Raw genomic sequence first — 52,661 nt, 5'->3', positions numbered from 1 at the left:
ACCGCATTCAGCACGCGGAGGACGACCGCCCGCCGCTTACCGCCGGCACCGCGTCACCAACGTCCGTTCCTCATACACCTAGTCGCTGAAAACATTACGTGCCGAACTCGGAAAACTCAGCTGAACCTTGCAGCCAGGCCTTATCTTTCAAATCCCCACACTGACGCGCTGACACATCCGCAATGACGATGCGGATGTTTGGAATGCCCCTCCGACGGGGAGGTTGTGGTCGGTCCGCCGGACAATGCACCCCCACTCTGGCCCGGCGGACCCCTCAGATACGAGGAGGGTCCGATTGCCGTGGACGGGAGGCCGTGTGGGCTGCGTCGGTTCCTGCTCGGACGCGGTCGAACTGGGCACCGATCAGCCAGCGAAGTTCATCGTCACCGATACCGTTGTCCCCGAAAGGAATTGCATCCACCGGGATGCCGGCGATGGCCACTTTGCCGACCGTACCGACCACCGAATCATCCTGACGGCGCGCGATCACCCGACCCGCAGCGAGCACCTGCTCGATCACCGACGCTCGATCAAATCCTTCACCGCCGCGGTACACATGAACGCCCATGTCCTCGTCCCACACCGATACGAACCAGTCCACCGCATCCTCCTCTGCCCTGCCGAGATACACGCCCCGCGTTCACCGCTTGGGAAATGTTTCCACTAACTCCGTTGCGAGTGCTGAGAGCCGGATTTTCCGGCGCTGGGACTGTCACACCAGCACACCATGCACACTACGAAGAACCATCCCTGCGAGGTCCGTGCACCGACGTAGGTCGCGAACCTATCGAAGACGGAGATAGCTCGCCGAAGCTTCGGACGGGACAATTGCAAGGAGCTTCACCGTTGGAATCTTGTTCGAATCCGGGACATCGTGCCGATCGTTACCGCAAACGTCGACAGTGCTCGCTATTTGTGCGTGGTGAGGCGGGAACGCTGCCTGCGGCGGCGGAGGACAAGTACGAACACCACTAAGAGACCGAACGCCGCCGCGACGGCTGCAGGCCGCTGCTTTACCCGTTCCACGTCACGCGACACCTCACCCTTGACGCGGGCCGGTACGTTCGCCTTTTCGGCGAGTGCGCCTACGGTTGCGGCTAGAGCGTCACGTTGGGCTCGAACATTGTCGTCGGGTCCGTCTGCGGTAGTGCTCATTTCACGCCCTTCTTGGCAGTAGCGATGTCAGCTTTGACGCTTTCGACGGTCTCTTCCGGAAGTGGTGGCGCCGCGGACTTCGCTCGTTTGGCTCCCACGAGTGCGGTTATTGCTCCGATGGCGATCACGATTGCCGCGATGATCAGAGCTGCAAGCCAAGGTTCGAGGGTTGTGGCCAATCCGAGTACTGCTGCCGCCAGAAGTACCGCGAAGCCGTACAGCAGCAGCAGTGCGCCGGCGCCGGAGATACCGACCCCTACACCGAACCGGGTGCTCTTCGTCTTGACTTCGGCTACTGCGTGCGACATTTCGGCCCGTACGAGGTCGGACACCTGCTCGGTGAGGCGCTCGACGAGTTGTACGGTCGACAGTGCGTGCGGGTCTACGCCCTCTGTGTCGACAGTTTTCGGCGGCGCGGTGCTCGGAACGGTTGCCCGGCTATCGGATCGCTCGGTCATGGTCGACGTCCCTTCGTTGTCTTCGCCGCCGTGCGTTTCGCGAAGTTCGCGACCGGCGGCGATATCGTGTGCGTGCAGACGAGCGTTCTTTTCCGAAACGCTGGTGTCCCGAGGAGGCAGCCGCAGGAATTCTTCGGCTTCGATTCCGGCCTGTAACTGCCGGCCGCGTTCGAGTTCCGCGTCAACTTCTGCTCCGAACAACAACGCAAGATTGGTGATCCACAACCAGAGGAGGAAGATGACCGCCCCGGCCAACGATCCGTACGTCTTGTTGTAACTACCGAAATGACTTACATAGAAAGCGAATCCGACTGAAGCCACGATCCACACTGCAATAGCGAGTGCTGCTCCGACGCTGATCCAACGAAATTTCGGCTGTTGCACATTGGGAGTCACGTAATACAGCACCGCCACCGCCAACGCGACACAGATCAGAATGACGGGCCACTTCGCAATATTCCACGTCGTCACCGCGCCGTCTCCGATGCCGAGCTGATCACCTAGCGCCTTGGCGACAGGTCCGCTGACGACCAGCATCAAGATCACCGCGGCAACCAACAGAAGTCCTGCGAGGGTGACGACCAGTTGCAGAGGACGAAGTTTCCAGACCGGCCTGCCTTCCTCCACCTCGTACATACGATTCATCGCTCGCCCGAATGCGCCGACATAGCCGGAGGCCGACCACAACGCACCCGCGAGACCGATGATCAATGCGAAACCGGCGGTAGGGGCCGCCACCAGTTGTTCGACGGTGCCACGCATCGTGTCCACGGCCGAGTCCGGTCCGACAGCGGCTACCAGTTCCATCACCGTGTCCACACTGGCACGCCCCTGGCCAACAACTCCCAGCAGGGACACCAGCGCCAGAAGCGCCGGGAACAGTGACAGCACAGCGTAGTACGTCAAAGCCGCCGCCAGATCGGTGCACTGATCGCGAGTGAACTCTCGGGCAGAACGTCGTGCTACGAACTTCCACGACTGCGCCGTCAGGTCGGTCGGATCGGAAGGCTTACGCGCGTCGTCCGCATCAACCGTGTGTGTCACCATGCCCGAGTTGCTACCCAGTGAGCCGGGTGTCGAAACTCGGTCGAGACTCCCCTAGCTTCCGTACTCCTCTCGATCCAGGACAGCGAGCGCCGCAAGTAACCCACGGCTGGAGAGAACTATCGAAGGTGCGACGGACGTTGTGACTGTTCCCTGCTGCACGAGCTTTTCGAGTGCGGTCAATCTTTCACGGGCAAGGGGCAAGGTCGTGACGGAACGATGGTCGGTAGGGTCGTGCACCGGACCTCTTCCCGCATCGGCAAAGGCTCTGGCCATCGCTTCGAGCAACTCCGAGACGGCACTTTGCAAACTCCCGTTCTCGTTGAAATCGCCGTCCTCGACGGCAAGGATCAGGCCCATGAGATGTAGCGCTGCTCGATCGAGTGCTTCGGCGGCCGGGCGAAACAACTCGGATCCTCCTATACGCAACCACCCACGTTTGCGGAAGTTTCCGACCAGGCTGGCTTCACCGTCCATCACCGCGGTCTCCGCGGCAACGGATTTGTTCACCGACAGAGCGCGTTGACGCCATGAACCCTGTGTTCCAGCACTGGCTTTCACGTCCGCGGCCATCTGTCGGAGAATGTCCGCGACCTCATGCGTACGTGCCACCAAGAGGTCTCTGGCGTCGGAGAGATAGTCCGGCGGCACCAACACGGCATTGACCGCGATGCCCACGAATACTCCGAGCACTACGTCACCAATGCGGTGCATCACCAAGTACGGGTTGGTTGCTGTTCCGTACAGAAGGACCAATACGGCGGTGACGGCGACCCAAATCCCGTCAGGCGACAACCGCGGAATGCGGCCGACGAGTATTCCTGTACCCGTTGCGATGGCCAATGCCGCGACGGTCGGAAGGGTCACCGCCGCGACTGCGGCCACAACGACTCCGAGGACGACCACACTGACCTGGCGGGCGGCCACCCGCATCGAGTTCCGCACGGTGTTCCCGATGATGAAGAGTGCAGCGTACGGAGCGAGAAATGCTTCAGGGCTGTGAAAGACGCTGTTCGCGATCACCCACGCGATGACTACGGCGACTGCGCCTTTCAGAGCTGTGATCAAGCCTATGCTTTCACATCGCTGAATGAGGGGATGCTCGAGAATTGCTTGCTCCTTAACCTTCTACGGTCGTCCGAAGACTCATCTGAACAGGACTTTGTCCGCTGTTACCGGCAAGTCGCGTACCCGCACACCGGTAGCATCGTAGATAGCATTGACAACAGCGGCTGCTGCCCCGACGATCCCGATCTCGCCGGCGCCCCGCGATCCCATCGGGTTGACGTGTGCGTCAGTCTCGTCGAGCCAGAAGGCTTCGATGTCTTGCACATCCGCGTTTGTGCTGATGTGGTAGCTTGCCAAGTCGTGAGTCATCACGTGGCCGAACCTGTTGTCCCGGAAGCTTTCCTCGTGCAACGCCATCGACAATCCCATCGTCATTCCTCCGATGAGCTGTGAGCGAAGCGTTTTTGCATTGATTGCGCGTCCGATTGAGAATGCACCGAGCATTCGGGGGATCCTGATCTCGCCGGTGTCGCGATGTACGCGCGCTTCCACGAAATGAGCACCGAATGAATGCATGGAGTACACGTCCTCGTCCGGATTCTTCGGCGTCTCAGTTGTCGTCTCCACGCCGGCAAGGGGAGTGGCGCTGTGTTCCGCGCGGAACTGACGGGCAGCCGCGACGATAGTAGAGCCCCACGACGAGATACCGGCGGAGCCACCGGCAACTGTGGCGAAAGGGAATGTGGTGTCGCCGATTTGGAGCCGCACTTCCTCTATGTGGCATTCGAGAGCATCGGCGGCGATCTGAGTCAGAGCGGTCCAGGTTCCCGTGCCGATGTCGGCCGCCCCGGTCTGAACAGTGTAAATTCGATCGGCTCCGAAGACGATGCGCGCTTTCGAACCGGGGTTCGTCCTTGCCGGATAGGTTGCCGCTGCCATGCCGGTACCCACCATCCAGTTGCCGTCCGGACTGTGACCACCACGCACCGGACGTCGTCCATCACGCCGACTCCGATCTTTCCATCCGAATCTTTCCGCGCCTTCGTACATGCAGTCGATCAAATTCCGCCCTGACCAAGGTTTTCCGCTCTCCGGATCCACTTCGGGTTCGTTCCGAACACGAAGTTCGATCGGGTCGAGGCCACAAGCTACGGCAAGCTCGTCCATCGCTACTTCGACCGCATACATACCCGGAGTCTCGCCCGGGGCTCGCATCCAGAACGGGACTGCAACATCGAGGGCTGCAACCCGGTGCGAGGTAGAGCGATTAGGTGTGGCGTACATGATCCGGGTGGCAACAGCAGTCTGTTCCGCGTATTCCTTGATCTTCGACGTTTGCTCGATTACGTCGTGGGACATCGCCGTCAGAAGACCGTGGGAGTTCGCACCGAGGCGCAGGTGCTGAATGGTGGATGTGCGGTATCCGACGATCGCGAACATCTGCTGCCGTGTGAGCGCGAACTTGACGGGTCGCCCTGCCGTCCTGCGGGCGGCAAGAATCGCTAATACGTTGTGCGCGTGAGGTGATCCCTTCGAACCGAACCCTCCGCCGACATGTGGCGCCACGACTCGCATCTGCTCGAGTTCGAGCCCGAACATGGGCGCCAGGGTCTCGCGAACGACATGAACGCCCTGAGTAGAGTCGTACAGGGTGACGCACGCCCGCCCACCCTTGGCGTCGTCCTCCCAGATTGCAATGCAGGCGTGCGGTTCCATCGGATTGTTGTGTTCGAGTGGAGTGGTGTAGGTCTGATCTATCGTCACATCTGCAGCCACGAATGCCGACTCGACATCGCCGTCGGTCGTGTCGGTCGCGAATCCGTTGACGTCTTCCGGGGCGTAGAGGTCGTCGCGATCGGCTCGTAGCTCGGAATCATGAGGGAGTTCGTCGTACTCGACTTGTACCAACCCGGCTGCATGACGGGCTGTCTCGGGTGTTTCGGCAATCACAGCACCGATGAATTGTCCGCGAAAGTGGACGGCTGGGTCCTGGAGTACGGACAGTTCTCGGTCTTCGGTATCCGCCAAGCGTGGGGTATCGAAAACGGTGATCACGGCGACGACACCCTGAAGTGCCTCTGCCAGTTCCGTTTTCATGCTGACGACGCGGCCACGCGCAACCGTCGCCTGGACGGCGTGCAGGTAGGTGGGATTCTCCACGGGATGTTCGAACGCGTAGAGCGCCGTCCCCGTGACCTTCGCGGACCCGTCGAGACGCTCCATCGGATTTCCCAGGTAGCCCGGTTCGATCATCCTCATCACGTCGGCCCTCCGGTGGTGAGTGACCTCAGCACCGAAACCATGACGCCGCGTGTCAGGGGAATCTTGAAAGCATTGCCCGACTGTGGGTTCGCGTTCGCCAGCTCGGCATCTGCGGCTTGCACGAACACTTCCTCGGTAGGCGGGGATCCCAGCAAGACCTCTTCTGCCTTGTACGCGCGCCAGGGGCGGTGCGCCACGCCTCCGATGGCGATTCGGGCGCCCGCGACAATACCGTTTTCGAGTTCGATCTCAGCGGCAACCGAAACCAGAGCGAAAGCGAAGGAGGCGCGATCGCGTGTCTTGACGTACGTCGACAGCGCCGCCGGTGCGGGCGCGGGCAGCTCCACTGCAACGATCAACTGGTCGGGTTTCAGAACTGTGTCATGTTCCGGTGAATCTCCAGGGAGACGGTAGAATTCGTTGACAGGAATGTTGTGCTCGCCACGGCGGTCCCTTACGACGACCACGGCGTCCAACGCAGCCAGCGCGACCGCCATGTCGGACGGGTGCACGGCGATGCATTTGTCGGAAGCCCCCAGGATTGCGTGGTAGCGCACGTAGCCGCCGACGGCGGAGCAACCAGATCCGGGTTCCCGCTTGTTGCACGGAGTTGTCACGTCCTGGAAGTAGACGCAGCGGGTAGCTTGCATCAGATTGCCGGCTGTTGTCGCGGCATTACGAAGCTGCCCTGACGCTCCGGCCAGGAGGGCGCGAGCAAGCACCGCGTATCGGCGGCGGATGACGGGGTGGGCTGCGAGATCGCTGTTTCGGACTGTCGCGCCGATGCGGACTCCTCCATCCGGAAGCATCTCCACTCCGGCGAGGGGCAGCCGACTTACATCGATCACCATGCGCGGGTTGGTCACGCCGAGTTTCATACGGTCGACCAGATTCGTGCCGCCTCCGAGAAAGGCGGCGCCGGGGTTTTCAGTCACCAGGGCCAGCGCGCCGTCGACATCCTCGGCGCGTCGGTACTCGAACGGCATCACGACTGCACTACCTGTCGAATCGCTGCGACGATGTTGCCGTACGCAGCACAGCGACAGAGATTTCCGCTCATGCGTTCTCGAATCTCGGCGTCGTCCAGATCCGGGTCAGCATCGAGGTCCTCCGTGACATGACTGGGGTGCCCGGCCTTCACCTCGTCGAGCATCCCCACTGCCGAGCACACCTGCCCCGGGGTGCAGTACCCGCACTGGAGCGCATCCTGGTCGAGAAAGGCTTGTTGTACGGCATGCAGACCGTCGTGGCCCGCCAAACCGTTTGCCGTGGTGATTTGGGCGCCGTCCTGCGCCGCTGCGAACGTCATACACGTAACGGCGCGCCGCCCGTCGAGGAGGACCGTGCACGATCCGCACTGCCCGTGGTCACAACCCTTCTTCGGGGACATCACGCCGAGGCGATCGCGCAGCGCGTCGAGCAGCGTGGTCCGAGTGTCGACCGTCAGAGCGCAGGTACTGCCGTCCACGGTCAACGTGATCTCGGCATCGATTCGCGAAGACTCCATGACGAGCCCCTACCCCGCTCACGAATCCTCTAACCGCAGGAGTGCGATGGCTGCACAACCCACACTGTGCTGCGGCTCGTTCGCACCCCGACTCTTCACCCCCGCAGTCTTCGTCCGCCGGTGAGTCCAGAGTTGTTCGCCACGATGGTATGCCGCGTCGCAACGCGCGTCGGCCGTTCTCTCTCCCTGGTTGTCTGACCCGATAGGTCCCGCGGCCGTGTTTCGTTTGCCCGGCGGCTGCACGCGTCTTCTCCTCCCTGGCGACGCCCGAGTCATCCCGCTGCACATCGAGAATGTTTGAGGTTCGTTTTGATAGAGAATGGAGATAACATTCGACACTTTCAATCGACCGCTCGTCACACACCACGAATTTTCGTTCTACACAGGAGCACGCTCACGTGACCTCATCCGAGCAGGCGATGCATTCGCCGACCGCTGCGCCGTCCACCTCGCTATCTGTTGCGGCGTCCGCTGAACAACTTCCGCCTTTGCGTGCACTTGTGCGCACTGCCGCCGCGCACTACGCCATCTCGGTCGACGCGCTCACAGACCTTGTACTCGCCGTTGACGAAGCCGCCACTACCCTTATTGGCCATGCTGTGCCTCATAGCGCGCTGACATGTACTTTCGACCTTGATGGTCTGGCCAATTTGCATCTAAAGTTGACAGTGACCGCGTCGGCCTCGATTAATTTCAGCACTACTTCGTTCGGGTGGATCGTCATTCAGACGTTGGTCGACGAGGTCACTCTCGAACAGTTTCCGGCCGTTGGAGATGAGACCTGGACCGTGACGATTATTCTGACCAAGGCATTGCCGGCGGGCTCATGACCCCGTCCCCTCGCGGCGACGACGCTTATGCGAACGTGACCGAGCTGTTCGTCGAAATGGCGGCGCTTCCCGACGACGCGCCGGGCCGAGAACGCATTCGAGCTGACATTATCGAAACGTGTCTTCCGATCGCCGACAACATTGCGGGACGATATCGAGGCCGCGGGCAACCGCATGAAGATCTCGTTCAGGTTGCGCGGGTGGGTTTGGTCAACGCCACCGACCGGTTCAATCTCGAGAAGGGACGGGACTTTCTCTCGTTCGCTGTACCGACGATGATGGGCGAAGTCCGCAGGCACTTCCGCGACAAAGGCTGGGACCTGCGCGTTCCACGTTCGATGCAGGAAAACTATTTGGCGTTGAAGAAGGCCCGATCGTCACTGACTCAAAGTCTCGGACGCGAGCCCACTGTGCCAGAGCTCGCCGCGGAGATCGGCGTCGATCCTGGCGAGGTGGGGCACATCGTCGCCGCGGGCGACTCGTACCATTCGACATCTCTGGACGGGGCAACTTCTCAAGATGGCGTGTCACTGGGAGACACGCTGGGTGACTTTGACGACGCGTTAGCCAACGTGGACAACCACGAAACACTTCGCCCGGCCCTGCTTGCGCTACCCGAACGAGAACGCACGATTCTGCTCTACCGGTTCTTCGGTGAACTCACCCAAGCGGAGATCGCCGAAAAGGTTGGACTCTCTCAAATGCACGTCTCACGGTTGCTGGCCCAATCTTTGAACTCTTTGCGAAGCGAACTCGGTCCGTTGATCACATAACGAGCTGCGATCATCTGACTGAACATCTGCGAGCGTAATTCCCGGTTCGGTTCAGCGCGGAAATCTTGCAGCTATGTCGCACGTTCCCGCCCCTCAGCGCCTCGCTGCCGCCGCGCCAATCACGACGCTCGACCTACCGAAATCGTTGTCGCCCAACGAGCACTCATCATTGCCGGGCACAAAGCGCGATTGCACGAACCAGCATCCCATGGCCCCCGGCAGCGCGGCAGGCCCGAGCACTCAATCCTCTTCGTGCGCTCGGTTAATACCGGAAAAATCGACAGGCGAACATGTAGTAGCTCGCTAGCCTTACCGTCGATCGTTCGACGAAGTCGAGATCACCCGCCACAGCCGGGATGTAACACGTCGCGCATCCCCGACAGCCAAGAGCTATCATTGGGCTAACTCAGCGTAAGGAAGTGGTGACGTCGTATGTCAGGGGAAAATCGGGCCTTCGCCGAGCAACTCAATTCCCTGTTCGCCCAGTCGCGACACCGTACGACCAACATGATGGTGGCTCAAGCACTCGCCGAACAGGGATGCACGCTTTCCGCACCTTATCTATCGCAGCTCCGCAACGGTGTCCGAACTCGACCCGCAGATCGGTACGTACAGGCGCTTGCCAGGTATTTCGATGTTCCACTGTCCCATTTTTACGATGCACCATTTGAACGCGATCCCCAGAGCACTCTCACTCAGGACCTGAAACTGATCGACTCCGTCGCCGATCCGGTCGTGCGACGCCTCCTTCGTACTGCCCATGGCTTGACCCCCGCCTCGATGGACATTCTGGTTCAGTTCGAAAATCACTTGAACAACTTGCGTTGAGAACCGAATCTCCTCACTCGGTACCGCTCCGACTGCCGGCATCGCAGCAACACCCGCCGACGACTCCGTATCGTCGCCCGCACCCGCACGCGAAATCTTCGACACCGGAACACCATTCGACGACTCCGGCCCGCATCACCACCCTCGAAGACCAACTCACCGCAGCACACTCCAGCGTCGCCGAACTGCATTACGCTCACAAGCACAACCTTCACTCGTCATCTCCTGCCCCCAACGGTCGCTATTCCAATGCCGGAGGCAGTCCCGGTAGATTCCGGTACTGCCCACCGGGCTCGACAACGGCGACCCAGCCGACACAACGCGCTCGGAGCACCGTCTGCTTAGCCTGATCATCGCACCCACACGACAGCAATACCTCGAATTACGTTGCCGCCCTGCCATTCTGACACTTACGACACGGCGTGCGATCAGGTGCGTACGCTGCGCAGGTGCGCTGTGACCATATCGTTGATACGGACGGTGAGATCGACATCTTCGGCCAGAGTCGCAGCGGCATGAGCCACTCCGACAGTGCTGGCACACAAGTTCCATGCCAGCCTGCGGGTAGTGGGAGTGTCGGTGAGCTCGCCTGCAGCTGAAGCGGTCTCGACAATACCGCTTACGGCGCCCACCCAGTGCCCAAACGCCGCCGCACCGTCGACGGATGACTCAAGGGTCAGTTTCATGCCGGCTCGCAGGCCGGTGTCTACCGCAACCCGACCAGCGAGGGCGATGAACAGTGCTGTCAGTTGGTCGACGGCCGGGCGGTCGCTCCGGGCGGTCGTTGCCTCACGGACGGATTGCTCGACGAAGAGGCCCCACGTCGTGACGATTTGCTGAGCGATGGATTCCTTTGTTGGAAAGTGGTAGTAAAAGGCACCTTTGGCGAAATTTCCCACATCGAGGATTGCGTTGATGCTCGTATTGCCGTACCCGCCGACGTCGAAACACTGTGCTGCAACCGCGAGGATCGACTCTCGTGTTCGCACTGCACGCGCCTGCATTGCACTGTTCTTGCTACCCAGAGGTCGCCCAGCGTGGGGGCGGACAAGATCACTCATGGTCGCATTTTCCTTCGCATCGCTGTCGTCCGGTCACTTGATGTGATGCACAAGGCCAAGAATGCCAGGCGAACTACCGTCGTTGTGCTGTGGGTGAGACGCGACAGGAGCAGCAGCCATTCGTTCCGAACTTTCGCAGTCTGCAATTTCTCGGCCCTTTTGACAATGTTTCTACGCCGGCGAACACCGCGCGAACGACGAATCTGATCGCCGACGACTCCCCCAACTGTCGATGACACTGTCCACGTGTCACCCCCGTACGCCGTAACTGACGCCGGCCCAGTACGTTGATGGCCCTCCTGAGGACGGTCCAAGTGTTGCCTTTCAGCTTTTCTCTTGCGAGGTTTACCGTCGCCCCGTGTCTGGTGCTCGGAATGAAGAGACGGTCGGTCCTTTTTCTCGATGGTGACCTCTGATGGCTCCGGTCTCACGGCTGACGACGGGTGGTCCCGGTGTTCGCAGTGCTCTCCCATCATCGGGTGGAAAGCTCTGCCTCTGGTCGCGGTGTCGGTTCATTCCGCACGACTGATCTGCAGGTTGAGCCAGTCGGAAATCCATTGGATTGCATTGCGCCCGGCGTTGTCGACGACGAGGGAGTTGTAGTTCTGGTGTGCTCCCGATGCAAGGAAGGACGCTGCGTCGAGCCCCTCCCCTAGCAGGGAGGCAAGGTCGTTGGCGCCTTGCGGACTGGCCATCGTGGTCAATGAACCAGCCAGTGTTGAAAGATCCAGATTCTGCGCCTGCGTGGTGATGGTGGTCGCGGCTGGCGAGGACTGCTTGCCGAGCAGAGCCGGGTCTGTCTTCGTGGCTTTTCCGGAGAGCATGTGGACCGCGACGGAGGCGAGTTCGAGTCCGACCGGGACGAGGCCGGTCATGGCTGCTCCGGCTCCGAGCGGATCGGATGGTTGTCCACGAGGTGGTAGCAGCTTTTCGACTGCAGCCCAGGCGATTTCCTGCACTTGACCAACGAGGTTGGCGAGCTTGATGATGTCGACGCCTCCCAGGATCGACGTGGCCAGGGCGGCGACCTGCGAGTAGCCGGACGGGTCCGGGATTACCGACAGAACCTGCGAGACCCATTTCAGATCGACACTTGCGGCCATCCTCACCAGCGGGGAGAGCTGGTTGTTGAGGTCCCCGGCGACCTTGTGGGCGCCCTGCGCGTCGAGTGCGGCTACCTTCTGTGGGAGAAGGTTCAGGTTGGCCAGGATCGCTGGCATATCCAGTGAGCTGACTCCGGTGGCGACATTGAGGACTTGGTTGACTACCACTGTGGGCTTGAGAACAGAGAGGACTCCGGAGGCAGATCCCAGGACATCGCTGGGTGTCGCTGCGAGCGGCGCGATCTGGCTGTCGAGCGTTCCGACGGCAGCCGAGAGCGAGGTTAGCTCCGGTGATGCCGCCGGCAGCGTCGGCGCGCCCTTTCCGGCAAGCTTGTTTGCGGTCTCGGCAATCGAGGTCGCTGTCGAGAACGCACTGCTGAGATCCGATTGGCCGGCCTTGTCCAGTACCTGGCCGGCATTATTTTCCGCTGTCCCAGCGGGAGCTGCATCGAGCTGTCCGTTCGCAGCAGGATTGGCGGCGCCGGAGCGGAGTAATTCGGCGAGCGGGCTGATGGTGTTCGCCAGAGTTGTCGCGCTAGTGGCTATTTGCCTGAGGTCGATGGAGCCCTCGGGCTTCGACAGTTCGCTGGTGAGGTTGCCAGTGGCCGTGGCGAGGCCGGGAAGATCAGCTTGGGAAAAATTTGACGTCAGAGCGGTGGCCAACTGCGAATTACCGTCGACCCGGCCATCACCTCCAGCGCTCGGGGCTTTGGAAAGCACCGAGCCCAGCGACCCGAGTAATGGGCTCGAACCTTTTTGGATCGAGCAGTAGAGGTCATTCGGGGCGCAGATCGACGCGACGCGCCCCGAGAGCTTTCCCATGCCCTGCGGTCGCGGATCAGCGATCCCTTGCCCTGACGGCTTCGGTCCTATAATTGCTTCGCCCTCAGTTCCGGAACCGGGATCGGCGAGGAGACCGACTGCGAGGACTTGCTCTGCCTTGACAGGGCCGGAGTCGTTGCCGATCTCGGAAGCGAGATCACCTGCGATGTCGGCGCCCTGGGAATAGCCGGTGATGGTGAACTTTGTATCGGAGCACTTCGCTGCGATCTCGGAGAGAACGTCCTTCGCCTTGATCAGACCATCAGATTTGCTGTCTGCGTATGTTTTTCCGTTGTCGAAAGCTCGGGCCATGTATGGCAACGTGTAGATGAGTGCGGCGCTGCCGTGTTGGTCTACGAGGCTGTTGGCGATCGGTTTGAGCGTCCCGACCGGAATGGACGGATTGGCACCTTCAGCGGTTTCCCAAGTTCCGGGAATGAATAGGTTGAAGGTCGCCGAGCAACCGGGCGGCTGGGCGAAAGCAATGGCCGACGCGGACGATGCGATCGAGCCTCCGGCAACTGACGCCGCCACCACCAGGCTGACCGCGCGGTGAATGTGTGAACGTGGGAGCAGCATGAACACCTCGTCTAGCCGGGAATGCGATGTGCCTGCTGGTGGGCGCTGCTGAACAGCCAGTAGCGCCCAACCTCAGGTAGGTGGCATACAGTGCGTGACGGAGTGATATCGATCAACCCGCCTTGTGAAGAACTAGTCGTCGAGGTGGCCTGGTCAGCATCGATGCGTCCTCCGCAAACATGATCGTCCTCACGTTGGAGACACAAGGGTTCGCCGAACGGCACCCTTAGCCTGCAGGCAAACGCCGAGAAATCGTCGAGGTCATCGAGCTACGCTACGGTGCGGTGACAACAACGATCGATACGCTCGTGCGTCGTTTCTCGTCAGCATCCGCACTTCGAACTCACCGAACTCGCGGAGTCCTCATAGGTTTGTCTGACGCAATATCTAAGACCTACAAACATCCTTAACCCGACGACGGAACCAACAAACGCGTCCGGCACGCAGGGTGTGACGATTTCAGATCGATCACCTGACAACTTGGATGACTCTCTTAACACGTTATACTGCAACCGATTTCATCATTGACGAACACGCGAGACACTCGAACCCACAAACAACGCTGCCGTCGTTCCTTGTCGGCGAAGCGCCAATCCTGAATGTCGACCGCGGGGACGAGCAACCGGAGAATGGCACCCGAACTTCCGCTTTCATGGCGTTGTTTGATCGTTGTGTCCTACAGAACCCCCATATGTCTGGACCTCGCCACACTTGCCATGGGTGTCGAGTCGGGTATGCCCAACCGACAGTGCGGCAATACACCGCTCAAATGGACTTGGATGTGCGTAAAAGCTCGGCCGGCGCCCATGCAGGCCAGTCAATGGCACCGACCGGGTCGCCGTCGACGAACCGGGCAACGATCCGTGTGACATCCGGGGCAGTGTTGTCGTAGACGGGCGCATGATCGGACCGATCAATCGCATCGACAACCAATAGCCAAAGCCTCTCGAACCGCTCGCGGATCTTCTCCTCCGGCACCGAATGCCCACTCTCGACAACACGGTCTGCGACTCGAGCAACCGCCAACTCGATCGGGACCACGACCACGTGCAGTACGACGACGAACCCCTCGCGGTAGTCACCACAGCGCCCCAGCTCGGGCGGGAATATCGGACGGACTTCCAACCGGATATCGCGAGCATCTGAGCAACGAGGGACCGTGAATCGCATGCGCCGGGCCAGGGTCGAGCGGTTCGATCGTTCCTCTGCGCGAGAGCCATGAACCCGTCTGTAGGCAGCGAAATCGCCATTTGCGTGCGGGACGCAATTGGTCAACAGCCTGCTGGCCGATTGCGTTGGGATCATGTGCCAGTGTTGTCGACAAGCTGCACAACAGGTCGGATCGCGACTGGTATGCATCAACAGCGGCTGAGCATCGAGGTTTGGTGTCCGGTCCGAGGGTCTGCGACGGAATCCCCGGCCGTCGGCGCACCGAAGGCGGGGCGATCTCTAGGTCCAGTCGATGTGTACGGATTCGATGGAATCGAAGTGGAAACCGAAGCTGTCGCCGTACTGGTCGAAGCCTTTGTTTTCGGGGTAGTCCATCGTGGCGTGACGTTCGAGGATGGCAACGACCCGGGCATGATCGTCGCCTGCCAAAGCCATGGCGAGTTCCCGTGTTTCGTCGACACTGAAGGGGCTCTCGGAGTTCGCGAAGTCGAGGGTACGCACTCGGTAGTCGTAGCCCTCCTCGGAGCCGTTGCGGACGGACACTCCCCCGCGCACTCGGATGGTGGCCTTCTTCGGTTGCCCGTCGGGTCGCAGGACGCCGGCGCGGTCCATGATGTCGCGAGCTTTGACGTTCGTGAGTTTCTTTTTCGCATCCGCGCGCAGTTCGTTGGTTTCGCCGGAGCGGTAGCGAGAGACCGCTGATCGCGAACGGCCGATCTTCTGTGCGACAGCATCGATTCCGCCGAGGCGTTCGATGGCGGCTCGCCGCCGGGCGCGTTCGGTGACGTCGGGGTGGGGGATTCGTCCGTGCTGGACCCAGCGCCGCAGCGTTCGATCAGACGGAGGCTTTCGTCCCGCATCGACAGCTGCTTGCCGGAGGCCTTCTTTGCCGATTTCGGTACGAATCTGGCGAACCGAAACTTTGCTGGTGAGTCCGGCCAATCCCCCACTTTTGACCGATTTCGATTTTTCGACACCGCTGGTTGCTGCTGTCGAGACGGATACGTTGAGCCCGTCCAACCCGACGGTCTTCTGTGCGGGTTTGGTTGATCGCGGTTTCGGAAGATGCAGAGCCACTATATGTTTCCTTCATCTTCGGTGAACGCAGCTTTGAGTGCGAGGTTGATCTCATGGGTGTCGCGGGCATCGGTCAGCATGACGGCGATGTCGCCGGTGAGCGGGGCACACTTTTCCAGAGTCATCTTCCCGAGTGCGTCACTGTCATCGGCGATGTCGATACCCGCGGGCAGGGGATAGACCCAGGAGTCGGTGACCGTGCGCAGCGGCCAACGCCCGGTTTCGCGCGCGATGCGCATCGCGACGCGGCGACCTCGCCAGCGGCAGTGCGCGATGATCGCTGCCCGCCAGAGCGGTTGGTGGTGGTGTTGCATTTGTTTGGCGGTCCACATGTCGGGGTTGACCATTCGACCGATGTAGCCCTTGTAGCAGGAGCCGATGAACCGTTTCATTGCTGTGTCGCCGGTGTCGACGGCAACTGTGCGGGCTTCGCGGAGGATTTTCGCCCACTTGTCGAGGGCCCGACCCTGCTGCGGGTAGACCCAGGCTTCGGCGATGTCGAGGTCGTCGAGTTCTGCACCGATCCCGCCATCTGCGATGGACGTTTGCAGTGCATCGAGGCTGACGGTGGTGATCCACGTCTGCACCGGTTGGTCGGCGATCATGTGAGGGTGAGGCAACGGCAGCGCGGGTGGCAGCGCCAGCATGTCACCGGGTGGGAGGGTGACATGCCAGAGCCCGAACGGGGTTTTCGATTGCCCAGCCGCGTCGAGCGCGTCCTCGCCACGAAGATGTCGCGGTTTTCCGTAGCCGAATTCGAGCATGCCGGCGGAAGCGAGGTACGCCGCTCGTTGGTCTATCGAAACCAGTTGTGTTGCGCCCTCGAGTTCTTCGATGGCCGGGATGCGTGTCCACCCGACCGCAGGCTCGAGATCTCCGCGAGGTTCGCCGTCCAACGGTGGGACGGGGCCACCGGCGGTGACGACGATTCCTTTACCGCTGCGGGTGCGATCGCGTTTGATCTTGTCGACGATCGCGGCGCCGGTGCGCGCTGGGGTGGGGCCGGGTAGTACGCCGAGGTGTTGTGCGCACCAGGCGAGTCGGCGTCCCAGTTCCTGCGCAGCGGAGAGGTCGTCGTCGGGGAGGTAGGTTCCGGCGGCCGGTGACCCGAGGATCCCCATATCCCCCACGCGATTGCCCCATCCGAAGTCCTTGTTCCAGTAGGTCCACACGTAGGGTTCGATGAAGATGTCGACCATGGATGTGAAGTTCCCGGTGGTGCGGGAGAGGTGAACGACGTGGCCGGGTTCTCCGCGCAGTTCCCATCCTGCGGTCAGCATCGGGGTCAGCGTGGCGTGGAGGATCGTGGTGAGTTCTTCGGCAGCGCGGGTGCGCAGGATTTCCATGTCGTCGACGTCGTCTTCGCTGCCCGGGTCGATGATCCATCCGAGCATCTCGCACGCTTCGATTCCAACTATCCAAATCTGTGCCGGCGCGCCCAGAGGCGTCAGCGTTGCCCATCTGATGAGTTTGTCGAGTTTTTCGATGGAATCTACTGGGCCGGTGAGCGTGTGGCCCGATGGTGTGTAGGTGCCGGCTGCCGTGACAATGACAGCGTGGCCGTCTGCTGACTCGCCGGCGGGAGGAAGGGCGACCGGTTCGGTTGCGCCCCGTTCGGACACCTGGGTGGGTTCCGGTTCCGCTTCGCTCGAGCGCTCATCCGGCGGGTCGACGATGTCGTCGGTTCGGGGGCGCTCCGCAGCGCCGGAATCCGTTTCGAGACAGGCGGTTTCGTCAACGTCAAACAAAGAAGGCTGGTCTGGTTCGGGAACTTCGTCCGAACGAGTAGCGGATTCTGATGTTTCGAGCTCGAATAGCGCGAACTGCTCCCCTTTCTTCAGCGCCATGATTCATCCTTTCCGTTCACTGTCGTCCTCATTCGAGATCGAATGCGGCGCGCACGGCTATGGACAGTGATTCTTCTTGTGCTGGCAGCAGATAACCGATGATGTTGCCGAGTGCACTGACGGGAATAGTGGTGATGTGGTCGCAACTGACCACCGCGTCGGCGGACATTCCGTTCGCGGCACTGACGGACACCTCAGTGGACAGTCCTCGGATCTCATCGGTGATGGGCGCTACCGTGACGGTCCCGAGGTGTGGACGGACCACCTCTCGGGTGAGTACGAGGACCAGCCGGACTGTGTCGAGGCTGGCTTCGTGAATTGGTCGCATCAGGTCAAGCCTGTTGGCTGTCGATTCACCGCGTGGTGCGCGAGAGAACTCAGATCATGTTCGGATGTTGCGGCCGAGAGGATCTCCGCGTCTCGTACGGCAATCTGACGGCGACGTTCCCGTTCGAGAGCGCGCAACACTACCGAGGCGCGCGAGGTGGCGCGATGTTCCCTGACTTCGACATCGAGAAATTCCACGATCTCGTCCGGTAGTCGTACCGCGATCTGCGTGCTCATATGCCAATGGTACCGAAGTGGGATTCGTTTTGGTACCACCCTCGTCTGCGAGTTGTGGACCCGATCATTTCAACGCGAGGCGAGAGTCGATGAAGTACTCAGCGACCCCGATACTGCACACCTTCCCACGCACACGGTTTCCGCTGCCTTCATCGGGTCGATCTAAATCTAGTGTTCTCCATTCTCAGTGACGGTCCCGTCTATGGTCGTGGCTTCACATCGACGCAGCTCGGATCGGATCGGATCGGATCGGATCGGATCGGTGAAATGTTCGCTGAGAGACAAAGCGCTTCGGGATTCGACTCTCGATGTCTGGCACGTTGCCTCCCCTCGCGACGACGCGACTGCCTCGCTGCCGTCGAGGATCTAGGGGAACACCGTGTACACGGTTGGCGACGTCGCCGCGAGGATTGAGTCCGGTTCCTCTCCCCTACCCACGACCCCGCCAGCGCGCGGACTACGTATCTGAGATCAAATACGCGTTCACTAAGTCGTCGATGCGCGAAGTGAAATCTCCAGGGTCGCCGAGTACCTGGATAACTTGGACTGCGCCGATAAATCCCGCGCATAGATTCACTGCCAGGCGCTGGGCGGCGGAGGCAGGGAGCTGTCCGTCTGCTATCGCAGTATCGACGAGTCTGCTGACGAGTTCCACCCACGTGCGGAATGCGGGTGGGGCGGTATCAAGACCTGCTTCTGTGGTGAGCCTGAGGCCGGCTCGGGCCAGGGCATCGTCAGCTATCAGTGCCGCTGAACCGTTGAAGAAGGCCGCCAATTGCTCGATCGCTGGTATTGCTGATTCGTCGGTTGATTGTCGGATTCCGCGGAGCGCGGTCAACCAGTGGTTGATGAGTTCTCGCGCGATGGCTTCCTTGGAGTCGAAGTGGAAGTACACGGCTCCTTTCGTGGAGGCAGCCTCCGCAACAATGTCGTTCATGGCGGTGGCGGCGTACCCATCGATCGAGAAGGAGCGTGCAGCTGCTTTGAGGATCTTTGCCTTTGTGTCGTGCGCTCGCTGTTGTCGTGGTCGCTGGTGCGGTTCGGGTGGAAAGATCACGTGGTGTCGGTCGTCTGGGTCGATCAATGCGGGTTCCTTACCTGAAATCTGTGGGGACTCTGCTGTGTCCACCCTCCAGGATGACGCGATTCCTGACGCTCGGAGACCTTGCGTTGGCGGGTGGCGGCGCTACTCACGTTGTAGTGACGAGTTGGTCGGCGAACTGGGTGTCGGAGGCTCGCATGTCGATAAGCGGTGGGTTGTCGAAGCCAGCTGCTCGGGCCGCGGTATCGAACTTTTCGTATCGGCGCCACGAGGTCGATGTTGCAACAGGAGGGTTGGACGTCTGGGCGATCATCTCCCAGGTGAGAGTCGGGTCTGCAAGCTTGCGTCGTGCGGTGTCCTTGACAGCGTCGGGCAGGTCCGATGTGGCAATGAACCATTCGAGTTCGGCGTGCGCCGCTGCCTCTACGTTCGACGGCTCCGGGTCCACTGAGGACTCCGTTTGTTTGCAGGGGCTCGGATACGGAGCGCTTTCCGGCGCGTCATACGTTTCTACGACGCCTAATGAGTGCTGGACGCCTTCACCTGTTTCGTTTCGCATGACGACGCGTTGGGTATCGACCGCACCCACACCTGCAGCAGCATTGTCGATCTCGATCTTGTAGTCGGAATATGCAATACCCGTTGCTTTGATCAGGATTCCCAGTCCGTGCGTGAAGGCGAGTACGAGCACCGGCGGAATGACCGCGATCATGGCAGCAACGGCCGGGTCGAGAGGCGTGTAGCCGATACTCTGACCTGCCTCAACGACTTGTTGCGCAACTGTTGCGGAGTGGAACGCATGGTAGGCGTTGCCAAGGATGCTGATCGCGACCACTGAAACAGCAACAGCAACGTAGAAGTACTTGTCGCGTCGATGCATCTTGAGTTTGCTCAGAATGACGATGGCTACGGTGGATCCGAAGATTGCACTGTCAACGATGACGGGAAAGATCCATGCGAGGTTTTCGGGGATGGTTCCTTGGCGCGCGAGGTCCCGCTGGACTGCGAAGGAGAGGACAAATGCGCCAGCGGTGATCCCGATCGCGATGAAGATCGCGATGAGAAGTGCGGCGATCAGAGCTCCAAGCTGGATCCGCGCGGCGCGCAGACTAAAATCACCCATGATCGGGTTTTCCTTCCTGCAAGGGGTGTTCTCGGTCTGGAGCCTCGCCGGTTGCCGCCGGCGGGGCTCCTCTTGTTTTCGGAAGATTTCTTGTGGTGCAACTCCTGTGTTTGGCCCGCTTTGCGTGCGGTGTGGGCTCATAGCGATTTGTGGCGGTCACATGCGAGAGCGACTGATGTTGTTTTGCGTGGTACACGAAGCACGTCGGCGATGTCGTGCCAACTGCCCGCCTGTTGATTCCAGATGCATGTCGGGCGATCTGCGGTTTTGCGTGACTGCAGCGGACTGCTCACGCAAATTGCTCGCCGCTTTGCGCTGCCATAGCTTTCAAGAGCTCCAGAGCGGAATGTCAGCAGATGAAAGAAACATGGCATTGCACGCCCCAGCAAGGTCTTTCTCACTCCGGGGCGGGTTCGCCGTGTGCCCGCACCCGCCGGCTGACGACTCGAAATTCTGAAGTCCGCGGAAGGCTTCCCGGGCGCAAAACCATTCGGCGGGCGTGCTAAACGCCGCTGCGTAGGTCTTCCAGCCGAAGCACAAGATGCCCTTGCCCTCGACCGAAATTCACAATCAGGACAATCCTTCGAGTGCATGCACGCAGTGCATGCCGTGCACGCGTCGTTCTACAATCCTCTGGCCTTCAAATATTCGTCTAGCGCAGCCTCGGTCATCGACGCCTCGCTGATTTCGCGATCGCCTGTCTCGTACCGCAATTTGTCGACACCGCGCCGGAGGCGATCCTTGGTCGAAGGTTTGATGCGCGTGTTGTGCGTCATCGACAGCTTCTCCTCCTCATCTTTGCGGCCGCCGACGTCCGCTGAAGGCGACGATGGTGCAGGTGCAGGTGTCACAGGAGTCGCATCTCCCCTGGGCGGACGTTCCGGGATGAGTTCAGCCGGGTGGGTCTTACGAATGGCAGGTTCCCGCTTCACGCTCATGCCGGCGCTCCGATCACGATAGGCAACTCAGCGAGCAAGTCGCTGTATGCAAGTTGCAGTGTCAGGGCCTTCCCGCCCTTGAACTGGTGAATCGGAGTGCGATTCGAATGCGCATCCTGACGAGCCGCGAGTTCCGGGATCGACGTCTTGGCGACGAGGGCTCCGTAGGTCTCCCGTAACTCGCTCTCTCGGAACTCATGTTCGCCGGTGGAGCGTTTACGACTGATCACGATCTTGTCGAACGCCAGCTTGGGATTTGCGCGTTTACGAACGGTGTCGATCGTCTCTTCGAGCTTCTGAACGCCACCGACGCTGTCGATTGTGGGTTCGGTGATGGCGACAACGCCATCGGCTGCGATGAGAACTGCGAACAGCACCTTGCCCATATTGGGAGGGCAGTCGAACAGCACGGCGTCGTAAGGAGAAAGGTCGAGCCCTTCGAACGCAACGTCTAGCCGAAACACCAGGTCATTCGACCCATCCGATTCGATTTTTCCGAGCTCTTCGTCCGCGGGAATGAGGTCGACGCCATCCCATGGGGTAGCGATGATCGCCTCCGCTGCAATGCCTTCCCTGGTCTGGTTCATGAGGTGGTAGGCCGTCATCATGCCCTCTTCGAGCGTGACGCCGAGGCCGCCGGTTGTATTGCCCTGCTGGTCCATGTCGACGACAAGCACTTTTCCGCCGACCGCGGTGATGGCGCTGGCGAGCCCGAGCGTGGAGGCTGTCTTGCCTACGCCACCCTTCTGGTTGCCGAGTGCGATTTTGCGTGGCTGCATTGCGGACCTTTCGTCGAGAGCATTGACGCTTGCGAGGCGTGCAGTGCGCGTGGATCACGCGCTGCATGCAATATGTGCACTGCTTGCCGTGTGCGCAATCCACGCTGTACGTGGATTGCATGCAGGCTGTGCGTCACACGCGATCTGAGCATCGCATGCATTGCATGCTTTAGCTGCCCTGCCCGCTAGACACGCACACTGTGCATTACGTGCGCGCGTAGCATAACACGCATGTCTTGCACGCCGTTCACGCCTTGCGCTCTGCGCGTGTCATGCATTTCATGCACACCTTGCGTTACGTGCACACCGTGCGGTCAACGCACTCCATGCAAGCTCTGCATGTCATGCGTGCGACGCTAGACACGCTCTTCTTGCATTCCTCGCAATACACGCTTGAATCGCTTGCAACGCATTCATCGCTCCGTTTGCAAACCTCGCAACCTTTGCACGGCCTGCCCTGCGTGCGCAGGTTGCGATGCTCTCACAGCACGCACACTTCGCAGTGCATGCTCACCACGCACTGCGTGCATGCAACGCGTCCCACGATGTGCGTGAACTACATGCACGTCATGCAGAGCATGTCCCACATGCACTGCATAGTGAGCACGTTATGCACGCTGTGCATACTCTGCGTGCATGGCACGCAGTGCATGCACGCGCAAAATGCCAGGTCAAGCGCTTGCGGGTATCGAATAAATCAAGATAATCCGCCACGAATATCAGACTTTGGTGGAAAAGTTCGAAGGCCAAGAGCAGCTTGACTGCCGCCATTCCCTGCCCACGAAATGTCACAGACACCGAATTGAACCGGGAGGCAGATGGCTGCCGTGAGATTGTCATGGAAATCGAACTGAAATTCCTCGGATGCCAACGGGTCCAAGGCCCGAAATCAGGGAAGATTCGACAATTTTCGGTGTGGGCAGCATGGATTGTTCAGCAGCCGCGAGGGGGGCATATCCAGCCATCCGTACCCGGCCCACCATTTCGAGGCCGGAGGGAACGGACTGCCACATCAGAAACTCTCTGACACATCCCGCCGGCGCGTGCATGCCAACAGCTGCACATGCTGTCTTTCGAAGCCAAAATACATTTCATCTCATCGGACGCCGAGGACCGAGGACCGAGGACGCAAGAAGCACACAAATGAACTGCATGAGTGCACTCAAGGTGGAGTCCGGCACGCGGGGGGGAGGGGGCAACCACACTGAATCCCCCCATTTTGGGTGGAGGGAGGGAAACCTAAGCCCATTGAGAATTGCAGCTACAGCTGATTTCACTGCCAAGCGACGTTGTCATCTGACTCGCGAACAACATTTTCGAAACATCTCAGGCACCGCGGGCCCGTGCCCAACGAAACTTCCGCGCGAAATGCACGTCGAGTGTGTGAATCCGGAGGTACGAGGCAAGCGACATACAGAGATCCGAATGGGGTCCGAAGTTCGGTCGAGGCGTAGGCATCGAAGCAAATCCCGGCCGGCATCGACCTACGTCACAGTGACGAAACAAGGTAAGGGAACGGGGTGGGAACGATCAGCACTGTCAGGGCCGATTTCGCTGCTGTGCGACCAGAATTTCGCGTTGCGGGTAATCACACGCAGCGGGTAGTTCACTACGCCCAAACATGCAATCTTTCGACCGAGTGGGGGAGCGGTGGCGATGGAGACATGCATCCGGGCTCTACAAGGAGCCCATGCAGTATGCCTACTCTGGCGTGTCGGCGGATATGAACGTCACAAGGTGGCCCACAGTTTCCCGCCACAGCAGCGCCTTACGTGCCATGCATGCCTTGCAACGCACGCATTGCGTGTATGGCATGCGCGACCAGAATGCCTCGCAACGCGTGCGTCACATGCAGTGATCGCATGGCGTTTCTTCCGCGCAACAGGGCCTCTACCTGCGAAAATCAAGTTGCGGGGGTCAGACGCACCGCACCGCAGCATTGCGGGAGGCACGGCAGTCCATCCCGCCTGCGGACGCGTCGACATTGTGTGACGACAGTCGTTCGATCACCTTCCCAGACACAGAACTGGAACCAACGCCCACTTTTCGACCAGACGGGGCCACTATGCACTAATTTGGGCGGGGACAGTTCTTCGAAAACAGGGGTCGAGAGCAGTGCATAGACCCAAATACCGTCCTCCTGATTCTTAGTGCACGATCAACTACCCCATGTGTATTCAGACCAGGGGCTGTATCCGAGCGCAATCCTTCTCGCCAGCGGTCGTCGCCCTCCATGCGCACGGTCCTGGAGGTGCATTGCAGCCTTGGATTGGACCGCGCAGGCTCAACGCTGAAGCTTGCTCAGGTGCGCACGAATGCTGGCGAGAATCTTCGCGCGGTGGTCCGGGTCCGCTGCCATTTTCGTGCGGTGTACGTGTGAGTTTTCAAGTAGTTGTTGTTCCCTCTTTCGCGCCAGGTCAGCCGACTTACGCTGTTCGCTGGGGGATTCTCCGGACCAGTCGATGCCATCGAGCCTTCGTCTGAGGTACCCCAACGGCGAACTCAGGCTCGATTTCGTCGGCCAGATCCATCCCCGGTCTGCTGTGTCTCGGGAGAGTGCCAGTGCGATGTCACGGCCGGTCCACCGCGTCGTATCGATTTTGACATCGCAGAGAAGGTCGCAGATCGCCCCGATATGTCCGGGTGGTCTGAGGGCCGGGGCATGGGTGACGAGTTCAGCCGCAGTCCTTTGAAGTGCCAGAGGTCTTGGTGTGCTCCGGGAGGTGCTTCGCTTTTTTGGTGTGGACTCAGTTCGCGCGTGTACGCGTTGGTGAGTTCTTCCTAACGGAAGAACTTCAGAAGATAAAAAACCAACACTAGATAGGGTGTCAGCCCCTATCGGCCCTGGTCGACCGCTGTGGGGCCGGTTGACTCGGTTGATGCCGTCCTTCAGAGGGCCCCGAGCCCTACGGCGGGGAGCCCTTTCAGAGGCACGAGGCAGCCGTGTCTTGGCGACCTTCCGAGGTGGTGTCGTTGCTACGACTGTTCGAGGAGACGACAGTGACCAAGTCGATGCAGCGCGGTGCTGTTGACCCCCGTGGTGGGCCTCAGCAGCGAGAAATTCCAGGGTTCTGAGGTTTCGCCCCCGGACGTGTTCGATGCCCATTCCAAGAGCGATGAGCACTCTCCTGGCGCGGTTGACCGAGGATTCGCTGACTTTGGCCCGGGCAGCGATTGTTGATTTTGCTGCGCAGACCCCGCGTCCTGTGTGGGATTCGGCGAAATGTGCGTGAGCTTGTGCCACGACGTAAGCCTTGTCGGGCCTGATCAGGTTGCGCGCGCACAATGCCTTGCCGGCCGGAGTGGTGGTGTGGTGCCGGAACTGGCGGAGCCATTCCCTGCGTGACGTCCAGACCGGAACGCGTGCTTGTTCCTTTGGTTCGACGGGTAGGGACCAAGAGCGTCCACGCTGGTCAGTGCGCTCGTTGAGTTGTCGTGCAGCGGCTTCGATACGAGCCACACGTGCGAGAGCGCCGTCGACTGCTGCTTGCCATTCGTCGACTTCTGTCGACTGAAGGACAGGAGATCGTGTGCCGATGCGCGACACGCCGACGGTTGATGATATGGAATGAGTTGGGGTGTATTCAGGGTATGCGCTACCCTGAGACATACCTGCCATAGGTAAGTCCCTTCCAGGGGATGCAGTACGAGCAGAGAAAGCGCCAACTTTCAAAGCTCACCTCTCGAGAATGTTCGAGAACAGATGTCGGAGAACCTGCCAGTTCTCACTCGACGTCAAGGACCTGCCAGTCCTATTTCGCCGCGATGCGGTCCGCTCCCAATCACCCCCTTCGGGGGCCTTTGTACTTTTCAAGAGGTCTGCGCTGTTTAGTTAGGTATCGGGGTACTTCTCTCGCTGCCGGCTAGGGGCGCCCTCCCCATCTGCGGATCCGCTGTACGCGCGTCGCGGCCGCGGTCGTTCGAGAGGTCTGTTCGACCCGGCGGCCGCACATCGGTACCGCTATGGGTACGGTGCTGGCCTGCTCGGATGGGACATTCGGGACGCAGAAGTGTGATCCTGGCATCGCGAAAGCTGAAATGTGATCTGGACGTGCCAGAAATGACACCGAGAACACGTCCGCGGGTATGGCGGAATTGCGTTTCTGCGATATCATCGAGTAAGCACCGCCTCTTCCTTTCGAGGTAGTGGTGGTCACCGCCTCTTCCTTCACTGGGTTAGTGGTGGTCAGGAAGCTGGGAAGCTTCCACAACCGCATAAACGGACAGCCCCCGATGCCGCCAAGCCCTGGGGGTTGTTCGCTGTCTAGGGATAGTTCATGCGCCGACCGCAAGCTGCTCGATGCGACGCAACGATCCGGCCGCTTCGACTTCGAGAAGTCTTAGCTGCTCCGGATGCAGCTTGTCGCTGATGTAGTCCGGTATGTCCAGTCCGTGTGTGATGGCCAGTATGAGCACGGAGTAGTCCCCAGCAGGGATTCCGAGTTCGGCGGCCCGATCCTCGTACACCTTGTGCTGCTTGAGGGGAGCACGAGTCGCGATGTGTCCGCGAGGTCCCTTGTTGTGCTGTGCCATGAGGAAAGACTAGAACCAATCTGTAACTGATACGGGTAGGCGCGCTTGTTCGGTGTGTCGCGTGTGGTTGATGTTGCCATGGAGTTCTGTGGGATTTTGCGGCGGCCCGCGTCACAGGTCGAGGCCGGCCAGTCCAGCGACGAGCTCGACGGGGTGTTTCTAGGGCTTCGCCGAAGGCGGATCCTGGGTGGGTCGGCGCTTGTTCGTTCGATGATCTCGTGTCGGAGCCGGTTCGAAACTCGAGGAGCGGATGGAGAGATGCTTAGCTCTCATGCTGTGAAATGCCGGGTGCAATCATGTGTGTTTGAACGTGGGGGAGCGGTTGGGCAGCCCACGCGTGGGCTACTGCTTCTGCAGTGCACTGTCGTGTGACGCGGAGAGTGGCCCGTAAACCTTGGACGTGTGAGAGGAGCGTCGGAGAGATCCGGAAAGCAACCTTGAGATGACCTCTCGCCGAACATGCCTCTCGAAGGAGAACTTGACATTCTGTGTTCGCGGGCGAGTCGTGACGGGACTTCGGTTGGGGCGGGGTTCATCTGCGTGCGATGTCACGGTTGACACTCTTCATCGCAGTTACGCAATGGATTTCGTTCGACAGGTGGAGCGGCAGAGTCGCGTGTTCTGCGACTTCCGCTAGTGCAATGTTCGGATCGACATATCGGGAGCGAAGTGCTCCTGCGTCCGAAGGGGTGCTGTGCGTTTCGTCAATTGTTCCCCAGGGTCAATGGCTCCACACCGCCAAGAGTTCGGCCCGAAGGCTGGGCGAGCGAACATAGTGGTTAGACCTCAGTTGCGCGCTGGGATGCCCAACGTCGGCGAGACGCTTTTCGACGTCTGCGACAGGAAGCGGCACTAGATCGTTGCAAACGAGGAGAAAGCAGTGAAATTGCCTGGGGGAGAGGGGTATTCTTTCCTGATTGGATATCACGACAGCGGGTGGCAGTAGCAATTCGTTATCCATGGAGATGCGGATGATTACGTCCCCGCGTGCAATGCTGCGTGGCTTTTCGATAGTGAGCGTTTCGAGTCGGTATCTCGCAGTCGGATCAACCGAAAGCTCCTTCCTTGAAGGCTTTTTCACAGCTGTGGTGCGTATGTGAGGATGGTTCTCGCGTTCGCTGTCTTGCCTGATGAATATTCTGTTGGTCGGAGTTGGAAGAAAGTCGTTGTCGAGGACCTGCGTTCGTCCTGTGATGCCGGGGATGGGTACGGCTCGCCCGATTGCCCATTCACGTTCAGCGTTCTCGATGAATATCTGGTCCACCGCGGTGGTTTCGTCGATATTGTTGATGAATGCGCGACTGTCGGCGACCACTTGAGGGTCATCGGAAATGATGACTGCTTCATGGGTGAATAAAGAGTTTTCAGAAGCATTCGCCGAGCCGATTACAGCTCGTTGGTTCGTCACGATGACCTTGGCGTGCAGTGCTGACGACGAGAGGATGCGAACGCCCTTGCTGAGGTAGTGCGAAAGAACGACAGGTGAAGTGGCGTGGGCACGGACCGCCGCGGTAGAAGCATTGACGACCAGAAGGTCTCCACTGCGAAGTGGAAGTAGTTCAGGCGCCAGGTGTCCCAGAAAGGGGACGGCGGCATAGCGCGGGCCTCGCGTGCGGATCGCGCGAGTGATATGTGGCCACGGGTTCGGTCCGTGGAAGCTGGTCCCCATAATCTAGAACGGTAGCGCGAATCGAGCCCGGTTTCTGGCGCCTGAGTGAAGCTGCTGTTGTTCTGCGTCACCTCCGAAGCAAAGCATCGCCCGGGTATCTGTCGTGGAGGTAGAAGAACGGTGTGGCGATCACCCCCGCCGGGCCAGACGACGTGATTTTCCAGTGGTACTGCAGCGCTGTCGATTCGGCGTGCGAATCCGATACGGGACAGTGGCAGTAATAGGGCTGGATGTGCGGGGGAAAGCGTCTGCCGCCCGTTCGAACAGCGCCCTGCGCAGTTCACCGGAAACTCTCCGCCGTAAGCGATCCCGCCGAGGTGAGGGTGGGTGTGGTGGATCGTGGGGCCCACGCACGGAGGAGACGAGTGGCCTGAGATCGTTGACGCTTCACCGTGTGGATACACGGTGACTGATGAAGATCGCCGGCGGATCGAGTCGACTCGCGATGGTGCTCGAAAAAGGAACGTGCAGAGAGCTTCTCAAGGTTCAAGTGCAGATTGGGTGGTGTGGTCTTCACGAGTTGGTGAACCCATGCGTTGCGTCGGGAAGCCGGTTTGCTGGCTTGAAGTTGGGGCTCGCCTGCCGTTCTTGGGTGGTCTCTAGTTTCGAGCTCACGTGAGGTGGCGGCTGGGAGGCGTCAGCGTGGCTTAGGCGCCATCAGGTAGAAGGCGATAGTGGCCGGCGTGATGGTTGCGAGCGCAACGTAGGACATGGCACTGATTGGAGACGGTGCGGGGAAGAAGATTCCGTTGAGATAGATCCATGAGGTTGCGACGGCACCGGCGATCAGTGCTGCGATTGTCACGGCGGTGGCTGCGCGCTCACGGAAAAGGAGCATCACGGCGCCGATGCTGATGACGACGTATAGGCTCACCCAGAAATAGACGACCAGAGTTGACACTGCGTTATAGATAGAAGGCAGTGGGCCAGCGGCGCCGATCACCATAGTGCAAATGCACCACGGTGGCGGTAACAACTCGTCCGAAGCGCCACGGACCGGCTTGACGATGGCATTCGACCTTGCCTGTTTACATCAGGAAGAGAACCAATACCTGTCAATCCCGAGTGAAAAACTGCTTGATCTTTCCGAAGAGGTACAGCGACTTCTCGGCTGGGGGTCCGGAGCGAACCTGATGGGTTACGTCGAACGGGGCGGTCAGATGATCGACGCACGCGTTCTCCTCGAAAATGGTGCCGTCGAACTCCCGACTGCCCGCTGACCCTCGATCCTGCACGTCGCTTACCATCCGCAACCCAACTCGCACAGTAGATTCTGGGTTTCGAATCGAGAAACGATCTGTAGCGTGGCCGTCCGGGTGCCGGGCGTGGACTTGTGGGTGGTCGAGCAGATGCGGGAAGGCTGGGGATTTCGGGCCACGGCGAAGCGACTTGTGGCGAGAGAGCTCGAGATGCCCGCGGAGTGTTTTTGCCGGTACCAGAACAAGACATCCCGCCCGCTCGTGGGTCGTCGAACTGGCGCCAGCGACCTCGTTGCCCGCCTTCTTGTCTGCAAAGGGGGCGCTCGGAGCCCCGACGCTGCATGATCGAGTCGGGGCGGTCGAACGCCGTCAGCGTCGAGCACACAACGCCGACGACCCACTGTCCGTGCGAGGCCAACATCATGCGGGACCGCGCATCTGCAACCATAAACAGTACGATTGGTATGAAAGAAGGTTTGCTCTGTTCGATACCAAGTAGTGACACTTGACGGGTTGAGGCAAGCGGCAAGGTGACTTGAGCCTCGATTGGGGTCACGTGCCTGGTTCGTTGTCGCTGTTGTCGGAGATCGGCGTTGATGCGGCAGGCTGGAGCAAGGCGATACCGGCTGCGCCCAGTTCGCGGGCACGGGAGACGGAGCGTAGTTGATAGCGCGAGGAGCGGCGGTGCCCGCCGTCGGGGCGTTCCCAGGCGAGGTGTTTCGCGGCGTCGGGGCTGTGCGGGAGGCAGGGCGGCGCAAAGGCAGCGCGGTGATGCGATCTGTGCGCGTCGAGTTGCTTTCGGCCTGTGCGCAGGCGGGGGAGAACATGAACGATGCTGTGCATCCACAGGACTGAGGATGGCGGCGATGTCGGAGGCGGAAGTGATTGTGGGCGCCACCGATCGGTTCGACCGCTGCCTGAAGTCCTGCGGGTCCTGGACTTCATTCCGTCCGAGTGGCTCGATCAACGCGTCAAGCGCAGTGTGATTCAAAACTGTTTTCGCAGTGTTTTTCAAGCCTGGATATTTTGTACCGATTATCTGATTCAGAAAAGCGCGCCCTATGCCCGTCGAGTGCGCTCCGGTAGATAACTGCTCGCAGCGGAAAGTCGGTCGGTGGCGCCCGGTGCAAAGGAAGTTCGGTAGCGGCAGCTTTCATATTTACGGGATAGGACTCGTAGTTGATCGTTCACCTCAATGTTGTTGAGACTGCCTGTGTTTCTGACGGTTGGCGCATGGGTAAGTGGGGGCATGACGCGGTAGACCGCTGCGGCTAGTTCGTGCGCGTGCGCGGAAGGCGTAAACGAGGTTTGCGTGCGCTGGCTGCGCGATACCTTGCTCCCTGGGTCGACAGCCTCCGCATGCGCCGTCCGAGTGGGCGGGACGCCCCCGGCGCGCGCACAACTGCTCGAGTTCGTCCGTGTGCGAGTGCGCATGGCGGGTACCGAATTTGGGTGAAGTCGGCTGACCAAAACTGTCGAGTCCGCGCGGATCGAGGTGACATGTAGCGCTGTTCTGCGCGTGCGAGATGAATCTCGTCGGTGTCGGTGTCGGTGTCGGTGTCGGTGCCGGTGAAGTCGGGGTCGGACGGTTGGGTCAGTTCGATTATGAGAGTGAGCTTTCCGTAGGTTTCTGGACGGGATACAGGGGATGAGTGCCGGTGATGCCTTTGAGTTGGAGGGTGCGTGGTGGTCCGAGGGTGATGTCGTCGATGTGGATGGTTGCGTCGCGGACGGATTCGCTGACGAGGATTTCGCCTCCGTGGGCTTGGCCGGCAACTCGGGCGGCCATGGCTACGTTGAGTCCGAAGAGGTCGTCGCCTCGTCGTACGGATGTGCCTTGGTGGATGCCTATGCGTATCCGGATCTGGTTCCATCGTTCGGGGTTATCGCTGAGGGCGTGTTGGATGCGTAGCCCGCATCGTATGGCTTGGGCGGGGTCGGTGAATGCGATCATGAAGCCGTCACCTTGGTTTTTCACGATGTGGCCGCCGTGAGTTTCGGCGTGTGTGGTGATGAGCTTGTTGTGTCGTTCAAGTAGTTTGAGCCATTGCCGATCGCCGAGTTCTTCGTTGCGGGCTGTGGATCCTTCGATGTCGGAGAACGCGATGACGATGTGGCCGTCGGCGGTCATGCGTGCGAGGTCGGGGCGTTCGATTCTGGCCCAGCCGGCGAGGTCTTCGATGGAGTTGCGCACGGTGGCGCCGAGTCCTTTGTTGAGCAGTGAGTCCGCTGTGTGGAATGCGGTTTCGATGGCGCGCGGGGCAATTCCGCGTCGACGTCGGGGACGGTCAGAGTTGCGGCGTGCTCGTTGGAGTGCGTTTCGTGTGTCTTTCAGCCTCTTGGTCGAGATGAGGAGGAGGATGCCGAGCACAACGATCACGGCGAGTTCGACTCCGGCTGTAATTATCCACGTGGTCACACGCCTATTTTGTCCCTTGACTTTCGGACAGTGTCAATTTCGTTCGAGATTTTTCGGGAACGCGCCGGCCCTGCTGGCGATGACGGGTGTTGGTGGTGTTTGTCGGCGCCAGTGTGTGCGAAGGTCGTCATCGATCATGTCGTAGGCCCACGGGGGCTCGATTTGCTGGTTACCATCGGCGCCGACCGCATCACCTGCCAGTGACAGCGCGCCGCTGACGGTCATCGTGCGAGTGCGGCGCCGATCAGTACTTCGGCTGCAGCGCGTGCTTGTGTGGCCACGCGCGGATCGGCGGAGATGGCAGCTGTGGTTTGCGCTCCCTCCGCGAGTATCGACAGCTGCGCTGCCAGCAGTTCTGAGCCTCCGATGTCGGCAACGAGTCCGTTCATATAGCTCTGGAAAGCGGCCTTGTGCTCCCGAATAATTTGCGCGATGGCCGGGTTCGTGCCCCCTAGTTCGCCGAAAGCGTTGATGAAAGCGCAGCCGCGAAACCCGTCGCTGCAGAACCAGTCTTCGAGGTAGCCGTAGACAGTGAGGAGTCGCTCGCGGACGTCGTTGCCGGCCGCCGCGACAGCCTGCGTCAGGCCGTGTTCCCATTCGGTGTGTTTGCGTGCCAGCACCGCCGTGACGATGTCGGTCTTGGACGGGTACAGGCCATACAGCCGCCGTAGCGACACATCGGCCGCGGTCCGTAGCTCGTCCATGCCGACCGCGGCAAATCCCTTGCGGTAGTAGAGCTTCTCGGCGGCGGCGAGGATGCGCTCGTTCGCCTCTCGATTGTCCATGACGCAATTCTACTTGACTTGAGAACGTCCGTTCTCTAATGTCGAAAACACTGGCGAGAACGATCGTTCTCGCCACTTTCGAAGGGAACCAACATGGGATTCGTCACCGTCGGCAACGAGAACAGCACCCCCGTCGAGCTCTACTACGAGGATCAGGGCGAGGGACAGCCGGTCGTTCTGATTCACGGCTACCCGCTCGACGGCCACAGCTGGGAGCGCCAGACTCGCGAACTCCTGGCTCAGGGATATCGGGTAATCACCTACGATCGCCGCGGTTTCGGACAGTCGTCGAAGGTGAACACCGGTTACAACTACGACACGTTCGCCGCCGACCTCAACACGGTGCTCGAAACGCTCGAACTGCACGACGTCGTACTCGTCGGCTTCTCGATGGGAACAGGAGAGCTCGCCCGCTACATCGCCCGCTACGGGCATGAGCGTGTCGCGAAGCTCGCCTTCCTCGCCTCGCTCGAGCCGTTCCTCGTGCAGCGCGACGACAACCCCGAAGGCGTCCCGCAGGACGTCTTCGACGGCATCACCGCCGCCGCGAAGGGAGATCGTTACGCCTGGTTCACGCAGTTCTACCGGGATTTCTACAACCTCGATGAAAACCTGGGTGCCCGCATCAGCCAGGAGGTGGTGACAGCCAACTGGAACCTCGCGGTCACCAGCGCCCCGGTGGCCGCCTACGCGGTCGTTCCCGCGTGGCTCGAGGACTTCCGCGGCGACGTCGAGGCCGTCCGCGCTGCAGGAAAGCCGACGCTCATCCTGCACGGTACGAAGGACAATATCCTCCCCATCGACGCGACTGCCCGACGATTCCACCAAGCAGTACCCGAAGCTGACTACGTCGAGGTAGACGGCGCACCGCACGGTCTGCTCTGGACGCACGCCGAGGAGGTCAACACCGCCTTGACGGCATTCCTGGCGATGTAGTCGAATCAGAGCTGCTTCTGTGAGCCGCTGAACGAAGTGACCCACACTTTCGGACATGGACGATCCAGCGCTGGACCGAGAATGGTCGAGACTACTTCTGCATGTGTTGCATACCTCGAAGACCGCTGGTGGACATCGGGATTTCCGAGGGCGTCGTCGAATTGGCGGCAAGCATGTTCGGGCTCGCTGCAGATGCGGCATGGGAACACTCGACACAATTTTGGGAGGTCGCACAGTCGACCACCTGGCGGCCGTCCTACAGCCCGGGGTTGGGTCGGCCGAAAGAGGGTAGTGCAGCAACGAGCACCCAGAGTTCTTCGGCGTCGGGGCTCGCACCTCGGCGCCGACGAACCTCCCTAACTTCCGTTTGCGAGAACGCTTGAACTGAGCCGAAGGCAAGGCGTGGACCTTCCGTCTGAGTACGGTCTCGAGTTGGGAGTGGACCTCAGGCCACCGGGATGGCAGTGCTGGCGAAGTACGTACCGGCTGCGTGGCAGGGGAATGCCGCAGCTCCTGCGACATTGACAGGTTTGCCGATTCTTGAAGTGGAATATGTTGTGTTACATCGGTTTCACCGGTTGTGACTCCGTTTTTCGTCGTCTTCGATTCGAACGCGTTCCGATGTTTTCGATAACGTTCGCATGATGGTGGCTGCGGAAGCGTTGCTGATCTGCTCGTCGAGTGTGGTGATCTCGCAATCGAGGCTGAGAAGTTGCCGTGCGAGGCAGGTCGCACGCTGGCCGGTGGTCGACGTATCTTGCCCAGCACCCGGTCTCCGTAGCATGCCTTTGGTCAGCACACCGTGCATTGTCGGACGACGGACCCGCAGGCTGGCGGATGATCTCGTCGAGCCGTCGTGGTCGAGGTCACTGCAGCTAACCGAGTCCAGAAAATTGCCCAGGGGTGCGCTCGTCGACGTCAGTCCGTGAAAATGTAGTGCGGCGTGTCATGGGTAAGTACATCGTGAGTGCCAATGTGTGCGGGCACGGTTTGTGCGTAGTTGGGACGCCATCGTGCGTGGTTCCCCAAAGATGGTGTGCTGGTCGGTTCGTGCGAGCGGGCCGGGTGGGGGCACGAACGCCCGCTGCACGGGAGAAATCGACGTCGAGCGCTCGGTGTTGCGGTGTCGAGTCCCGTTCCCGTGCCGGGGCACCGGTGGCGATGTCGGGGGTTCGGGCGGTGGTTCTGGAGGTTTCAATGGCGTTGGGGTGGAGCGTTTATGCTGCGGTGTGATTGGGTTGGTGCGGCGCGAGGATGTGGTCGACCGGCGCGGTGTTGGCAGTATCGTCTCGTTCGAGGGTTCCGCCGGTGCGTAGGTGTTTCGGACACGCGGGGTCGGGGTAACTGCGTTGCGGTGCCGAATTCCTTTGATGCGGACATCAGGCGCCGAGCCTCGGCAGTTCGGACTTGGGCTGCCGGGGCTGTTATCAACTCGCAGGATGTTCATCGCTGAGCGTGTACAAGGCGTTGGTGGCCTCATCGCCACCCTGGATCCCGGCGAAGACTCGGTGCAACTTCGGGTCAGACGCGCGGGTTGCCTGAGTCATTGCGCCTGGCTGTCGTTGTTGGCGTTGGGTGTTGAGTTGGCGGGTTTCGGCGAGTTGGACATCGAGGATGATGATGCGGCAGGCTGCGTCGAGGACGGTGCCGGCGGTGACGAGTTCGAGGGCGTTCGGCGATGCGTAGTTGGTAGCGCGAGAAGCGGCGGTGCCCGCCTCCGGTGCGATGCGTTTTGTGGTGTCGCGGCTGGCCGGAATCGTTGCCGGATACCGAGGATCTCGGCGGCGTGGCCCATGCCTGTAGGGGGTAGTTTTCGTCATCGAGCTTGCGGGACAGCGTGCCGGTGGCTTTGTCTGCCGTGATGGCGGTCGTCTTTCGCTGGAATGGTCGAGGCCCCGGCGCGGGGGAGCGCCGGGGGCCGGATGGGGGTTCAACTCTTTCACTGAACCAACAACTGCATTCTTTCTCAGCTTCCGGACTCACGCGCCAAGTCAGGCAGCCACGTTGCCGGGGTGACGGGTCCTGAACTGCACGCTCACAGAACTACTTTCGTTCTTGGCACGTCCTGCGGTACTGCTTGCGGTGGTTCGACTCTTCTGCACGTTTGAATTCGTTCCTTGCTTGTAAGCCGCAATCGGGAGATATCGAGCCAGCGACAGACCTCGAGTTGGCGGTGCTGCGCGTTGTCGAAGAAAGGGCCCGGAACACCCCAAAGCCTCTCAAACGAACGACTGCGCTTCGCATTCGAGTTGACCGACTATTGGTGCCAGATCTGCGAAACGCTCTTGCGGCAGACTGTTTGTTCTATTAGTCTCCTTTTTGTTGCTTCTGGTCGTAACAGGCAGTTTCGCGAGGGGAGAACGATGGTGGACAAGCCGCGTAAGACTTCGCGTTTTTCGGCGATTCCGACAAATCCCGTGTGTGCGCAGAAGGGGTCGCGCCTCCATCCGTAGGGGTTGGTGCACAGCACATCAACCCCACCCCGCCTCATTCGTGAATCTGATTTTACGTTGTCGCCTCCTCTAGTTGCCCGGGCTCCGCCGTATCCGGCGGGTTCGAGCAAGGGGTCGTCGTGCGCTTGATTCGGCGGGATTTGCCTCTTGGCGTCGTCAGACCTCGTCGAGTGAACGGCTTATTCCCTGCAAGGAGGTCGACCCTCCGACGTGGTGCTTCCGAAACTCCAAGAGCGCAAACATGTTCAGTAAACAACGCGCACAGTCGTTGAAGCATCGGACAATGCCAGCCCCATGCGCGGGCCGCGACCCTGCGGTGTGTGCACTCAAGCTCTTGCACGGAGAGGAATCCTCTGTTGTCGCGCAAAACCGTTCTCCACCGAGCCTGTTCGCAACTCTGCCGCTCGGGCGCAATCGGAGTGACCGTTGCCGGGATCATCGGCGCAACCGCACTCACCGCGCTGCCGGCCCACGCAGACATCCGTCCGCAACCCGATCCGACCGGATCAGTTTTGGACGGTCGACTGACCGGCCCGAACGACAACGGCGCATATTTTGTCGATGCTCCGTACACCGCTGCAGCTGCGTCCCGCGCGGTCGGGCAACTCGTATGGGATTACCTGTGCACCGGTTCGGTGATCAACAGCAACAAGCGCACACTGGTGATCACTGCCGCGCACTGTATCGGAACAAACGCAGGTGGCGGGTATGAAATCAGCCCAGAATTCCGCGCAGCGTTGGCGCAGGGTCGCGTGGAATTCACACCGGCATTCGACGGGAGAAAAACACCGGAGGACCGTCCATTCGGGACATGGAACGTCGCCGATGCATGGGTTCTTCCAGCCTCGAACGCCGATGTCGCCGTCTTGGAGGTCGAACCGAACGGTCGTGGACAGTTGATCCAGGACGCAGTGGGTGGCGGGTTCGATATCCACGCGCCGATCGCAGCCGGCGAACGCGTCCGTGCCACCCTGGTGGGATATCCCGACCCGGAACCGTTTCTGTCCATCGCTCAGTCCGCATGCGTGGGTGACTACACGCTCTATCCGGGGGGAGGGAACAGCTCGATACGTCGAGTGGCGGAACAGCAAGAATGCTGGGTCGGAGGCGGATCGAGCGGGGGTCCCTATATTTCGGCTCCGGCCACGGTGGGCGGTTCACCACAGGTATTGACCGTTCTCAACAGCAACGGTGGAGCTGACGTGCCCTCCGTCGCGGGAGAGCTTCTCGCGCTGGCGGACATCCCCGCGGTTGAAGCACCGGCAATCCCCGGCCTCGGCTCCTGATCGCGTACCCGTGATCGGATTGTCTAACTGCCTTGAAAGCTTCTGTCCCCTAGAATTTTATCGCCACATCGGCGTTGCCAGGGTGGACGTGTCCACCTCGTGGTGGATGTCGGATCGGGCGGGTGATGCGCGTGTTCAAGAATGTGCCGCAACGCCTTTCGGGTAGTTGGCAGCTTCCGGTCAAGCCCCCGGCGTCGCGCGGGAAACCAGATGCGTTTCGCTCCTGATTCGGCAGGTAGGCACAATTCGGGCCGAGGGCGAGATGGAGGTCCTCCGGGGAGGTGCCTGCGGTTAAGCAGTCAGCCGCAGGCGCCGTCTCAACCACAGTCCAGCGGTTTGGGAATAGTCGGTCTTCGCCGTCGTCACATGCGGGAGAAGTCACCCGCAAGGACAGTATCGGGGGCGGAGTATTTGCTACCCGGACGTGAAATTCTCGAGCCGAGTGCAGGGTGCTGCACTCTGCCGCTTGCGTGCATTTGGGCAGGGGATGACCGCCGCGTGCTCCTTGTGAATCCGATTCTTCTACGCCTGCTTGTTGAGATGTGCTTCGAGGAGGTCTTCGAGGTGCTTGCCGACACGATCGAGTGGCTTGGTGGAACGTGTCGCGACCGACATGATGACAGCACCCTCGATCGATGCGATCGTCATCGTTGCGAGAGAATGCGCGAGAGAGTCGTCCATGCCTGATGCGTGAAAATTGTTGGCTAGCAGCCGTTCCCACTCGTCAAATGCGATATTTGCCGCGTCGACGGCGCCTGGCACTTGATGACCGCCAAACGTGGCAGCGGCGATCGGGCATCCGGCTGTGTAGTCGCTGGATTCGATTGTCGACTTCCAGTAATCCAGGAATGTCTGTAGTGCTTTCAATGGGGGGTCGAAGCAGAGTTGTTCGATCATCGCGCTGATCCACGATCCGGCTGTTCGGGCCGATTCTTCGATCAGCTGGTTTTTACCTTGCGGAAAGTGTGTGTAGATCGATTGACGTGCGGTCCCACTGCGGTCGAGTAATTCGGCCACGCCTACACCGGAGACTCCTTGGCTTCGGAGGAGCTCGATGGTGGTGTGGACAAGCCGTTCTCGCGGAGCGGTAGCCATGTGCGTGCCCCCCTTGGTTGTCGACCTCTTGATTACCAAATCTATCAGCCGGAGTGGGGCGGGTTTTTCGCTGTATTTCGTACGGGGACCTTCAGACCATTGCCATAGACTGTTTGTTCTATTAGCGTGTCTGTCTGTAACTCCTAGTCATAGGTATCGACTGGGTGGATCCCCTCATTGCCGGAAAGGTCGCCCCCGTCATGACCATCGTTGAAACGGAACATTCCGATGCCCTGAGCAGCGAAACGTACGAGGACATGCTCAATCGACTCTCGGACGCGTCTGTGCACAGGAGCTTCAGCCCTTATGTCGACATCGACTGGGAGGCACCGGAATTTCAGGTCGTGGACAACGATCCGCGATGGATTCTTCCCGAGGTGGAACTACTGGGAACGCATCCCTGGTATCTCTCTCAAACCCGCGAGCAACAGATCGCGATAGGGCAGTACCGGCAGGCCAACGTGGCCAAGGTGGGACTGCTGTTCGAACAAGTGCTCATCCGCGGCTTCATGCAATACGTCTCCATGTTGCCCAACCGATCCGCGGAGTTCCGGTACGCCACCCACGAGGTCATCGAGGAGTGCAACCACACCCTCATGTTCCAAGAATTGGTGAATCGGTCTGGCGTGGACGTGCCCGGCTTCGGTCCGGTGATGCGACGTGTCATGCCATTTCTCGGCCTCGCCGCCTGGCCGTTTCCATCGATCTTCTTCATGGGTGTGTTGGCGGGCGAAGAGCCCATCGACCATATTCAAAAGAGCTATCTCCGCAGCGAGAGCAACTATCACCCGATCGTCCGAGGAGTGATGCGCATTCACGTCGCCGAAGAGGCCCGGCACATCTCGTTCGCGCACGAGTTTCTTCGGCAACACGTGCGCGAGAACGGTCCGGTGGGTAAGTTCTTTCTCTCCCTGGTTTTCCCGATCATCATGCGGGTCCTGTGCGACGTGATCGCCGTTCCTCCGAAGTCGTTCTTCGAAACCTTCGAGATCCCGAAATCAGTGAAGAAGGAGCTGTTCTGGGAACTCCCGGCCTCGCGGCAAGCGCTGAGTGGATACTTCGGTGACGTCCGACTGCTCGCCGACGAACTCGGCCTGATGAACCGGGTCTCGCGAGTTCTGTGGAAGGCCCTCAAGATCGACGGGAAGCCCTCCCGCTTCCGGAGCGAGCCCGATCGGGCACTCGTGACCGGTTCCGGCGATGCTCATGCGTGATTCGGCATTGACAGGCTTCCGGAACCCGGGCTCTGCGACGCGGGTGCGGCGATCAGTCGAGTCAACACGCGGCATGCAATGGTGATGTCGAGGCTCGCCAAATGGCAGCTGGTCGCTCTCGTCGCCGTCGCGCTACTCGGGTTGCTCTTCGTCGGTGCGAAATATGTACGGCTGGACAATCTTCTGGGATTCGGCCAGTACACGGTCAAGACCGAACTGGCGACGTCCGGTGGCATCTTCACCAATGCCGAAGTGACCTACCGCGGTGTGCCCGTCGGACGCGTCGGTGACATGTCGCTCACGTCCGAGGGAATCGAAGTCGACCTGTTGATCGACAGCAGCGCTCCCCAGATTCCCGCATCCGCGCGGGCCGTGGTGGCCAATCGCTCCGCCATCGGCGAGCAGTACGTCGACCTGCAGCCCGATACCGACCAGGCTCCGTTCCTCGAAGACGGCTCGGTGATCGCCGTGGGCGACACCACCACGCCGATCCCGATCGAGAACGTCTTGACCAGCGCCGACGGTCTGGTGCACTCCGTTCCGGTCGACGCACTGCACACCGTCGCGAAGGAACTCGGCGCGGCATTCAACGGCAAGGGCGAAGATCTGCAGGTACTTGCCGACTCGCTGTCGGGGATTTCCCAGTCGGGCCTCGATACCCTTCCCCAGACCCTCGGACTGATCCGCGACAGCCAGACGGTGCTCACGACCCAGTCCGATCAATCGTCGGCGATCAAGCAGTTCAGCACCGACCTCGACGCACTGACGGCGCAGTTGCGCACCAGCGACCCCGACATCCGACGCGTGATCGACAACGGCATACCGGCCAGCGACCAAGTCGGCGCACTCGTCCGAGACGGGGGTCCGAGTCTTACGACAGACCTGAGCAACCTTGCGTCCGCGGCGCGAACATTCGCTCCGCGCACTATGGCACTCCAGCCGCTCCTGATCTTCATGCCCGGCCTTGCCGCCGGCATACCCTCCGCGATCGGGTCGGACGGACCTGCCCAGCGCCAAGGGCTTGTCCTCGAGACCAATACCCCGTTTCCCTGCACGGTCGGATACGAAGGGACCATGGCGATCCTCGACGAGATGAAGCGCAAAGACCCGAACTTCGACGACACTCAGCAGGATTTCCCGGTCAACACCGCAGCCAACTGCCTGGCGCCGCAAGGCAGTGAAACGGGTGTCCGCAGCGCCAACCGTGTCGCCTACGCAGACCCGAACATCCCGCAACCGTGGGACAGCAAGCCCAAAGTGGACCCCGACAAGCTCAACCTCAATCCGATCGCCACACAACTTGCCCCAGTACTCGGCGCCACCCCGAAGTAACGAATTCCACAGGTGCCACTTCGCGGAAACACCGCGACCCGTCCGTGATGCGGCGCGAACCGGAAATCGTCACGACACCCACTGCAGCTCCGGATCCTCCAACCCCATTCGAACGAACCACACGAAACGAAGGTGCTTAACGTGGAAACGCCGCACACGTCGAACACCAACCTTGACGCAATCGTCATCGGATCCGGACTGGGCGGACTGTCTGCGGCCGCCTACCTCGCTGCAGCAGGTAAACGAGTGCTGCTTCTCGAACGCTATTCGGCTCTCGGAGGCTCCTCACATGTGTTCCGTCGCCGTGGTTCGTGGGAATTCGACTGCGGAGTGCACTACGTCGGCGACGGTGGGCCAGACGGAATAGTGCGCACAATGATGCGTGGTCTCGCTCTCGATGACCGAATTCAATGGCTGCCGCTGGAAGCCGGCGCTTTCGATCGCATCATCGCACCAGATTTCGCGCTGAACGTGCCATTCGGGTGGGACGCCTTCCTGACAGAGTTACTCGCAGCTTTTCCCGACGAGCACAAAGCCGTTCGACGATTCCACGCGATCATGCATAAACTCGCTGAAGGACTCGACAGGCGAGGTAATCCGGGTCCTGTTGCGCTGATGGCGCAGTGGGTCTCCGGATCAAGCTGGGCAGCACCGTTTCTCGCGATGCCCTATGCCGCGATGCTCGTCTCCTGTGGTTTCTCCACTCGTGCAGTCCTGGCGCTATCGGTTCAATGCGGTGCACTCGCATCCAGCTCACTGTCGATTCCCACCGCAGCGATGGCTGGTTTCTATCAGGACTATGTCGGCGGCGGCGCCTACTACCCGCGCGGTGGTGGACAGATCCTCGCGGCCGGATTCGCCGACGTCATCACCACGCACGGTGGGCACGTCCGGACGAATGCCGAGGTTTCTCGCATACTCGTCGAGGATCGGCGCGTAACCGGCGTGCGTCTCGCCGACGGTGAAATCCTCTCGGCCCCTGTCGTGATCTCCGACGCCGACATCATCAAGACGTACACCGAACTCGTCGGTGTCGAACACCTACCGTTCCCACAACGTCAGCAGGTGCGTCGGTGGAAGATGTCACACCCCCTGATCAACGGGTTCTTCGGGGTCGAGTTCGATACGAATAGTCAACCCAACAGCAACTACTTCGCGATCCCGAATTGGGACTCAGCAAGCTCCCTGCTGTCTCTGGCTCAGTTCTCTCGCCGAGTGATCGACGGCAAAGGTTTCGACAACGCGCAGGACTGGGCGAAGGCAATGGCCGGCGGGCAACCGATGTTCCTGCAATCGTCCTCACGCCGCGATCCCGAACATCGCGCCGCGGCCCCGCAGGGGCATTCCACCATCGAGGTTCAGACCATCACCCCGTCAGACCCGAAACTATGGGGGTATACCGACCACGACGTGGACACAGGTGCGTATCGGAAATCCCGTACCTACAACGAGGTCAAGAAGATTGTGCTCGACGGGATGCTCGAACGCATGGAGCAGGCATACCCAGGATCGTCGACTCGGGTGCGTCTGTCCGAACTCGGATCCCCCGCTACCCAGACCCGGTTTGTGGGTAACACCGACGGGGCGCCTTTCGGGCTTGCCCTCCGCCTCGACCAGGCAGGACCGCTGCGTCCCAGAAACCGCACCGCGATCGATGGATTGCTGATGGTCGGCACTAGTACCGCGTGGGGACCCGGGACCGTCGGATCGATGCTCAGCGGCGTGCACGCCGCCGGTGCGGTGACCGGACGTGACCTTGTCCGTGAGATCAGGGCGGGAAGGGTTGTCGCCGATGAAAGTCGACTTTCACTCTGGGACAATGAATTCGACGCACTCGGCTTGACCCGCGGGTTCTCGGCCCATCCCTCGCGCGCAGAGCAATGGAGCGGAAACGAAGGAGCCGGCGAGTAGGACAGTGCACAGTTTCCTCGTGGACCCCATGGCGTTCGTGCCGACCGAAGCCCCCAGAGGACTCGGCGCACCGACAGCTCATTCGATTGCGCTGTTGATCGGCCGCCGACTTACTCGATCACGAGCGGGATCCGGGACGAACACTCGACAGATTCTTGCACTCTCGGGTGTGGGCACCGGAGTGCTTTCTGTGGTGTTCCAGATATCTGCCCTCGTCGGCGGTTGTCGAGAAGAGTGTGATCGGCTCGTCCGTGCTGCCGAAGGGACCGCAGTACTAGCGCTCGCGCTGCTGGTAGCGGCGGCAATTGCATGAACGTAGGAGCGAGCAGCAGGCGCGGAACAGTGGTTGACCCCCGGGCAAGTGGCCGTGCTGTTCGATGTCAACCCGAAGACGATCACGAGATGGGCGCGAGGGGGAAAGATCGGATTTACAACAACGGTCGGAGGGCACCGCCGATATCGCAGCAGCGAAATCTATGTACTCCTTCGGGCCTCGCAATTTGTCGGCGAGGATCTAGCGGGTGCCGACGATGGGACCGCCCACCTGCACCCAAAAGACACGAGATCCCTACCTGCAGAAGGGGCGAACGGTAGGCATGGAATTAGAGGGATTCAACCTGCGGAATAGGGCGCGAAAGCCGACTTGTGCGCAGCAACCTCTTGATTCGCAAACGGGTGTCAGAGCTTGCAATTGTCAGAAGTGCTCGGCCGATGTGAACACGAAACGAATACTGCGATCGTCTGCGCCAACCGGGGATCGCCATCCGCCTATGCACGCCGTAGATGCCACGGGCGACCGCTTGAGCCGAAGTTAAGTGCCGGGTGCCAGTTCGGTGTTGCGTTGCCGCTGTTGGAGTTCGGTGTGGAGGCATCGGGCCTTCGGCGAGTTGGTCTTCGAGGAAGATGATGCGGCAGGCCGCGTCGAGTGCGGTGCCCGCGGTGACGAGTTCGTGGGCTCGTGCGGCGATGCGTAGTTGGTTGCGGGAGTAGCGGCGGTGTCCGCCTTCGGAGCGCCCGGGGGCGAGGAGTTCCGCGGCGTCGAGGCTGCGGAGGAATCGTTGCGGGACGCCGAGGATTTCGGCGGCGTGGCCCATGCTGTAGGAGGGATAGTCTTCGTTGTCGAGCTTGCCGGACAGTTCGCCGACGGGCCGCTCTGCCGTGATGGCGGTCTTCTCTCACTGGAATGGACGGGGCCCCCGGCGCGGGGGTGCGCCGGGGGCCGGATGGGGGTTGAACTGACTTCACTGAACAACAAACTGCATTCTCTCGAACTACCGGACTCGCACAGCATGTCCGGTAGCCGCTTGGAAGAGGGTGCCGGGGCCTGATCGACACATTCACAATAACTTTCAGCCCCGGCACGTCCCTGCCCTGCGGTACTGCTTGCGGGTAGTTCGTCTCCCGCACCTCTGGATTCGTTCCTTGCTACGAGATACAAGTTACAACAGCTTCGGGAGAATATCTACTGTGGGTGCGGTAGATATTCTTCTGTGAGTGTGACGGTTCGGTGTGTGGTGATAGTTGCCTGCTGGGCGGGGGTGAGCCAGGAGGTCGTGGCCTGTATTAATGGTTCTGGGAGGACGTTCTGATGCGAAATACGTCGAAGGCGCAGTCTTTGCTTCGCGCGCAGGATGAGCGGGAGCAACGCGCCGCTTCCGCCTCGGGCGACGGGGAGCCGATTCGAGCTGAGGGTTCGGCGTTGCCTGAGTCGGGGGAGCGCGGTCGCGGTGCGGCGGTGCGATCCGCCCGTGCGGAACTCTCCACGCATGCCCGCGCTGTGGAAAACATGAACGAGGCTGTGGCATTCGCCGGACTGAGTGCGAGGGCTATTAGTGGCGAGGAATGATCGACACCGGACATGGAGAGGTTTAGCTGCAGGCAGGGCCGTCCGGTTTTCGACTCCGTTCCTTCCTGGCCGTTTCGATATTCGCGTACAGAGCTGTTCGATTCAAACCCGTTTTCTTGCAAAAGGTTTCGTTTTTGAACCGCTGCTCACCGTATATCAGCGGCAGGGTGGGCGCGTTCTTCGGTGGCGAGTTCGTGCTGACGGCCTTTCATCTTGCCCATTGCGACCGCCGCAACAGCATCACGTGGCAGGCTTCGGATCATTGGGTGCGATTTGCGTGTCATTGTGCAGGGACCGAACCGACGTCCTCTGCGTGCTCGTGCCGCCTATCTTGAACAGTATTAGCGATAAATATCGCCAGCAGTCAGTCTGGATCCTGTCGTTGTGGCCGACGTCCCGAGGCGGTTGCCGGGAGTTGCTCTGTCGGAATCGGGCAGATGATCGACATAGGATCGAAAGGAGGCGACGTGACGCAGGGGGTTTCCGCCTGCGGTTTCACGATGCCCAGCTCCGGTGCTGTTGAAAGCCGGACATGTGCGGGTGTGGTGATCGAGGATTACGCGGACCTGGTCATCGACCGGGGTTGGGCGGGGCGGGACTGGGCTCCGGTGCGGCGGTGGGCGATCGCACTCGACGGCGGGCGCCTGGTCTTTGCGAACGACGAAGACCTGACGTCGCAGTTGAGGGTTCATCGGGAGACTCTGACGCCGGTCCAGGCAGGAAGGACCGACCGCGGCCGACTGAGGTAGGAAAATCGAACCCCCTGTCTACGAGGAGTTTTCCCATTGAAACGACGGTAACGTGATGGAGCGATTCAAGATGACGCTCGCGGACGGATCGGGCGGCGACGAATTCTTCAGTCCGGCAACCAGGCGATTCTGGCTGCAATCGCCGCCAACGGCGGAAGCAGTCAAGGGCCGCATGTGCAACGCTACGACGATCGTGGGCGATTGCTGCCCACGTAACTGCCTCGGGCCCGGCGGGCATCGCGCAACCCGATGCTTTCGCGCCCACACTCGGGACGCCGCCGGAACTGCGTTGACCCGCCGCGCGTGAAGTCACGTTTCGTCAATGCATGAGCTGGGTAACAAGTCGAGTGTCGGTGAAGGAGGACTTGTGGTGGACGTCGTGGTGTGGACGGAATCCGAAGATCGCGAAAGGTGGTGGCGCGAGATCTTGGGAATCGGGTCTACTGGATCCCGTTGTTTAGCAAGGAATGTCGGAGAGTTGCCGCGTGCCAAGATTTCCACGGCCTCGGCAATGCGCGAATCGACACCCACCGCGCTTCGCGGCGTGACCGCAGCCTGACACCGGACCCGGACAGAAGGATGGAAATACGGTGCTAAATGTTGTTCTGTTGCTAGTGATGCTCAGTATCGGCATGTGTGTTGTGATGTGTCTCGACTTCCGATGGCTTCGCCCCTCCGTGCGACATGATCGCCGACGGTTTGCGTATCGCCGACATGCAGGGATCACCAAGTCGTAGATCTGTTTCTCCCGGCTCAGGTCGCCCATCAGCGACAATCCCCGAACCCTCAAGGCGAACCGGGCAGTCGGAGTAAAGACGCATCCTGCCGGCGGCCTGGCGCACATGGTGCCGACGCGGGTTGATTCGTCGTCCTCGCGGTCGATGATTGAAGAAACGTCCGCTGGGGAAGTCGGCCCGAATGGCTAATTACAGAGTGATCAATCCTTCAGGCGACGTCACCGCGACGCGCGGCATCGAGAGCGCTGACGATGCACATGCTTGGTTCGTAGACGCCCGCGCCGACAACTCAGAACTGGGATGGCGCATGGAAGTTCACCATGATGGCGAATGGTCGTTCTTCGACGACACCGAGGGCGCATCCAGCTGAGCAGATGTCAGAAGAGGTGATGAGGATGAGGATGAGGATGGACGTTCAAGCATGAGCCAGTTACTCGAAGGAAAGAAAGTTGCATTCCTCGTGGCGACGGAGGGAGTCGAACAGATCGAGTTGACGGACCCGTGGGATGCATTGGTTGCCGAACACGCTCAGCCATCGATTGTTTCGACAGAATCCGGAACCATCCAGGCATTCAACCATCTCGACAAGGCTGACATCTTCGACGTGGACGCGGTGGTCGAAGCGACGGCATCGTCGGAATACGACGCGCTTGTACTTCCCGGTGGTGTAGCCAACCCCGATCTCCTCCGCATGAATCCCGAGGCCGTGGCCATTCGCCCGGAGTCTCTTCGATGCAGGCAAGCCTGTTGCAGTGATCTGCCACGGCCCCTGGACACTGGTCGAAGCTGGCGTGGTGGCCGGTCGCACACTGACGTCATGGCCTAGCGTGCGTACCGATATCACGAACGCCGGCGGCACGTGGGTAGACGAAGAAGTGGTCGTCTGTACTTCAGGACCGAATACCTTGATATCGAGCCGCAAACCCGATGATTTGCCGGCGTTCTGCGCGACACTGACCGACACTCTCCGGCAGTCCGAGGCATCGACGAGGACTCTCGAAGGAAGCTGACGAGTGAGGTAGATCGTGGCTTCTCGCCGGGTCGTTCGCGATAACGCTTAAGCGTCGGCCTCGTACAGGTGCTCCCCGTCGGTCACGAACAAACCGGAAAACAGGGCGCCTTATGTCATCACCCTAAAACAGTCGAGTGAGGAGTCGGTCGCATCGGCCACCACCTACCCGCGCGCAGTCCATCCATCTTGTTTGAGGGCTTTGACCAGCGGGTACGTCGATCTCTATGGGTGATCGGCTGAAGGAGGATGCCATGATCATTCTTGGAATTGTTTTGTTGATCGTCGGTTTCTTGACTGGGATCTCGATTCTGTGGACGATCGGAATCATTCTTGTGGTCGTTGGAGTCGTTCTGTTCGCGCTTGGTGCCGCCGGACATGCTGTAGGTGGTCGGCGGCACTACTACTGACCCGGCGTCTGGATGCTGGGGGCCGGTCTCGAAAACCCGATCTGTCTGGCTGCGAGGTGAACTGCCGAAGCTAGGGAGGGTGTCGCAGCTCGTGGCCGCGGCGCACAAGCGATCCGCAGTCGGCGGTCCCGGTCGTCGCACTTCCCACGTCCATGCGTATCTCACTTGTCACGGCTGAGGAGTGGAACATGTTTGATCGGAACGCATCTCGAAAAGATGGTGAGGACGTTCGCATCGACGATGCCGGAGGTCGAGAACGCGTGGTCGGAACGGTTCACGATGTGAGACCGCCCGGACGGATGTGGGTGCCGCGCAGCCGGGGCGCTGTCAGCGGTATCTTGCTGATTGTGCTCGGACTCTGGGGAGCGCTCATTCCCTTTGTGGGACCGTACTTCTCGTTCGCTTTCGTGCCGGATCAAGCATGGACTTGGAGCTCCGGTAGGGGTTGGCTCGAAGTGCTCCCCGGGTTGGTCACCGTGATCGGCGGGATTTTGCTGTTGCTGAGTGCGAATCGCGCTGTCGCCAGCCTCGGGGCGTGGTTGGCGGTCGTCGGTGGCGCATGGTTCATTGTGGGCCCGGTCCTGGCGCCGGTGCTGCATCTCGGGGAGGCGGGGGCGCCGGCGGCGACCGAACCTGCGATGAGGGCTGTGCAGCAGTTGGCGTTCTTCGAGGGCCTCGGTGCGGTGATTTTGTTCCTCGGAGCGGCAGCGGTCGGACGGTTATCGCTGCGCAGTCATCGTGATGTTTTGCGCGCACAACGTGAGGTAGGAAACGACAACGGGTCTGCTGTAGCTGGGGCAGCGCCGCCCACCCCCTGAACTCGGGCAGGCTCGCCTATAGAGTTCTCGGCAGTCGCCGTTACCGAACTACGTTTGCTGCCAGGGTTCCGTGTCCACCGGCGAATTTCGTTGTGTCCTTCGACGAATTCGACCGAAAATTACTTGTTCTCGTTCGGACACTGCTATCAGTGCCGACCGGAGGTTTCGTGGTTAGCGCCGACGCCACGCGCATACCATGACCTGCATCTTCGTACAGGCTGCCGTCGAAGCCACTAGTCAACGAGGAACCGAAGGAAGCCAGATGATGGCCGGGTGAGGCTCACCGACTGGGACGCTCCGAGTGGCGTGGGCTGCTCAGAGGTAGGATGCATTTCAGTTCCTGGTCGATGCCGGGGCAAAAGGTTGTCTTTACGCCTCGCCTGGTGCGTGGCGGTGTTCCGCACGGGTAGGACGGCATGCCTCTCACGAAGAAATTTTCCGAGATGTACGACGACGCGCTGACTGCACTTGCCGCGGCGTCCCAACGGCCCGCCAACGTCGTCAATGTGGAAGGCCACTACGCCATTCGCGTCGACCTCGAGTACAACCGCTACGTCCTGGCCACGAACGCTCCGCGAGGATTGTGGGACGAACCTGACGCCAGCAATCCTGGTCGGTGCGTATCTTTCAAGCCGGTGAAGACGACACGGACACGCTACTCGCCGAGGTGAAGAAACCGTGGCTCATCGACGCCTTCGATTCCGCAGTCGAATACCTTGAAGCTTGCGGAAATATCATCGTTGCCGACGCGGAATTCGGCAGCCTTCGTCATACCGGCGAACTGGGCTGAACAGCCTCGGGCGTAACTTCCGGTTGTGCTTCCCCAGACGTTTCGCTTAGCTGAGCAATCCGCGCAGCAAGGACAGCGTTCTCGGTTTCCAATGAGAGAATGACACCGATTCCGGCCAAGTTGATTCCCTCGCCGATCAACGCGGTAATGCGGCGGAGTTTGTCGAGGTTCGCCGCGCTGTAGCGCCGCGTTCCTCCGCTGGTGCGTGCAGGGGTCAATAGTCCCCGACGTTCGTAGAGTCTCAAGGTTTGTGGGCCGACTCCGGACAGTTCCGACATCACGGAGATTCCGTAGACCCCTCTGTTGGCGTGCGCTGCATCCTTCAATGCCCCAGCACTCTCCTTCAATGCCGCCGAATATTTCTCGACTTTAACATGTCGGTGCGCCGTTCCCTTCGCTCGCGGTAACTCAAATCTGATGCTCGTTGATACAGATTTCTTTCACCCGCGAGACCATTTTGCGCGGGGGAGATGGTCGTAAGGCTGATTTCAGGTGTTCGTGGGCTCTATGGACTCGGCCGTTCGACTTTCGTTCCTTCGATCACTGCCCCACGTGTTGCCCTTTATCTGTATCGACTGATATAGATTTACGACGGCGAATAACTCAGATGCACGTTGAGCACTCGCACGTCGGGAGCACGAATGACCACTGCCATGTCCTCCACCCACGGTGGCCTGAGCATCACCTGCTCGGCGAGGGGAACCGCGGAGCTCACAGGGCGTATCCCCGTGATGCTCCGCGTCATCCGCATGTCGTGGCGGGCGGTGACGATCGATGTCGTCGTGATGATGGTCATTGCCGTGATCTTGGGCGGAATAGTCGATTCAGCGCTCGCCGGTCCACTCTCCGGGGCTGTGTTCGCTCTGGCGGCGGCGATGGTTTTCCGGAGCGTTCGCCAGTCGATCAACACCCGAGAATGAAAATGAAGGAGACGACGATGTCGGCAACACGATGCGTACGCCGTTTCGGCACCTCGACGGTGTCTTCACTTCAGCGAGGATCTACTGTTCCGCGGCGTTCCTCGCAGGTGATCGCCAGGGGAGAGGGGTTGGCATTCTCATGAGCACCCACACGCGAGACGCCGACTACACGCACCTTGCGGCCCTATTCGAACAGATGGCTTCAACACCGAACGATGACGAACGCTGCGAACGTCTACGCACGCAGATCATCGAGTCGTGTCTACCGCTGACCCGAAACATCGCATTGCGATACCGTGGCCGCGGACAAGCCCACGAAGAGCTTGTACAGGCCGCCAGCGTTGGTCTGGTCAGTGCGGTGCACCGCTTCGATCTCGCCAAGGGCAAGGATTTTCTCGCCTTCGCGATTCCGACGATGGTAGGTGAAGTGCGCAAACACTTCCGGGACCGCGGCTGGGACGTTCGTGTTCCGCGCTCGCTGCAGGAAAACTATCTCGCGCTCAACAAGGCCCGGTCTTCCCTCACTCAAGCCCTCGGACGCGAACCAACCGTGCCGGAACTGGCAAAAGAACTCGCAGTGGAACCTGCCGAGATCGCCGAGATCGTCGCCGCCGGAGGTTCCTATCACGCAGCGTCCCTCGATGCGGCAACCATCAACGACGGACGTTCGATCGCAGACACCCTGGGAGACTTCGACTCTGCCCTCGAAGGCATCGACAACCATGAAACTCTCCGACCGGCGCTACTTGCACTTCCTGAACGAGAACGCACCATCGTGCTCTACCGATTCTTCGGCGAACTGACCCAAGCGGAAATCGCTGAGAAGGTCGGTCTGTCCCAAATGCACGTCTCCCGACTGCTCGCACAATCACTCCAAGCACTCCGAAAGACACAGTCCCTCGCAGCGCTCGAGACCGCCGTCGCAGCGTGAGCTAGTTGCCAAGAATTGCGGATTCGTGCCTAAACCGGGTACGAAACAGTTCGTGATCGGAAGCGTCGTCGATTACGGCGTCCAGACAGCGGACAGGCCGGTGACGTCCGTGTACCCGTTGACCTGCCGGGCAGGCGGCAGGATCACGAACCTGCCTGGAGCACCTTGGTCAATGTGATCGTCACAGCCCAGTTCTCCTCGGGTGGGCCGGCGGGACGTCCTCTCGAGGTCCACTACGTCGGCCAGGGTCCCCAGGAAATGCCATCCGAAGCAGGAAGTGCTCTGGTGATCTGACCCTTTGTTGCCCCAGCGCGGCTCACCCGTATAGCGGCGGTACCGTCGCCGTCGAATGCGCATGTCAGGGCGCTGGAGGGGAGGGCGAGACCGGGGGGGGGCGCTACCTGCGATTGATTCCATCGTATCGGTCGATCCACTGTTGATCGGTGAGCTTAGGGACCCCGGCGGCCTTCGCTGGTATCGCAGGCGTCTCCTGAACTGGCACACCGGACGTCACAACCTCGGAGTCGAAGAAGTGAAGGTGCCGGAAACGACCTGCAACGTAGAATTCAGCGCATGGATGCAGTACACACGGTGGCATTGATGGCGGTGATCCCCATGGCAGGGGTCGCGGTGTTCGCCATCGGGGGCGCCCTGCTGGGGAGGCGAGCGCGTTCACTGCGTCGTCAGGGCAGATTGCACTATTCGGCGCGAACGACGCCGGGATCGGATGTCTCCAGCAACCTCAGCATGTAGACAGAGGGCAGCTTCAGCCCTCACGCGTCCGAATGTGTTAGAACAGCACCGGTCGGCTCGGACGGACTGCGCGCCGCAGCGGTCTCGGAGACCTGGATGTTATTGGCCGGCAGCGACGCGGAAGACGATGATGGACCAGTTCTCCTCCGCCGTTCACGGCGCCGCATTGCTGTTACAGATCGTGTGGCCGACGGCGTTATCTCAGGGACTGCGATGTTCTCCAGTTAACGCGGTTGAAATCGTCCGGTATATGGATGGGCAAACGCACCCTTAAACCCGCAGGAAGCCGCTGAGGCAGTATGAAGCATCCCGGCGAGTCCGGAGACTTACTGATTTGAGAACTCCGCAATTCGCGTCGTTCTGTGTTCACCCTAGTAGAACGCCTCGAGTTCAGCCGGCGGCACATCGCCGCAGTGCTCGTAGAGACGTCGGTGGTTGAACCAGTCCACCCATTCCTACGTGGCGATTTCCACATGTTCGACCGTTCGCCACGGCCCGCGAGGTTTGATCAGTTCGGTCTTGTAGAGCCCATTGATTGTCTCGGCGAGAGCGTTGTCGTAGCTCGACCCGGTAGACCCGATCGAGGCATCGATACCCTCCTCAATGAGTTTGTCGGTGAACGTAATTGACGTGTTCTGCGACCCTCGGTCGTTGTGGTGAATGAGCCCCGACAGATCCGTAATCTCCTCTCGGCGTCGGGTCCAGATCGCGTGCTCGATGGCATCGAGCACCAACGGTGTCGTCATCGTCGTCGCGGTTCGCCACCCGAGGATTCGGCGTGAGTACGCGTCGAAGACGAACGCGAAGTACACCCAACCCGACCATGTCGAAACGTAGGTAAAGTCGGCTACCCACAACATGTTCGGTGCGATCGGGTTGAACTTTCGTTGCACCAG

General features: G+C 60.4%; 51 protein-coding genes and 3 pseudogenes. 24 read left to right on the top strand and 30 right to left on the bottom strand.

Translation table 11 applies throughout. The features are described 5' to 3' along the window. Positions 1 to 274: 274 nt before the first annotated feature. From AC2ETI_RS30950 to AC2ETI_RS30920, 7 genes are all read right to left on the bottom strand, one after another. Entirely contained in the window at positions 275 to 601 is a 327-nt protein-coding gene (locus tag AC2ETI_RS30950) for a hypothetical protein (RefSeq protein ID WP_054782124.1), read from the bottom strand. A 308-nt stretch (positions 602 to 909) separates the two neighbouring features. Then, positions 910 to 1,155, bottom strand: coding sequence for a DUF3618 domain-containing protein (locus tag AC2ETI_RS30945; RefSeq protein WP_483634878.1), 246 nt, complete (start codon positions 1,153 to 1,155; stop codon positions 910 to 912). Further along, positions 1,152 to 2,660 (bottom strand): YhjD/YihY/BrkB family envelope integrity protein, encoded by a 1,509-nt coding sequence (locus AC2ETI_RS30940; RefSeq protein ID WP_029256724.1) that lies wholly within the window; start codon positions 2,658 to 2,660, stop codon positions 1,152 to 1,154. The genes AC2ETI_RS30945 and AC2ETI_RS30940 overlap by 4 nt, the downstream gene beginning before the upstream one ends. A gap of 51 nt (positions 2,661 to 2,711) precedes the next feature. Further along, on the bottom strand, positions 2,712 to 3,725 hold the full coding sequence (locus AC2ETI_RS30935) for an FUSC family protein (RefSeq protein ID WP_483634877.1): 1,014 nt from the start codon (positions 3,723 to 3,725) through the stop codon (positions 2,712 to 2,714). Between the two features lie 78 nt (positions 3,726 to 3,803). Beyond that, positions 3,804 to 5,924, bottom strand: coding sequence for a xanthine dehydrogenase family protein molybdopterin-binding subunit (locus tag AC2ETI_RS30930; protein ID WP_483634879.1), 2,121 nt, complete (start codon positions 5,922 to 5,924; stop codon positions 3,804 to 3,806). Continuing rightward, on the bottom strand, positions 5,924 to 6,916 hold the full coding sequence (locus AC2ETI_RS30925) for an FAD binding domain-containing protein (protein WP_483634876.1): 993 nt from the start codon (positions 6,914 to 6,916) through the stop codon (positions 5,924 to 5,926). The genes AC2ETI_RS30930 and AC2ETI_RS30925 overlap by 1 nt, the downstream gene beginning before the upstream one ends. Beyond that, positions 6,913 to 7,434 carry a 2Fe-2S iron-sulfur cluster-binding protein gene (locus tag AC2ETI_RS30920; protein ID WP_483634875.1) on the bottom strand — a complete coding sequence of 174 codons (522 nt, stop codon included), beginning with the start codon at positions 7,432 to 7,434 and terminating at the stop codon, positions 6,913 to 6,915. The genes AC2ETI_RS30925 and AC2ETI_RS30920 overlap by 4 nt, the downstream gene beginning before the upstream one ends. A gap of 398 nt (positions 7,435 to 7,832) precedes the next feature. On the opposite strand from AC2ETI_RS30920, the gene AC2ETI_RS30915 reads away from it, so the two are divergent. The 3 genes from AC2ETI_RS30915 (at position 7,833) to AC2ETI_RS30905 (ending at position 9,865) form a co-directional block, all read left to right on the top strand. Continuing rightward, positions 7,833 to 8,264, top strand: a complete 432-nt coding sequence (locus AC2ETI_RS30915) for an ATP-binding protein (RefSeq protein WP_483634874.1) — start codon at positions 7,833 to 7,835, stop codon at positions 8,262 to 8,264. Continuing rightward, positions 8,261 to 9,037: a SigB/SigF/SigG family RNA polymerase sigma factor gene (locus AC2ETI_RS30910; RefSeq protein WP_483634873.1), complete on the top strand. Its 777-nt coding sequence runs from the start codon at positions 8,261 to 8,263 to the stop codon at positions 9,035 to 9,037. The genes AC2ETI_RS30915 and AC2ETI_RS30910 overlap by 4 nt, the downstream gene beginning before the upstream one ends. Positions 9,038 to 9,469: 432 nt before the next feature. After that, entirely contained in the window at positions 9,470 to 9,865 is a 396-nt protein-coding gene (locus AC2ETI_RS30905) for a helix-turn-helix domain-containing protein (protein WP_483634872.1), read from the top strand. A 428-nt stretch (positions 9,866 to 10,293) separates the two neighbouring features. Here the strand turns inward: AC2ETI_RS30905 and AC2ETI_RS30900 are convergent, their stop codons facing one another. The 14 genes from AC2ETI_RS30900 to AC2ETI_RS30835 all read right to left on the bottom strand — a co-directional run bounded on the left by AC2ETI_RS30900 (position 10,294) and on the right by AC2ETI_RS30835 (position 29,073). Then, positions 10,294 to 10,926: a TetR family transcriptional regulator gene (locus tag AC2ETI_RS30900; RefSeq protein WP_483634871.1), complete on the bottom strand. Its 633-nt coding sequence runs from the start codon at positions 10,924 to 10,926 to the stop codon at positions 10,294 to 10,296. Positions 10,927 to 11,438: 512 nt separating this feature from the next. Next, positions 11,439 to 13,430, bottom strand: a complete 1,992-nt coding sequence (locus AC2ETI_RS30895; protein WP_483634870.1) for a cutinase family protein — start codon at positions 13,428 to 13,430, stop codon at positions 11,439 to 11,441. A 765-nt stretch (positions 13,431 to 14,195) separates the two neighbouring features. Further along, positions 14,196 to 14,600, bottom strand: a complete 405-nt coding sequence (locus AC2ETI_RS30890) for a hypothetical protein (protein ID WP_483634869.1) — start codon at positions 14,598 to 14,600, stop codon at positions 14,196 to 14,198. A gap of 279 nt (positions 14,601 to 14,879) precedes the next feature. Continuing rightward, a complete protein-coding gene (locus tag AC2ETI_RS30885; RefSeq protein ID WP_483634868.1) occupies positions 14,880 to 15,677 on the bottom strand; it encodes a hypothetical protein in 798 nt (265 codons plus the stop codon). After that, positions 15,677 to 17,524, bottom strand: coding sequence for a hypothetical protein (locus AC2ETI_RS30880; RefSeq protein ID WP_483634867.1), 1,848 nt, complete (start codon positions 17,522 to 17,524; stop codon positions 15,677 to 15,679). The genes AC2ETI_RS30885 and AC2ETI_RS30880 overlap by 1 nt, the downstream gene beginning before the upstream one ends. 28 nt (positions 17,525 to 17,552) lie before the next feature. Continuing rightward, entirely contained in the window at positions 17,553 to 17,852 is a 300-nt protein-coding gene (locus AC2ETI_RS30875) for a type II toxin-antitoxin system PemK/MazF family toxin (protein ID WP_029256889.1), read from the bottom strand. Then, the gene (locus tag AC2ETI_RS30870; RefSeq protein ID WP_029256888.1) at positions 17,852 to 18,088 is read right to left on the bottom strand and encodes a hypothetical protein; all 237 of its coding nucleotides are present in this window, start codon (positions 18,086 to 18,088) and stop codon (positions 17,852 to 17,854) included. The genes AC2ETI_RS30875 and AC2ETI_RS30870 overlap by 1 nt, the downstream gene beginning before the upstream one ends. 457 nt (positions 18,089 to 18,545) lie before the next feature. Beyond that, on the bottom strand, positions 18,546 to 19,172 hold the full coding sequence (locus tag AC2ETI_RS30865) for a TetR/AcrR family transcriptional regulator (RefSeq protein ID WP_244891533.1): 627 nt from the start codon (positions 19,170 to 19,172) through the stop codon (positions 18,546 to 18,548). Between the two features lie 106 nt (positions 19,173 to 19,278). Further along, positions 19,279 to 20,253: a DUF2637 domain-containing protein gene (locus AC2ETI_RS30860; protein ID WP_029256885.1), complete on the bottom strand. Its 975-nt coding sequence runs from the start codon at positions 20,251 to 20,253 to the stop codon at positions 19,279 to 19,281. A 623-nt stretch (positions 20,254 to 20,876) separates the two neighbouring features. Continuing rightward, positions 20,877 to 21,191 (bottom strand): hypothetical protein, encoded by a 315-nt coding sequence (locus tag AC2ETI_RS30855; RefSeq protein WP_029256884.1) that lies wholly within the window; start codon positions 21,189 to 21,191, stop codon positions 20,877 to 20,879. Then, positions 21,188 to 21,970 (bottom strand): ParA family protein, encoded by a 783-nt coding sequence (locus AC2ETI_RS30850; RefSeq protein WP_029256883.1) that lies wholly within the window; start codon positions 21,968 to 21,970, stop codon positions 21,188 to 21,190. The genes AC2ETI_RS30855 and AC2ETI_RS30850 overlap by 4 nt, the downstream gene beginning before the upstream one ends. Positions 21,971 to 26,245: 4,275 nt before the next feature. Then, complete coding sequence (locus tag AC2ETI_RS30845; protein WP_029256882.1) at positions 26,246 to 26,503, bottom strand: hypothetical protein; 258 nt, start codon at positions 26,501 to 26,503, stop codon at positions 26,246 to 26,248. A 721-nt stretch (positions 26,504 to 27,224) separates the two neighbouring features. Then, on the bottom strand, positions 27,225 to 28,172 hold the full coding sequence (locus tag AC2ETI_RS30840) for a phospholipase D family protein (RefSeq protein WP_029256881.1): 948 nt from the start codon (positions 28,170 to 28,172) through the stop codon (positions 27,225 to 27,227). 637 nt (positions 28,173 to 28,809) lie between these two features. Continuing rightward, positions 28,810 to 29,073 carry a hypothetical protein gene (locus tag AC2ETI_RS30835; RefSeq protein ID WP_144440156.1) on the bottom strand — a complete coding sequence of 88 codons (264 nt, stop codon included), beginning with the start codon at positions 29,071 to 29,073 and terminating at the stop codon, positions 28,810 to 28,812. A gap of 52 nt (positions 29,074 to 29,125) precedes the next feature. On the opposite strand from AC2ETI_RS30835, the gene AC2ETI_RS30830 reads away from it, so the two are divergent. After that, a complete protein-coding gene (locus AC2ETI_RS30830; RefSeq protein WP_029256879.1) occupies positions 29,126 to 29,392 on the top strand; it encodes a hypothetical protein in 267 nt (88 codons plus the stop codon). Positions 29,393 to 29,923: 531 nt separating this feature from the next. On the opposite strand, the gene AC2ETI_RS30825 is transcribed toward AC2ETI_RS30830, so the two are convergent. The 4 genes from AC2ETI_RS30825 to AC2ETI_RS30810 all read right to left on the bottom strand — a co-directional run bounded on the left by AC2ETI_RS30825 (position 29,924) and on the right by AC2ETI_RS30810 (position 32,575). Then, positions 29,924 to 30,214, bottom strand: a complete 291-nt coding sequence (locus AC2ETI_RS30825) for a hypothetical protein (RefSeq protein WP_029256877.1) — start codon at positions 30,212 to 30,214, stop codon at positions 29,924 to 29,926. Between the two features lie 760 nt (positions 30,215 to 30,974). Then, entirely contained in the window at positions 30,975 to 31,790 is an 816-nt protein-coding gene (locus AC2ETI_RS30820; RefSeq protein ID WP_029256876.1) for an adenylate/guanylate cyclase domain-containing protein, read from the bottom strand. Between the two features lie 33 nt (positions 31,791 to 31,823). Then, complete coding sequence (locus AC2ETI_RS30815; RefSeq protein WP_029256875.1) at positions 31,824 to 32,015, bottom strand: hypothetical protein; 192 nt, start codon at positions 32,013 to 32,015, stop codon at positions 31,824 to 31,826. Continuing rightward, positions 32,012 to 32,575 (bottom strand): TetR/AcrR family transcriptional regulator, encoded by a 564-nt coding sequence (locus tag AC2ETI_RS30810; protein ID WP_029256874.1) that lies wholly within the window; start codon positions 32,573 to 32,575, stop codon positions 32,012 to 32,014. The genes AC2ETI_RS30815 and AC2ETI_RS30810 overlap by 4 nt, the downstream gene beginning before the upstream one ends. Positions 32,576 to 32,668: 93 nt before the next feature. Here AC2ETI_RS30810 and AC2ETI_RS30805 point away from each other — a divergent pair, with 93 nt between their 5' ends. Further along, the gene (locus AC2ETI_RS30805) at positions 32,669 to 33,511 is read left to right on the top strand and encodes an alpha/beta fold hydrolase (RefSeq protein WP_029256873.1); all 843 of its coding nucleotides are present in this window, start codon (positions 32,669 to 32,671) and stop codon (positions 33,509 to 33,511) included. Between the two features lie 1,427 nt (positions 33,512 to 34,938). On the opposite strand, the gene AC2ETI_RS30800 is transcribed toward AC2ETI_RS30805, so the two are convergent. Next, positions 34,939 to 35,331 carry a hypothetical protein gene (locus tag AC2ETI_RS30800; RefSeq protein WP_338051107.1) on the bottom strand — a complete coding sequence of 131 codons (393 nt, stop codon included), beginning with the start codon at positions 35,329 to 35,331 and terminating at the stop codon, positions 34,939 to 34,941. A 989-nt stretch (positions 35,332 to 36,320) separates the two neighbouring features. Here AC2ETI_RS30800 and AC2ETI_RS30795 point away from each other — a divergent pair. After that, positions 36,321 to 37,250, top strand: coding sequence for a trypsin-like serine peptidase (locus tag AC2ETI_RS30795; RefSeq protein WP_158510661.1), 930 nt, complete (start codon positions 36,321 to 36,323; stop codon positions 37,248 to 37,250). Between the two features lie 522 nt (positions 37,251 to 37,772). Here the strand turns inward: AC2ETI_RS30795 and AC2ETI_RS30790 are convergent. Then, complete coding sequence (locus AC2ETI_RS30790; RefSeq protein ID WP_029256870.1) at positions 37,773 to 38,345, bottom strand: TetR/AcrR family transcriptional regulator; 573 nt, start codon at positions 38,343 to 38,345, stop codon at positions 37,773 to 37,775. 200 nt (positions 38,346 to 38,545) lie between these two features. On the opposite strand from AC2ETI_RS30790, the gene AC2ETI_RS30785 reads away from it, so the two are divergent. From AC2ETI_RS30785 to AC2ETI_RS30765, 5 genes are all read left to right on the top strand, one after another. Further along, positions 38,546 to 39,559 carry an AurF N-oxygenase family protein gene (locus AC2ETI_RS30785; protein ID WP_029256869.1) on the top strand — a complete coding sequence of 338 codons (1,014 nt, stop codon included), beginning with the start codon at positions 38,546 to 38,548 and terminating at the stop codon, positions 39,557 to 39,559. Between the two features lie 81 nt (positions 39,560 to 39,640). Continuing rightward, complete coding sequence (locus AC2ETI_RS30780; protein WP_059016428.1) at positions 39,641 to 40,891, top strand: MCE family protein; 1,251 nt, start codon at positions 39,641 to 39,643, stop codon at positions 40,889 to 40,891. A gap of 141 nt (positions 40,892 to 41,032) precedes the next feature. Further along, on the top strand, positions 41,033 to 42,802 hold the full coding sequence (locus tag AC2ETI_RS30775; RefSeq protein ID WP_051636537.1) for a phytoene desaturase family protein: 1,770 nt from the start codon (positions 41,033 to 41,035) through the stop codon (positions 42,800 to 42,802). A 19-nt stretch (positions 42,803 to 42,821) separates the two neighbouring features. Beyond that, positions 42,822 to 43,115, top strand: a complete 294-nt coding sequence (locus tag AC2ETI_RS30770; protein ID WP_144440157.1) for a hypothetical protein — start codon at positions 42,822 to 42,824, stop codon at positions 43,113 to 43,115. A 33-nt stretch (positions 43,116 to 43,148) separates the two neighbouring features. Then, positions 43,149 to 43,430, top strand: a complete 282-nt coding sequence (locus tag AC2ETI_RS30765) for a helix-turn-helix domain-containing protein (protein ID WP_081051241.1) — start codon at positions 43,149 to 43,151, stop codon at positions 43,428 to 43,430. Here AC2ETI_RS30765 and AC2ETI_RS30760 read toward each other — a convergent pair. Beyond that, positions 43,405 to 43,896, bottom strand: a complete 492-nt coding sequence (locus AC2ETI_RS30760) for a MerR family transcriptional regulator (protein ID WP_420876505.1) — start codon at positions 43,894 to 43,896, stop codon at positions 43,405 to 43,407. The two genes, AC2ETI_RS30765 and AC2ETI_RS30760, sit on opposite strands and share 26 nt — an antisense overlap. Between AC2ETI_RS30760 and AC2ETI_RS30755 the strand changes: the two genes are divergently transcribed. From AC2ETI_RS30755 to AC2ETI_RS30710, 10 genes and pseudogenes are all read left to right on the top strand, one after another. Beyond that, on the top strand, positions 43,798 to 44,130 hold the full coding sequence (locus AC2ETI_RS30755; protein ID WP_162492725.1) for a hypothetical protein: 333 nt from the start codon (positions 43,798 to 43,800) through the stop codon (positions 44,128 to 44,130). The genes AC2ETI_RS30760 and AC2ETI_RS30755 overlap by 99 nt on opposite strands. Positions 44,131 to 44,390: 260 nt before the next feature. Then, on the top strand, positions 44,391 to 44,648 hold the full coding sequence (locus tag AC2ETI_RS30750; RefSeq protein ID WP_029256865.1) for a hypothetical protein: 258 nt from the start codon (positions 44,391 to 44,393) through the stop codon (positions 44,646 to 44,648). 500 nt (positions 44,649 to 45,148) lie between these two features. After that, the gene (locus tag AC2ETI_RS30745) at positions 45,149 to 45,397 is read left to right on the top strand and encodes a hypothetical protein (protein WP_244891550.1); all 249 of its coding nucleotides are present in this window, start codon (positions 45,149 to 45,151) and stop codon (positions 45,395 to 45,397) included. A 55-nt stretch (positions 45,398 to 45,452) separates the two neighbouring features. After that, the gene (locus AC2ETI_RS30740; RefSeq protein ID WP_029256863.1) at positions 45,453 to 45,704 is read left to right on the top strand and encodes a hypothetical protein; all 252 of its coding nucleotides are present in this window, start codon (positions 45,453 to 45,455) and stop codon (positions 45,702 to 45,704) included. A gap of 15 nt (positions 45,705 to 45,719) precedes the next feature. Beyond that, the gene (locus AC2ETI_RS30735) at positions 45,720 to 45,956 is read left to right on the top strand and encodes a hypothetical protein (RefSeq protein ID WP_051636535.1); all 237 of its coding nucleotides are present in this window, start codon (positions 45,720 to 45,722) and stop codon (positions 45,954 to 45,956) included. A gap of 359 nt (positions 45,957 to 46,315) precedes the next feature. Continuing rightward, positions 46,316 to 46,504: a hypothetical protein gene (locus AC2ETI_RS30730; protein ID WP_029256861.1), complete on the top strand. Its 189-nt coding sequence runs from the start codon at positions 46,316 to 46,318 to the stop codon at positions 46,502 to 46,504. A 51-nt stretch (positions 46,505 to 46,555) separates the two neighbouring features. Beyond that, positions 46,556 to 47,144, top strand: a pseudogene (locus tag AC2ETI_RS30725) (type 1 glutamine amidotransferase domain-containing protein). 253 nt (positions 47,145 to 47,397) lie between these two features. After that, positions 47,398 to 47,553, top strand: a complete 156-nt coding sequence (locus AC2ETI_RS30720; RefSeq protein ID WP_007734736.1) for a DUF6131 family protein — start codon at positions 47,398 to 47,400, stop codon at positions 47,551 to 47,553. A 188-nt stretch (positions 47,554 to 47,741) separates the two neighbouring features. Then, complete coding sequence (locus AC2ETI_RS30715; RefSeq protein ID WP_059016431.1) at positions 47,742 to 48,371, top strand: hypothetical protein; 630 nt, start codon at positions 47,742 to 47,744, stop codon at positions 48,369 to 48,371. A 416-nt stretch (positions 48,372 to 48,787) separates the two neighbouring features. Then, a pseudogene (locus tag AC2ETI_RS30710) lies at positions 48,788 to 49,161 on the top strand (hypothetical protein). Here AC2ETI_RS30710 and AC2ETI_RS30705 read toward each other — a convergent pair. Then, positions 49,140 to 49,439 (bottom strand): MerR family transcriptional regulator, encoded by a 300-nt coding sequence (locus tag AC2ETI_RS30705; protein ID WP_051636615.1) that lies wholly within the window; start codon positions 49,437 to 49,439, stop codon positions 49,140 to 49,142. The pseudogene AC2ETI_RS30710 and the gene AC2ETI_RS30705 overlap by 22 nt on opposite strands. 363 nt (positions 49,440 to 49,802) lie before the next feature. On the opposite strand from AC2ETI_RS30705, the gene AC2ETI_RS30700 reads away from it, so the two are divergent. The 3 genes from AC2ETI_RS30700 to AC2ETI_RS30690 all read left to right on the top strand — a co-directional run bounded on the left by AC2ETI_RS30700 (position 49,803) and on the right by AC2ETI_RS30690 (position 51,765). Beyond that, positions 49,803 to 50,081, top strand: coding sequence for a hypothetical protein (locus AC2ETI_RS30700; protein WP_144440160.1), 279 nt, complete (start codon positions 49,803 to 49,805; stop codon positions 50,079 to 50,081). Positions 50,082 to 50,220: 139 nt separating this feature from the next. Continuing rightward, entirely contained in the window at positions 50,221 to 51,012 is a 792-nt protein-coding gene (locus AC2ETI_RS30695; protein WP_029256858.1) for a SigB/SigF/SigG family RNA polymerase sigma factor, read from the top strand. A 573-nt stretch (positions 51,013 to 51,585) separates the two neighbouring features. Continuing rightward, complete coding sequence (locus tag AC2ETI_RS30690) at positions 51,586 to 51,765, top strand: hypothetical protein (RefSeq protein ID WP_029256857.1); 180 nt, start codon at positions 51,586 to 51,588, stop codon at positions 51,763 to 51,765. A 371-nt stretch (positions 51,766 to 52,136) separates the two neighbouring features. Here the strand turns inward: AC2ETI_RS30690 and AC2ETI_RS30685 are convergent. Next, positions 52,137 to 52,661: pseudogene (locus tag AC2ETI_RS30685) on the bottom strand (IS3 family transposase); the annotation flags it as partial.

The organism is Rhodococcus sp. MurmanLake-1 (genome assembly GCF_056945715.1).
Note: the sequence above shows the minus strand (reverse complement) of the source record. Positions and strands in the feature narration are given on the sequence as shown.

Bases quoted from the DNA above. Each gene is read 5' to 3' on its own strand.
- AC2ETI_RS30945 (WP_483634878.1), bottom strand. From the start codon at position 1,155: ATGAGCACTACCGCAGACGGACCCGACGACAATGTTCGAGCCCAACGT.
- AC2ETI_RS30940 (WP_029256724.1), bottom strand. From the start codon at position 2,660: ATGGTGACACACACGGTTGATGCGGACGACGCGCGTAAGCCTTCCGAT.
- AC2ETI_RS30930 (WP_483634879.1), bottom strand. From the start codon at position 5,924: ATGAGGATGATCGAACCGGGCTACCTGGGAAATCCGATGGAGCGTCTC.
- AC2ETI_RS30920 (WP_483634875.1), bottom strand. From the start codon at position 7,434: ATGGAGTCTTCGCGAATCGATGCCGAGATCACGTTGACCGTGGACGGC.
- AC2ETI_RS30910 (WP_483634873.1), top strand. From the start codon at position 8,261: ATGACCCCGTCCCCTCGCGGCGACGACGCTTATGCGAACGTGACCGAG.
- AC2ETI_RS30905 (WP_483634872.1), top strand. From the start codon at position 9,470: ATGTCAGGGGAAAATCGGGCCTTCGCCGAGCAACTCAATTCCCTGTTC.
- AC2ETI_RS30900 (WP_483634871.1), bottom strand. From the start codon at position 10,926: ATGAGTGATCTTGTCCGCCCCCACGCTGGGCGACCTCTGGGTAGCAAG.
- AC2ETI_RS30895 (WP_483634870.1), bottom strand. From the start codon at position 13,430: ATGCTGCTCCCACGTTCACACATTCACCGCGCGGTCAGCCTGGTGGTG.
- AC2ETI_RS30890 (WP_483634869.1), bottom strand. From the start codon at position 14,600: ATGCGATTCACGGTCCCTCGTTGCTCAGATGCTCGCGATATCCGGTTG.
- AC2ETI_RS30880 (WP_483634867.1), bottom strand. From the start codon at position 17,524: ATGGCGCTGAAGAAAGGGGAGCAGTTCGCGCTATTCGAGCTCGAAACA.
- AC2ETI_RS30875 (WP_029256889.1), bottom strand. From the start codon at position 17,852: ATGCGACCAATTCACGAAGCCAGCCTCGACACAGTCCGGCTGGTCCTC.
- AC2ETI_RS30870 (WP_029256888.1), bottom strand. From the start codon at position 18,088: ATGAGCACGCAGATCGCGGTACGACTACCGGACGAGATCGTGGAATTT.
- AC2ETI_RS30860 (WP_029256885.1), bottom strand. From the start codon at position 20,253: ATGGGTGATTTTAGTCTGCGCGCCGCGCGGATCCAGCTTGGAGCTCTG.
- AC2ETI_RS30855 (WP_029256884.1), bottom strand. From the start codon at position 21,191: ATGAGCGTGAAGCGGGAACCTGCCATTCGTAAGACCCACCCGGCTGAA.
- AC2ETI_RS30850 (WP_029256883.1), bottom strand. From the start codon at position 21,970: ATGCAGCCACGCAAAATCGCACTCGGCAACCAGAAGGGTGGCGTAGGC.
- AC2ETI_RS30845 (WP_029256882.1), bottom strand. From the start codon at position 26,503: ATGGCACAGCACAACAAGGGACCTCGCGGACACATCGCGACTCGTGCT.
- AC2ETI_RS30840 (WP_029256881.1), bottom strand. From the start codon at position 28,172: ATGGGGACCAGCTTCCACGGACCGAACCCGTGGCCACATATCACTCGC.
- AC2ETI_RS30830 (WP_029256879.1), top strand. From the start codon at position 29,126: ATGCACCACGGTGGCGGTAACAACTCGTCCGAAGCGCCACGGACCGGC.
- AC2ETI_RS30825 (WP_029256877.1), bottom strand. From the start codon at position 30,214: ATGCACAGCATCGTTCATGTTCTCCCCCGCCTGCGCACAGGCCGAAAG.
- AC2ETI_RS30815 (WP_029256875.1), bottom strand. From the start codon at position 32,015: ATGACCGTCAGCGGCGCGCTGTCACTGGCAGGTGATGCGGTCGGCGCC.
- AC2ETI_RS30810 (WP_029256874.1), bottom strand. From the start codon at position 32,575: ATGGACAATCGAGAGGCGAACGAGCGCATCCTCGCCGCCGCCGAGAAG.
- AC2ETI_RS30805 (WP_029256873.1), top strand. From the start codon at position 32,669: ATGGGATTCGTCACCGTCGGCAACGAGAACAGCACCCCCGTCGAGCTC.
- AC2ETI_RS30800 (WP_338051107.1), bottom strand. From the start codon at position 35,331: ATGACGAAAACTACCCCCTACAGGCATGGGCCACGCCGCCGAGATCCT.
- AC2ETI_RS30790 (WP_029256870.1), bottom strand. From the start codon at position 38,345: ATGGCTACCGCTCCGCGAGAACGGCTTGTCCACACCACCATCGAGCTC.
- AC2ETI_RS30785 (WP_029256869.1), top strand. From the start codon at position 38,546: ATGACCATCGTTGAAACGGAACATTCCGATGCCCTGAGCAGCGAAACG.
- AC2ETI_RS30760 (WP_420876505.1), bottom strand. From the start codon at position 43,896: ATGGGCCACGCCGCCGAAATCCTCGGCGTCCCGCAACGATTCCTCCGC.
- AC2ETI_RS30750 (WP_029256865.1), top strand. From the start codon at position 44,391: ATGCGAAATACGTCGAAGGCGCAGTCTTTGCTTCGCGCGCAGGATGAG.
- AC2ETI_RS30745 (WP_244891550.1), top strand. From the start codon at position 45,149: ATGCCCAGCTCCGGTGCTGTTGAAAGCCGGACATGTGCGGGTGTGGTG.
- AC2ETI_RS30740 (WP_029256863.1), top strand. From the start codon at position 45,453: ATGGAGCGATTCAAGATGACGCTCGCGGACGGATCGGGCGGCGACGAA.
- AC2ETI_RS30735 (WP_051636535.1), top strand. From the start codon at position 45,720: ATGCATGAGCTGGGTAACAAGTCGAGTGTCGGTGAAGGAGGACTTGTG.
- AC2ETI_RS30730 (WP_029256861.1), top strand. From the start codon at position 46,316: ATGGCTAATTACAGAGTGATCAATCCTTCAGGCGACGTCACCGCGACG.
- AC2ETI_RS30720 (WP_007734736.1), top strand. From the start codon at position 47,398: ATGATCATTCTTGGAATTGTTTTGTTGATCGTCGGTTTCTTGACTGGG.
- AC2ETI_RS30715 (WP_059016431.1), top strand. From the start codon at position 47,742: ATGTTTGATCGGAACGCATCTCGAAAAGATGGTGAGGACGTTCGCATC.
- AC2ETI_RS30705 (WP_051636615.1), bottom strand. From the start codon at position 49,439: ATGTCGGAACTGTCCGGAGTCGGCCCACAAACCTTGAGACTCTACGAA.
- AC2ETI_RS30700 (WP_144440160.1), top strand. From the start codon at position 49,803: ATGACCACTGCCATGTCCTCCACCCACGGTGGCCTGAGCATCACCTGC.
- AC2ETI_RS30695 (WP_029256858.1), top strand. From the start codon at position 50,221: ATGAGCACCCACACGCGAGACGCCGACTACACGCACCTTGCGGCCCTA.
- AC2ETI_RS30690 (WP_029256857.1), top strand. From the start codon at position 51,586: ATGGATGCAGTACACACGGTGGCATTGATGGCGGTGATCCCCATGGCA.